We start from the raw sequence: 57671 nt of genomic DNA on the forward strand, positions 1-57671 counted from the left end.
AACAGGAATCCGGTCATCGGAGCCTGTACCCACCAGTCCCGGGGACGCTCCTCGATGGCGTTGGTCGCCTCATTGTAGGAGAGACCCGGCTCGGAGAGCTTTACCGGGCAGATGCAGCAGAGGACGTGGTTGTAGACTTCCTCGGATGCGTCGAACATTTCCTCATTGTCGGACGCCTTTCCCGGTACATCGTAGGCGCTGTGGATCAGGATAATATAGTAGTTTTCACCATATTCGTAATTTTCGATTACCTTATTATAAAAGGTATCCACGGTCTCATCGTCGGCGAGCTTTTCGTCGCGGAGCTTCATGAGAAGCTCGTGGGCGCTGTCCGGACCCTCGTCATGGATGGAGTACTCCAGGTTGTGGAGGTTCTTTCCGATTCCGCCGGACAGGGATTTCTTGAAGATCTCATAATATTTGAAGATCTCTTCCTCGGACAGGGCGAAGAACGCCTCCTTTAAGGTCGTTTTGATCTGCTTTTCGGCATCAACGTAGCATCCGCAGATGCGGGTGATGGCGTTGTTGTCCTTCTTAAACTGTTTCTTAATTTCTGAAATTTCACGTTTATTCATAATATGTATCCTTTTCAAACAAATCCCAGCCATAAAGTATCATCCGTTTAGCTGTAAAAGCAATAGAAAATGAAAGTATGGCTGGATAGAAAATCATGTTACAGTTCAGCCATGCGCTGGTTTGAATGAGAAAGTGTGTTGCAAGCTTGCTTGCATAAGCACTTTTTCATCCAAATCAGCATATGGTGGAACCACCAAGCTTCTTGTTTTCATGAATATGAAAACAAGAAGATGTAATGGCTGAACTGTAACAAAATCATTAATGATCGATAGAGCTTAATTGACAGTGCTGCGTTGCTGCTGTGCCGCGTACAGGAGAATAACAGGCAGCCGACAAAAATATGTAGCTGTGGAGATATCTACTTATTTAATATCTTCTCCGCATAATACATCGCCGCCACATGTACCGCCTGCACGAGTCCGCCTTCCGTCATCAGCTTTCGCGTCTCCCCGGCGGACATCACAACGATCTCCAGATCCTCGGTGGCATCGAGATGCTGCCCGCTGACCCTCTTACAGTCTGTGATCAGATAACAGTGGGCAAAATTGCTGATACACGCCGCGTTCGGCGCGACCTTGCAGAGAAATACCGGCTCACTTCCGGCATAGCCGGTCTCCTCGAAGAGTTCCCTTGCAGCCCCGGCTGCGGGATTCGCATCTGTCGGCTCCATGCATCCGGCAGGAAGCTCCAAAAGGATCTGTCTCGTTCCATGGCGGTACTGGCGCACGAAAACGAAGTCCCCGTCAACGGTGACGGCGACCACGACAACAAAATCCGGCACATCATTTACATAAAACGGAGAGATCTTCGTGCCATCCGGCAGTGCGCAGTCATCGGCGTGAAGATCGATCCAGCGGTCCTTTACGATCGTCCTGGATCCGTTGCAGATCCACGGTTTAATAGACATAACCTTTTCCTCCTAAATCAGGACAAATATAACCTAAAATCCAGCCTGCGCAAGAGGACAGACCAATTTAACGAATTGCCGAACCGGCAAAATGCCCAGGCAGACAAAAGATGACGGAGAACAGAGTACCATACTGCGATCAGTCTCACTATAAAGCGATTAAACTTTCATCATCCGGCACATAAATATTTCCGCTGTAATAGCGTTTTCCCTCACTCTTATAAAGCCGTTCCCGACCGGCAACATTGCTGTCCTCCGTGTGCCAGAGTACGAGGTTCGGGATCCCCAGGGACTCCGCCAGTTCACAGGCATCCTTCACGGTGCTGTGGTGCTTCTCGTACGGCTTCCAGATATCCCGCTCCGCATAGAGGCAGAATGCCTCGTGGAGCAGCCAGTCGCTGCCGCGGACATACTTCTCACAGACCGGATTGTACGGTTCATCCCCGGCACAGGTGAGCTTTCTTCCATTATTTAATGTCAGCGTGAATCCGAACTGTTTTAACTTCGTGGAGTGGATATCGAAGAATGTCACGTCGTAGCTTAAAATATGGCGGGTCTCGCCGTCCTTTACTTCCTCTAAATGGATCCGGTCGCCGATCATGTTGTAAAATTTATCCTGGATCGTCAGGCGGCAGAGCGTCCTGATCGTCTCGATAAGTTCTGAATGGCAGTAGATATAGGCATCCCCGACATACTGGTCCTTTTTCATCTTTGTGGCGATCATGCGGACCATCCAGACGATGCCTAAAACATGGTCCGTGTGGGCGTGGGTCACAAAAATGTGGTGGATGTGCTCTAACGGAACCTGCATGTTGTCCAGGATCTTTAAGATCCCGTTTCCGCCGCCGGCGTCCACCATGAAATATTCATCCCCGTCTCTGAGGGCGAAGCATGTATTGTAAAGATTTGTGACCGTCGCGTTTCCGGTCCCAAAAACGTAGAGAAGTTCGCTGTTCATAAGAAAAATCTCCCTTCTGAAGAGTACATTGACTGCGCAGAATCTGCTTCCTGGGCAATCCAAAGTGGGTTACTGTACACGGGTAGGAATTTTCTGAACTGAAAATTCCGTACAATACAGTGGTGGTAGTGGATTTTGCCGATTCGGAATGCGAAGCATCGGCAAAATCAGTTACTGTTTGCGCAAAGCGTGAACAGTAACCAAAGTGAAGGTCCGGTCCCCGGTGTCATCCATTCTTTTGTTGAGTTTTGAATATGAATATGTTACTATAAAATAAATGGAAAAGCAATTCCCAGGCGGTTAAATTTTTAACCGGCAAAGCGGAAGGATCCCGCGAAAAACTCAGCAAAAATGCGGGGAAAACGGGACCAGGAACGGCAGGAGAAAATTTACGCGCCCGGAAAAACGCAGGGAGGAAAACAGAGACAATGAGAGATTTGGACTACCTGAAGCTGCTTGCAAAAGAGTATCCGACAGTGAAAGCGGCATCCAGTGAGATCATCAACCTGATGGCGATCCGCGGACTTCCGAAGGGAACCGAGTATTTCTTCAGCGATCTGCACGGCGAATATGAAGCGTTCATTCATCTGCTCCGCAGCGCATCCGGTATCATCCGTGAAAAAATATCGGAGACCTTCGGCTACGTGATCTCAGACGAGGAGGAGATCGCTTTAGCGAATCTGATCTACTATCCGGAACGGAACATCCGCCGGATCCAGAAAGAGGGGAAATTTACAGAAGACTGGCAGAGAATTACGATCTACCGCCTGGTACGCATCTGTAAGGAAGTATCCTCAAAATTTACAAGATCGAAAGTGCGAAAAAAAATGCCCCCGGCATTCGCGTATATCATCGACGAGCTCCTTCATGTGGACTACAACGATGACAACAAGAAAGTTTATTATGATGAAATCATCCACTCCATCATCGACATCGAGATGGGGGACCAGTTCATCAGGGCGCTCTGCAACCTGATCCAGAACCTGACTGTGGACAGTCTGCATATCATCGGCGATATCTTCGACCGTGGACCGCGCGCGGACATTATCATGGACGAGCTCATGCACTTCCACGATGTAGATATCCAGTGGGGCAACCACGATATCTCCTGGATGGGCGCAGCCACAGGTAATCTGGCCTGCATCTGTAATGTGCTCCGGATTGCGATCCGCTACAACGGATTTGACGTTCTTGAGGACGGTTACGGAATCAATCTCCGCCCGCTGTCCATGTTTGCGGCGAAGGTCTACCGGGATGACCCGTGTGAGCGGTTCCTTCCGAAGATCCTGGATGAAAATATCTATGATGCGGTAGACCCGGGACTTGCGGCGAAGATGCACAAGGCGATCACAGTGATCCAGTTTAAGGTGGAAGGTCAGATCACGAAGCGCCACCCGGATTACCAGATCAACGACCGGATCCATCTGGAACATATCAACTTTGAAAAAGGAACCGTAAATATCCACGGAAAAGACTACAAGATGCTGGATATGAACTTCCCGACGATCGACCCGAAGGACCCGTTAAAGCTCACGAAGGAAGAGCAGGAACTGATCAACAGCCTGGCACTTTCCTTCCATCACAGCGAGACGCTTCACCGCCATATCCGCTTTGTGTATTCCCACGGCGCGATGTACAAGCGGTGCAACTCGAACCTTTTATATCACGGCTGTATCCCGATGAAAGAGGATGGAACCTTCGAGGAGCTGAAGCTCAAGGGGATCATCTACTCCGGAAAACGTCTGCTTGACTATATCGAGGATGCGGTGAAGATGGCATACTTCCTGCCGGATGATGATCCGACGAAGGACTGGTACCGTGATTTTATGTGGTATTTATGGTGCGGTCCGAAGTCTCCGGTATACGGAAAAGACAATATGGCGACCTTTGAGAATTACTTTGTCGCTGACAAGGCAGCCGCGAAAGAAAACATGAACCCGTATTATAAATTGTGCGAAAAAGAGGAATTCTGTAATAAGATCCTCAAGGAATTCGGACTCCCGATCGAAGGCTCCCACATTATCAACGGCCATGTCCCGGTAAAATTAAAGGACGGCGAGAGTCCGATCAAGGGAAATGGAAAGCTCTTCGTCATTGACGGCGGACTTTCGAAGTCTTACCAGCCTAAGACGGGAATTGCGGGCTACACCCTGATCTTCAATTCCCACCACCTTGCCCTGGCGGAGCACAAGCCTTTTGACCGGAACCATGAAAACACGCCGAAAGTCATGATTGTAGAGAAGATGAAAAAGCGTGTGATGGTTGCGGACACGGATACAGGAAAAGAGCTTGCGGCGAAGATCGCGGACCTCAAGGAGCTCGTGGCAGTGTACCGCGGCGGCATCATTAAAGAAAAACTGGAGTAAAATTACATGAACAAGGACGAATTTTTAAGACGCCTGGAGGAAGCACTCTCGGGTGAGGTCCCGGCGTCGGTCATCCGCGACAACCTGAATTATTACGCGGATTATCTTTCCCAGGAGTTGGGAAAAGGCCGTACCATGGATGAAATTATTGAGGAGATCGGCGAGCCGAATATCGTGGCCCGAACGATCATCGATTCCGCTGAGGCGGCGGGAGAGACCGGAGACGGTTATGGAAGTTTTGAGGACGCGTCCCCGCGGGGCGATGACAGAAGAAGCACTTACAGCCAGGAAAGTTATCAGAACGGCTCCACGCCGAATATCCATTATTTCAATCTGAATAAGTGGTACTGGAAATTAGCCCTTGTTGTGCTCCTGTTCCTTGTGATCTCTGTTGTGTTCAGCATTATGGGCGGCGTGTTCTATCTTCTGATCCGGTTCTCTGGACCGATCTTAATGTGCCTTATTATTTATTGGCTTGTTAAGAACTTCCGTGGCAGGTAATAAAACAGATATTAAGAAGAAATGAACAGGCGACCGTGAATGCGAGCTGCAGATACAGGCACAGAAAATGGCGGATCAGTTCATGGATTTAAAGACGAAAATGTCCGAAAAACCCTGATTTTACTGAAAAAATCAACAGATTACAGGATGTTACAATTGAAATAAGTTATGTAAACATGTGCGGCGCTCTCTGCGGGGGAACGCCGCATTTTTGCCACATTTTTGGCGGTTTTTGCCTAAATTATTAAGAGTTTATGAATTCCTTCATATGTATTGACAAAAGTGGCTGTGAGAAATATAATTTGTTCGTAACAAGATTTAACATATTTGTAACAAACATTACAAATCATTAAAGTTTAAGATAAGAGGACATCAATGACAAAAAAACTTTTCAGAACTTTAAAAATCACCTGCTTATGTATAGCCTTAACGGCAGCCCTTCCGATCGTTTCCTTCGCGGACGAGACAACGGCAGCTGTAAAAGAGGACAAGATGGTCGTAAGAATCATCCACCTCGATGAAAACGGAAACCTGTTGGAAGAGGACAAGCAGACAGCGACAGAAGAAACAGAGAGTTCTGAAGAGACGACAGATAAAGAAGAAGCAAATGCTGATGAGGCAGACTCCGATGAGGAGGAAGCGGCTGAGGCAGAAGCCGACGAGGCAGAGGCAGAACTTGAGGCAGCTATCGAAGTTGAGAATGATCTCCGTTCCGAAATTGTTACATATGCGCTCCAGTTCGTAGGAAACCGCTACAAATACGGCGGAACAAACCCGAATACTGGTGTTGACTGTTCTGGATTTACCTCCTATGTAATGCGTCACGCAGCAGAAGTGGAACTTCCGCATTCTTCCGGCGGACAGTCTCGTATGGGCCGTCAGGTAAGCAGCTCCGAGATGCGCCCGGGCGATATTATCTGCTACGGATCCGGAAAGAGGATCAACCATGTTGCTCTCTACATCGGAAACGGACAGATCGTACATGCCTCCACAGAGAGAACCGGAATCAAGGTTTCCAGATGGAACTACCGCACACCGGTGAGAATCGTAAATGTACTTGGCGATTAACCTGAAAATTGGATAAAGGATAAAAAGGATTAAAAAAGTGCTCTTTACAGCAGATCGTTAGGATTGCTGCAGAGAGCATTTTTTTACTGCGATACATTCGAAAGAGGTCGTCAGCAGCAGATTTATACTATCTTCTCTGACGGTTCCCAGCATGAAGAATAAGCTTAAACACTCCTGCCTGTTCCAAGGTTTTCGCCACGAGGAAGAAGATCAGGGAGTCCACCGGCCACTGGATCAGGTTCTTGATGGCGCGGGCTGGCAGAATTGCTAAAAATCCCTTTCCGTTTAAGAGCGTCAACCAGTAAGTGCCGAGGACGATGTTGCAGAGAACGATCACCACGAGCTTTGCCGTGAGGATCCGCGGCAGGGAAAGGTTCTTTTTATAGAAGAACAGGCCGTAGATAAACGCCGCAAGCATCGCGTTGAACGTAAAGCCCGGCATAAATCCGCCGTCCGGCTTCAGCATAAACTTGATCACATCCATAGCGCCGCCGAATAATCCGCCGACGACCGGGCCGAACAGATAATCCACCAGCATATTTGGGATCGAACCAAAGCCGATCTTTAAGTTTGGTGTGATCTTAAAGGAGTAGTATCCAAGTACAACGGACAGCGCGCCGAACATGGCGCAGGTAGTGATAGTGGTGACCTTCTTGAATTCACGGGATGATTCAAAAATCCTGGAAAAGAGGTCGCTCGAGCTTTTTTGCATAAAAAATACCTCCTTTGCAGATTCTCGGACCACAACAGGAGATAATAGACGGAGCTATCTTCTGATGCAGCGGGATGCGATATGTGCACCGCGGGAAATTCCCTTCGTCCTGCCAGCAACTCCCTGTCTGGCGGGCACTTGACGCGCACACGTCTACTCTGCATGTTTGTTTGATTTTCAGGGCGGTCAGCGCCCCTGATGCAATTACAGTATCATGAATGGTGCGGAATGTAAAGGGTGAAATAAGGAAAAAACGGAAGAAAGGCGAAAATCAGACGGAACATGTACCCGGAAAACGCAGGCGGGTCGAAACTATACGGCCGAAAAGCTTTTTTGACGAAAGAATGTGGAAAAAATTTACGTAATTTCGGTGTTTTGATATATATACTTTTTGAAAACACTGATTTATAATACAGCAAGTTCGTTTGAAACATGTAGACCATGGGAAACGTATGTCAGAGAGTCAGGAAGATTCAACCGGAACCATGATTTACAGAACATAAAAACTGAGTAAAATGACACAGGAGAGTTACATATGCAGAAAAGTGAGGTAAAGGATCTGACAGTCGGATCGCCAATGAAGCTGATCTTAAGCTTTGCAGTTCCGATGCTGCTGGGATTTCTTTTTCAGCAGTTTTATAACATGGTAGACACGATCATTGTCGGAAAATGCCTGGGGGTATCGTCCCTGGCGGCAGTTGGTTCGACGGGTTCCATCAACTTTATGATCATCGGTTTCTGTACCGGTGCCTGCAGCGGATTTGCGATCCCGGTGGCGCAGAAGTTCGGCGCGGGTGATTATACGGGAATGAGGAAGTTCGTGGCGAACGCCGGATGGCTCTCAGCGGTGTTTGCGGTGGTCATGACGACGATCGTCGGACTGCTCTGCATGAACATTTTACAGTGGATGAACACGCCGGAGGACATTATCCAGGGCGCCTATGATTACATTTTTGTGATCTTCCTTGGAATCCCGGTCACATACCTCTATAACATGCTGGCGGGCATCATCCGAAGTCTGGGCGACAGCAAGACACCGGTCTACTTCCTGCTCCTGTCCTCCCTCATGAACATCGGTCTCGACTTTTTTACGATCCTGGTCCTTGGCATGGGCGTTGGCGGACCGGCTCTGGCGACGGTCATCTCCCAGGGAATCTCCGCGGTACTGTGCCTGATCTACATGATCAGGCATTACCCGATCCTTCATATGAAAAACGGCGAGTGGAAGCCAGACGGAAGAATGCTCGGCACCCTCTGCAGTATGGGAATCCCTATGGGACTCCAGTATTCCATCACGGCCATCGGCAGCGTTGTGCTCCAGACGGCGGTAAACTCCTTAGGTTCCATGGCGGTTGCGGCGGTATCCACAGGAAGCAAGGTCAGCATGTTCTTCTGCTGTCCGTTTGACGCACTGGGCGGAACCATGGCGACCTACGCGGGACAGAACGTGGGAGCGAAGAAGCTGGACCGCGTGAAAGAGGGACTGAAGGCGGCGAGTCTGATCGGAATCATTTACTCCGTGATCGCATTTGTGATCCTGTTCTTCGGTGGAAAGTATATCGCGCTGCTCTTCATGGACGCGGACCAGACGGAGATCATCGGGCGCGTAGCGATGTTCCTTATCGGAAACAGCATGTTCTACATACCGCTTACCTTTGTGAATGTGGTGCGTTTTACGATCCAGGGAATGGGATTCTCCACATTCGCGATCCTCGCGGGTGTCTGCGAGATGGCGGCACGATCTCTCGTGGGCTTCTGCCTCGTTCCGGTATTCGGCTTCCTTCCGGCATGCTTTGCGAGCCCGTTAGCGTGGATCTTCGCGGATGCTTTCCTGATCCCGGCGTTCTTCCACTGTATGAAAAAATTAAAAGTTCTTTTCGGGGAAGCTGCATAATCGTTCGGGAACGGACCATACTAGAGGATGCAGCGGCGGAAAATGTCCGCGGCTTGAAAACCACTCTAGGAGGTACGAAAAAATGGCAAGAAACAGCTATGATATGGACGACAACATGAAGAGCAGCGAGTCTGAGACCTACGATAAGACAAAGAATCAGAGCAGAAACAGCCAGAACCGTTCTGAAAACAGCAGCCAGAATCGCACAAGAAACAGTTCCAGGGACTCTATGGATAATGGCAGAAACTGCAAGAGATAAAAAGATGTGGATGTGAAGACAGCACACATTCGCAGAATATGATGAAAGCGGCGGCAGGAGCAGAACCTGCCGCTGTTTTTATGTAACAGGGAATTCCTGGGAAATCCCTGTTACATAAAAAGGCACTAACACGCCAAAGATGCGCACTCGCGCGAGGATGCAGATTGTCGCAAGCGACCGCGCGAGGTGCGAGAATGTGCCAAGGCACATTTTTTGTGTGTAATAGTGTACATAGAACCTGTCCGGACCGCCCGGCATACCTTACATTAAGGATATGTTTCAGGAGAAGGTATATGTTTCGGACGATTTCGGTGCAGCAGTTGGAGTATCTTCTGGACGGGGAGCGGACATTCACCTTGTTGGATGTGCGGGAGCAGAGGGAATATGAGGCAGGACATCTCCTGGGGGCTGTGAACCTGCCTTATGAGCGGCTGGATGAAGTGGAGGCGGAGATTCCGAAAGACCGCCCTGTGGTCATCTACTGCGCCTACGGGGGCCAGAGCCTGCTTGCGGCGAGGAAGCTTGCAGGGTGCGGGTATGACGCGGTGAATGCACTTGGGGGACTTCATTATTATAGAGGGAAGTATTATGTGAGATGTAAAGAGTAGCACATTCTTGCACCGAACGCGGTTATCAGTGATAAGCTGCATCCGGGAGCCAGGCTTATTGTATAAGCAGTTCGGAAAAAATGCGGAATGTAAGTCTGCTTTGAGGTTCGGCAGGGATTGACAGGGACGCTGCAAACCCTTAAAATTAAATGGAATATGACCATTTGGCGTAAGTCATGGATGGCGCGAAACTATGAAAATACAGTAACTGCTAAGATACCAGGCAGTTACATGACACATCAGAACGGAGAAAATCAGATTGAATACATTTGAATTAATCGTCCCATGCCATTTCGGCCTGGAGGCAGTCATGAAAAAGGAGATCCTGGATCTCGGATATGAGGTCAGCCAGGTGGAGGATGGCCGTGTGACGTTTATCGGCGATGCGGAGGCGATCTGCCGCGCCAATATTTTCCTCAGAACGACAGAGCGCGTGCTCTTAAAAGTCGGCAGCTTCCACGCGGAGACCTTCGAGGATCTGTTCCAGGGAACCCGCGCGATCCCGTGGGAGGAATATCTCCCGAAGGACGCGAAATTCTGGGTCGCAAAGGCGTCCTCCATCAAGAGCAAGCTTTTCAGCCCGTCTGACATCCAGTCCATCATGAAAAAAGCCATGGTGGAGCGGATGAAAAAGGCGTACGGGATCGAGTGGTTCCCGGAAAACGGCGCGAGCTTCCCGCTCCGTGTCTTCCTTCACAAGGACACGGTGACAGTGGCTCTCGACACCACCGGCGAGTCCCTGCATAAGCGCGGCTACCGCACACTGACGAGTAAAGCACCGATCACGGAGACGCTGGCGGCGGCTCTCATCATGCTGACCCCGTGGAAGAGCGACCGGATCCTCGTGGACCCGTTCTGCGGAAGCGGCACCTTCCCCATCGAGGCGGCGATGATCGCGGCAAATATGGCACCGGGAATGAATCGTGAGTTCCTGTCCGAGGACTGGAAGCACCTGATCCCCAGAAAATGCTGGTATGACGCCATGGACGAGGCGAACGATCTCGTGGATCTCTCCGTCCAGACGGATATTCAAGGATATGATATCGACGGTGATATCGTCCGTGCGGCGAGAGCGAACGCGAAGGCAGCAGGAGTCGATGAGCTGATCCATTTCCAGCAGAGATCCGTCAGCGACCTGAGCCACCCGAAAAAGTACGGCTTCCTGATCACGAACCCGCCGTACGGTGAGCGAATTGAAGATAAAAAGAATCTGCCGGAGTTATATAAGACCATCGGCGAGCGCTTCGCGGAGCTGGATTCCTGGTCTGCCTATATCATTACGGCTTACGAAGACACCGAGCGGTATTTCGGCCGTAAGGCGGATAAGAATCGGAAGATCTACAATGGTATGATGAAGACCTACTTCTACCAGTTCTTAGGACCGAAACCACCGAGAAAGCGTGAGGACAGAAGAGAAGAGAGATAACAGAACGGCAGTAGACACACAGAGATGACAAAAATGCCGATTGCAGGCAGAAACGCAGGTAAGCGGATATGAGAAGTCGAAGAAGAAAAGGGCGCAGAAACAGGGACGGTCTGTGGATCTGCGGGATCGCGGTGCTGGCAGCCGGGGCTGTCTTTACAGCGAGGACAGAGATCCTGGATCTGGTAACCACAGAGATCGCCTTTGTGTTGGATCCGAAACAGGAAGGCGGAGAGAAAGAATCTGACCAGGATATTGCGGAGCGTGTGGAAAGCACGGACGGCGGTAAGGAAACGCTGACAGATGGCGGCGTAGATCTGGCAGAAACAGATGAAGCGGGAGCTGATCCTGACCAGAAGAATACAGATGCAGGAACGGAGGCTTCCGGCAGCGGAAATTCGGATCCGGAAGCCATAGAACTCCCCTCATCCTATGACATCCGTGACCATCGGACCGTCTCCGTCTCCGACCAGGGAGATCTTGGCACATGCTGGGCGTTTGCGGCGTTAAAGGCGGTGGAGACCTCCATGCCGGAGTCCATGGCGGTGCCGCTCTCGGCGGACCACATGTCGATCCATAACAGTTTTGGGATCAGCCAGAATTCCGGCGGCGATTACAGTATGGCGATGGCGTACCTTTTAGCCTGGCAGGGACCTGTCTCTGAGGAGGATGATCCCTATGGGGACAGCACTTCGCCGGACGGTCTTGCACCTGTCTGCCATGCCCAGGAGATCCGGATCCTGCCGGAACGGAATTACGACGCGGTAAAACGGGCAGTGTATTTATATGGCGGTGTCCAGACGTCCCTCTACCTCCCGTCAGAAAACCGGGTGAGTGATGAGGATGTCTGCTACAAAGGCAGCGAAGAACCGAACCATGACGCGGTGATCATCGGATGGGATGACAACTATCCGAAAGAAAAATTTGCATCGACCCCGGAATCGGACGGAGCGTTCCTCTGCGTGAACAGCTGGGGAGAGAACTTCGGAGACGGCGGCTTTTTCCATGTGTCCTACGAGGACAGCTGGATCGCGGAGAGCGGAATCTCCTACTGCGGCATCGGACCGGCGGACAATTTCGACAGGAATTACCAGAGCGACCTCTGCGGCTGGACCGGGCAGATGGGATTCGGCGAGCCTGAGGCCTGGATGGCAAACGCGTATACAGCGGAGTCGGACGAGACACTGGAGGCGGTGGGCTTCTACGCTACGGCACCGGACACGGAGTATGAAGTGTATGTGTTTGACGGGGACAGCTTCCGTGAACATGTGGAAAATAATGTGAAATTCCAGACGGACAGTGGAAAAGTCCTGGCATCCGGGACACTGCTGGATACGGGATTTTATACAGTGAACCTGGCAAAGTCCCAGGAACTGGATGCAGGCGAAATGTTCGTTGTGGCGGTAAGGATCCGCACGCCTGGGACGACGCAGCCGGTGGCGGTGGAGTATGCTGGGGGCGGACGGACCGGAAATATTGACATAGGCGACGGCGAGGGGTATATTAGTTTCGACGGCTCTTTGTGGGAACGGACGGAGACATCCAAGAGATGCAACGTGTGCCTGAAGGCCTACAGCCGGAAAATTGGAAAGTGAGAGATACATGGAACATAAAATTGTTTTTGCAACATCAAATGCCGGAAAAATGCGGGAGATCCGCGAGATTTTAAAAGACCCCGGGGCGGAGATCCTGTCCATGAAGGAAGCCGGTGTTGACATTGATATTGTTGAAGATGGAGATACATTCGCGGCAAATGCGTTAATTAAGGCAAAAGCCGTGTGGGAGAAGACAGGCGGGATCGTTCTGGCAGATGACTCCGGTCTTGTGATCGATGCGTTGAACGGGGAGCCGGGCGTTTACTCCGCGCGCTACATGGGAGAGAAGACTTCCTATGAAATTAAAAACTGGAACCTGATCCACCGCCTTGATGGTGTTCCGGAGAAAAAGCGCACGGCGCGTTTCGTCTGCGTGATCGCGGCAGTTCTCCCGGATGGAAGAACCCTGACAGCGGAGGGAACCATGGAGGGTGTGATCGCCCATGAACCGGCTGGCGCAGGCGGATTCGGCTATGACCCGATCCTGATGCTGCCGGAGTACGGAAAGACATCGGCGGAGATCACCATGGATGAGAAGAATGCCATCAGTCACCGCGGAAAAGCGCTTCGGGCGATGAAGAAACGTCTTGCAGAAGAGATCGGAGAATAAAGTATGAAAATTCTGATCGTGAGCGATACCCACAGAAGAGATGGAAATCTCAGGGAAATTATTGAGAAACAGTCCCCGTTCGATATGCTGATCCACCTGGGCGATACCGAGGGCAGCGAGGCATATTTTAAGGAATGGGTAAATAATGATAACTGCGTGATCCGCGTGGTGCGCGGAAATAATGACTTCTTCTCCCAGACAGACAGGGAGAAGGAGATCTCGATCGGAAAATACCGGGCATTTCTGACCCATGGCCATATGTACGGCGTATCTTTCGAGCTGGAGACGATCAAGGAAGAGGCGAGAGCCAGAAAAGCCGATATCGTCATGTTCGGACATACCCACAAGCCGCATCTGGAGTACTGTGAGGACGGGCTTGTTGTATTGAACCCGGGAAGTCTCTCCTATCCGAGACAGGACGGAAGAAAGCCGTCCTACATGCTGATGGAGCTTGATCGGAACGGTGAGGCACATTATACGGTCTGTTATGTGGATCAGGACAGGGATATTCCGTCGGGACTTTACTAGGCGGGACCGGAAATAATTGGCACAAAACAGATAAAATCAGAAAGCAGTTTTCGAAGAATAAGTTCGGAACTGCTTTTTGTATGAAATCAGATAGCTGCCTGCGCAAAAAGTGCGTATGCAGCCAATTGTAGAAGAAATGCCGCCGGAACAGAGATAGTGGAGGATTCAGCCTCGAATAAAGCCTCGAATAAATAAAAAAAGTGGTTGACAATCCAACCTATCTACGGTATAATTTTAAACGCATTTAGTGAACTTTTGTTTTTAAATGCTTTGCGAAATCCCCGGGGTGTGGCTCAGCTTGGCTAGAGCGCCTGGTTTGGGACCAGGAAGTCGCAGGTTCGAATCCTGTCACCCCGATTTTTATCGAAAAAAGATAAAAAACTTGTTGACAAATGAGTGGATATGAGATATAATCTACTGGTCAGCGAAAAAAGAAAAATTTTCCTGCGGGTGTAGTTCAATGGTAGAACACCAGCCTTCCAAGCTGGATACGTGGGTTCGATTCCCATCACCCGCTTTGCTTTTGCGAAAAAGCATAATGAGTCTGTAGCTCAGTTGGATAGAGCAACGGCCTTCTAAGCCGTGGGTCGGGGGTTCGAATCCCTTCAGGCTCATTTGAAATCAAGTGTGATTTCGAATTTTATATTATGGTGGGTATAGCGCAGCTGGTTAGCGCGCCAGATTGTGGCTCTGGAGGCCCAGGGTTCGAATCCCTGTATCCACCCGTATTTCCCTGGGAAGCAGTTCCCGGGGCTTTTTTGTATTTTACGAAAGGTTAGATGTGAAATTTGATCGTGAAGTGAAAGTGGAAACGCAGATCATTAACGGATATTATTTTACAGAGAGATATCCGGGAGATGAGAGTATTGAGGTGACGAAGGAAGACCTGGACGTGTGCGCGGATGCGGTGGAACATTGTCGGGAAAGCATTCTGAAGATGATTCAGGAAATAGAAAATGAACTCAATGAAAATGAAGAAAGCTGAATTTCTATAATAGAAATTCAGCCTTTTTCCGCTGGGCCAGCGGGATTCGAACCCTCGAGTGCAGGAGTCAAAGTCCTGTGCCTTACCGCTTGGCGATGGCCCATTGCCATAACAATAGTATTCTATCATAAGACTGAAAAAAAAACAAGCAGAGGATTGGCGACTTGCCATCTGGTTTGCCATATGCTGATCTGGATGAGAAAGCGCATGGCAGAACTGTAACTATGGTTTGACAGGAAAGGAATATAGCAATGACAGAGGAAAAAACAGCAAAGGTTGTGGAAAACACAGAAAAAAACGGATCAGTCTGTTTAAAATCGAGAGGTGAGCTGGCGAGAGAATTGTTCCGGGAAGGTTACAACTGCTCTCAGGCGGTGACACTGGCGTTTGCGGATGAACTGGAGACGCGCGGAATCAGCAGAGAGATGGCGGCAGGCCTGGCGTCCTCGTTTGGCGGCGGCCTCGGAAGACTTCGGGAGGTATGTGGCTGTGTCAGCGGAATGGCACTGGTCTGTGGGGCTCTGGAAGGCTATACAGACCCGAAAGCGGCGGCGGAGAAGCAGGATCACTATAAAAGGATTCAGAAGCTTGTAACGACGTTTAAAGACGAGAACGGCAGCTATATCTGCAGGGAACTTTTATCGGGGATCAATTCGGATACAACTCCGGTTCCGGAGGCGAGAACGGAGAGCTACTATAAAAAGCGCCCATGTGCAGAGCTTGCAGCCTGTGCAGCGGATATTCTGGAGAGACACTTGGAAGAACTACAGAAATAGAATTGAATTTCCGATCTTGAGAAGAAAAGAACTCATCTCTGAGGTATCATTATGGCAACAAAAAATGACCCGCCGCAAAAGCGACGGGTCATTCTGCCGTTATATTTTACACAATAAGCTTTGTAAGCTGCTATACTCTGAATTAGAGGATTCCAGCCGGAAGAGCAACGCCTACGCCCGGTCCGAACGGAAGTCCGATCATCATCCAGATAACAACTACGATGATCCATGCGATCTGAAGAACGATGGACATCGGGATCATATTGGAGATCAGAGTACCGATCTTGAGATCCGGAACGTACTTTGTCTGAGCAACACTTAAGATCATCCAGATATATGCGGACATCGGTGTCCAGCAGTTGAACGGGGAGTCACCAATTCTGTAAAGTAACTGTGTGAAGCCCGGATGATAACCGAGGAGCATGAACATCGGAACGAAGATCGGAGCGAAAATAGCCCACTTCGCGGAACCGGAGGATACGAAGATGTTGACGAAGGAGCAGAGAAGGATGAAAGCTACACAGAGCGGAATGCCTGTGAAGCCAGCAGCCTCGAGTCCGTCAGCACCTGCGATCGCAAGGAGTGTACCAAGCTTTGTCCAGTTGAATAAGCCCTGGAACTGTCCACAGAAGAAGCAGAACAGAACGTAGGAACCCATACCGGCCATCTGCTTTGACATTGCCTTGTTGACATCAACAGCGTTCTTGAATGTACCTGCAGTGAAGCCGTATGCAAGACCGCAGAGACAGAACAGAACGAACAGGATCGGGATCAGGCCCTTTAAGAGCGGGGATCCGATAAATGCACCGTTCTCGCCGGAAAGAAGACCGGTGAAGAATCCGATTGCAATGATGATGATGTAGATGATTGCGGTAAGACCTGCAGCATTAAGACCTTTCTTCTGCTGCGGAGTAACTTCTTCAAGTTTTGCTTCTCCGGCACCCTCGTATTTTCCGAAACGCGGCTCGATCATATGTACGGAACAGAATCCGATAACTGCTGCGCAGAGGATTGTGGAGAAGATCATGAAGAACCAGTTACAGGTCGGGTCAACCTGGAATGTTGTATCCGGGATGAATGCCTTGATCGCATCGTTTGTAAGACCCTGTAACAGAGTATCAGTACCGGCAACCATCAGGTTTGCTGTGAAACCGGCCTGAGCACCTGCGTAACCAACCATCATACCAACTACCGGGTGCTTGCCTACGCCCATGTAAACGATGGCAGCCATCGGCGGGATAACGACCATAGCTGTATCGGAAGCGATGTTTCCGACTGTACCGACGAATGCGATTACATACGGGATCATAGCTGCCGGAACATTCTTTAAGGAACTATTCAGCATGGAGATCAGCATTCCGGACTCCTCACAGAGACCGATACCGAGTGTCATTGTGATAACCAGACCTAACGGAGCGAAACCGGTAAAGTTCTTTACCATGTTGCCTAAGATCCAGTCAACGCCGTCTTTGGAGAACAGGTTCGCAGATGTTACGACCTCTCCGGAAGCCGGGTTTGTAAGGGCAACGCCCATTACACTGAAGATGCAGCCGATGATGGCTGTGATAAGGAAAAGCCAGCAGAACAGAATCGCTGGCGGCGGCAATTTGTTACAAACTTTTTCGATACCATCAATCAGTTTGTCCACGCCGGTTTTCTTAGCGGTAGTGTTTTCACTCATTTGAAAAACCTCCTGTAAACTTAATTTACGGGATCTAAACCCCCGAGATCCCGCTTGCATGGATATTATACTATAAATGGTTCGAAAAAGCTATATGTTTTTTATAAAGTGTTTATAATTTTTATTTTTAGATTAGAAAACTGAAAAAAAAGCCGGAGATTTCGCCAAATGGAATGATAAATATTTGGTAAAAATGCACAAATCAGGAAATGGCGATTATGAGAAGATTATTGCGTTTATAGTGGTTTCATGTTAAGATAAAGTATCGTGCATGAAACGTGATGACAGATAATAAAGGAATCCTGCCTGACGGATTCAAAAAAGACTGTCAGTGGCAGCAAGTGCCAATGTGCGGTTAATTGAATACCTGGGAGGATATAATATGTTTGGTGGAAACTTTCAGACATGGAAACTTCATTCGGCGCAGGACTATTTTATGTTCTTTGCCTACATACTGGCCGGTGTGCTGGTGTTCTGGCTGATCGCGAAACACATGAACAAACAGCGGAACCACGAGAAGGCAGTGGAAAAGGTTTCCGGACGGCTGAAGAAGATCTGCGGAAAGCCCGGTGAGGTTTTAAAGAACACGACTTTAAATCTGCCGGAAGGAAAAATGACGTTTGATGTGGTCCTTATGGATAAGAGAGGCGTTTACCTTGTAAGAACTTACGGCTGGGGAATTAAGATATACGGAACTCCGGACGGAGCAATGTGGCGGAGAGAGGACGCAAAGAGAAAAGAGGAGTTTGAAAATCCGCTTCTGGAGCTGAAAAAAGGCGCGGCGGAGATCACAAAGGTGATGGAAGAAAACGGAGTTCAGAGCCTGAAGGTGATGCCGATGGTCGTATTCGCGGACAACTTCCAGACTCCGGAGCTGTATCTCGGATATGGTTCTTTCTCCACAACGTATCAGGAATTAAAGAGCTGGTATAAAAAACAGTCGGGTGTAAAAGAAGTCCAGTACGATTACGATAAGGTTTCTTCTATTATAAAAGAACTTGCAAAATAGGAAAACGGAAGATGAATAAAACGGGCAGTTCCGGAATGGAGCTGCCCGTTTTTTGACAAATCTGTTATGTACTGCCGAAAGTTTTAAAGGATACCAACCGGAAGAGTGGAACCAACACCCGGTCCGATCGGAAGACCGATGAGATACCAGATGATGAAGAAGATCACCCAGATCACTTCAAGGATAACAGCGATCGGAAGAAGGTTGGAAATAAGAGTACCGATCTTTATATCCTTCATGTACTTTGTCTGTGCGGTTGCAAGAATCATCCAGATATACGCAGACATCGGAGTAACTGCGTTTGTCGGGGAATCGCCAAGTCTGTAAAGTAACTGTGTAAAGCCCGGATGGTAGCCAAGGAGCATGAACATCGGAACGAAGATCGGTGCGAAGATCGCCCATTTTGCGGAACCGGAGGACATGAAAATGTTTACACAGGTTACAACGAAGATAAAGCAGATGAATAACGGGATACCTGTGAAGCCTGCGGACTGAATAAGATCAGCACCGCCGATCGCAAGGAGTGTACCAAGCTTTGTCCAGTTGAATAAGCCCTGGAACTGTCCGCAGAAGAAACAGAAGGAAACGTAGGAGCCCATTGCTGCCATCTGCTTGTTCATTGCTTTACTGATGTCGCCGGATTTTTTGAATTTACCGGAAGCGAAGCCATATGCGATCGCACAAACGGAGAAGAATACAAACAGGATCGGGATCAGACCCTTTAAGAGCGGAGATCCAACGAAGGCACCGTTCTCAGCGGCTAACGGACCGGTAAAGAAGCCGATTACGAGGAGAATGATATACACGATGGCTGTGATTGCAGCGGCACGGAGTCCTTTGCTTTCTTCGCTTGTCAGCTTTTCAATCTTTTCATCAGTATTGCCTTCGTATTTTCCGAAACGCGGCTCTACAACCTTTGTACAAACAAAACCGATCACGATCGAACAGAGGAATGTAGAAGCAATCATGAAGAACCAGTTACAGGTAACATCTACCTGGAAAGTTGTATCCGGTAAAAAGCCCTTGATTGCATCGTTTGTAAGCCCCTGAAGCAGGGAGTCGGTACCGGCAACCATCAAGTTTGCAGTAAAGCCGGCGTTCGCGCCTGCGTATCCACAGATCATACCAACGACCGGATGTTTTCCTGCACCGATATAGAGGAGCGCAGCAAGCGGAGGAACGATGATGTTTGCGGTATCGGAAGCAATATTTCCAATCGTACCGACGAATGCGATGAGGTACGGAATAAGAGCCGGAGGAACATCGCTCAGACATCCCTTTAAGAGGGACATTATCAGTCCGGACTCCTCACAGAGACCGATACCGAGTGTCATGGTGATTACCAGACCAAGCGGTGCGAAACCAGTAAAGTTCTTTACCATATTATTAAGGAACCAGTCAAGTCCGTCTGCCGAGAAGAAGTTCTGGGAAACAACGGCCTCTCCGGATGCCGGGTTGATCAGGCTTACACCGGCTACGGTTGCGATCGTACCGATGATCGCTGTGAAAAGGAAGAGCCAGCAGAACAGGATTACCGGATCGGGAAGTTTGTTACATACGTTTTCGACTACGGTCAATGCCTTGTCGAGCCAGGTCTGCTTTGTTGCAGTATTGGTGTTTTCGCTCATACAGAAACCTCCTGTGATAGTAAAAGTACGAAATAACTGAAAAAACAGGAAGATTTCCAGCAATTTCGCCGATGAAGTAAAAAGTTAATTCTTTGCTAAGAATGAAAAATATTAACTTTTTATAAAACGATTATATATCTTTTGTAAATAACTGTCCACACCTTTTTTTATTTAGTCAAATGTTTTTACAGCTCATATTATTAATGCAATTCAAATAAATTAGAAAATTCAGACAAAAACAAAATGGATCCAGAGAGATCCGGTCAGGAAACCGGATAAAGCTGAGGTATTTTCTTGCGGAGATGGCAGATCCATGTTAAGATGATTGAGTAAGATTTGCGATGCAGGGCCCGGAAAAGAGGTCTTTGCAGCAGGAAAAACAGGAGGGGTTAGCAGATGATTAACGAAAAGAGACTGCTCGACACATTCATTGGCTACGCGATGATCGACAGCGAGACAAAGAATGAGAAAGCGATGGGGGAAAAGTTAGTTGAGGATCTGAAGGCACTCGGTCTGGAAGTAAAGACCGATAAGGCCGGAGAGGGGTTCGGATCCAACGGATTTAACGTATGCGCATATCTTCCGGGAACGATTCCGGGTGAGCCGACTATTATGTGTGCGCACATGGATACCGTGACTCCGGGTAACGGGATCAAACCGTTGATCGATGACGGAATTATCCATACAGACGGATCTACGATCCTTTCCGGTGATGACAAGTCCGGAATCGCGGCGATCATGGAGGCTGTCAAGGTGATCAAAGAGCAGAATCTTCCGTGCCGCAACACAGAGATCTTATTCACCATCGGTGAAGAGGGCGGAATGAACGGCGTTAAAAATATGGATCTGTCCATGATCAAAGGCAAAGAGGCAATGGTATTCGATGCCAGCGGTGATGTTGGAAAGATCTTAACCTGCGGACCTGGCCAGATCAAGATCTTCGCGACGATCATCGGACGTTCCTCCCATGCAGGACTTGCTCCGGAAGAGGGAATCAGTGCGATCCAGGTAGCGGCAAAGGGAATCGCAAAGATGAACCTGCTCCGCATTGATGAGGAGACGACCTGCAATATCGGTACCTTAAAGGCTGAGTACGCAACCAATATCGTTCCGGAAAAGGCTGAGTTCGTGGCAGAGGTGAGAAGCCGCAACCTCGATAAATTAAACGCGCAGGCTGCCCATATGCAGAAATGTTTACAGGATGCCTGTGACGAGATGGGCGCAAAGCTTGAGATCGAGTTAAAGACAAACTATGTAAGCTTTAATGTTGCGAACGACGATCCGATGGTACAGAGAGTGTTCGAGTCCTGCAAGCGCATCGGCTGCGAACCGATGACTGCAAAGGGCGGCGGCGGAAGCGACGCGAACGTAATGGCCCTTCACGGAATCAAGCCGATCGTTCTCTCTACCGGTATGACGAAGGTACATACTACGGGCGAGACGCTGAAGATCGAGAACCTCAATAAGTGCGCGGAGCTTGTTCTGGATCTGATGACACACTAATGAATAATAGAATAAGATTTGCGGAATATATAAAAAGAAGGCAAATAGATTACAGGGCAGCCGATAAAAGGGCTGCCCTGTTTTTAGGTTTAACAGGAGATTACGATGGAACGACCAGATAAAAAAGGCACTAACGTGCCCTAAGATGCGCATTCGCGTGAAGATGCAGATTGTAGCAAATACCTGTGCTGGGTGAGAGGACACGTCGATTGATTTTCAGACATGAAAAAACTCCGGTTCTGGCATACCGGAGTTTTTTCACACAAATACTAAAAAAGGGGGATGTATGAGTATCGAATATATGTCAATTCCGGATCCTTGTGGATCCGAGAATTATGTTTAGTCGAGTCCGGCATAAATGTGCGCGCATTTCATTTACCTGCCGGCCCCATTTTTATATATACCTGATCAGGCGCTACACGCCTCGTCTTTCGTTTTTATAAAACGCCTCGTGATGTTTTTGCTGATTGGTATCTTTTATGATACAAAGTATACAGGAAGAATGTGACGGAAGTATGGAGAAACTCTAAAAGGAAAATAAAATAAGTGGAGATTTTCTAACGAAAAAATAACCATTTCTTTAGAATTTGTTTATTGTCATGAAAAAAGAGCCGTGGTATAGTTCTGATGCAGTATAACAGATGGCTGTACGCCGGAAAATGCCCTGAGTACCCGGGGAGATGTCTGCGGGGCAGATACCGGAAAAGCAGAAGACTCCTGGAGTACATATACAAGAAGATTCCGGGATCACATATAAGATCAGAGGAGGAACTTTTAATCATGAAGAAACACGTTTTACTGGCGGCGGCGCTCTGCATGACAGCAGTGATGGCGACCGCATGCGGATCAAAACATACACAGACACAGGAAAACGCAGCAGAGACAACGACAGAAGCTGCCGATGCGGAAACGAAAGCGGCGGACACGACAAAACCGGATCTTTCCAATGTGGATCCGAAGATGGCGGAAGGTCCGGGAGCGTTCGAGACAGATGAGAGCTCTGAAGGTGTACAGGTGGAGGAGATCTCCGGTGAGGAGCTGGCGAAGCTCCAGAGTGAGGTGGCTGCAAAGCTTGAAAAAACGGATTACAAGTCTTACGCAAAGGAGCTTGTCGAGATCGTGAAGAGTAAGGATATGGAAGGCCTTGCGGACCATATTGATTTTCCGGCGTTTATCTCCTGTGTGAAGACAAACGGCGGAATGGTGGATACAAAGGAAGATTTCATGAAGCTGGACCCGGCGGAGATCTTCTCCGATGAGATGGAGGCAGCGATCGAAAAGGTGGATGTCGAGACCCTCGAGCCGGTTATGGCGGGAATCGTTCTGGGCGATGGTGCCCCGAATATCATCCTCGGCATTACTGCGGACGGAGAACTTGCGGTCACAGGAATGAATTACTGAAAATCACGGGCGGGTCGGTGAAGCCATCACATAAGAAAATAAAGTCTGAAGAAAAAATGAAGGGACATGGAAGTAACTGTGTCTCTTTTTTCTATATATAAATATAGAAGAAATATGAATCAGATCTGGATTTACCCGGAAAATCATTCGGCGATTTTTGGACAATCATCCAACTGTGTCCAAATATAGCAAATTATTGACAAAAGAATTCATGAAATATCTGTAAAGTCGATGCGTAGAAATGGACAAATCCGCAAATATTTAGTATAATGGCGGTATGCGTTACGCGGTAAGTGAGGTGGGAGAAAATGCGTCAGAAAAAAAACGGACTTGAAAACCTGGTGCTGATCACCCAGCTCGGACTCAATGTTGTGACACCGGTCCTTATCTGTGTGCTTCTCGGAAGCTGGATCGATAAAAAGACCGGACTTCATACCGTTCTGATCTTTCTGATCCTGGGTGTTCTCTCGGGCGGCCTGAGTGCATATAAGATGGCGAAGCATATCGTAGACAGAGAGAAAGAAGACGCAGACAGGGAAAAGAAAGAGCAGGTAAAGCAGTGGGAGAGCCGTTTCGGAACCGGAGACGGGACCGATAAGCCGAGAAGATGGCGGTGAACGCCCGGATCGATCAAAGACCCGGCGGCGATGAAGGGCTGGACGGACCGAAAGCCGGGATTCCCTGAACGAAAGCGAAGCATGAGACAGCAGAAAGGGTGAAGCAGCAGTGAGTGATAAGACAAAGAGACAGGTAGTGGGAATGAGCATCGGGATTCTGATCCATAATATGATCTTGCTTCTCATCTGCCTTATTTTTTTCCGAACCGTTCCGGTGATCGCCGGAGTGCTGATCGGAGCCGCGGCGGCGGAGGTACTGCTCATCAGTATCGCGAGATCCACGGAACTCTGTGTGGAATCGGCTGATGGGGCGTACAGCAGCAAAAAGATGGTGATCCATTCGCTGATCCGCAGCCTGTGCGCGGTAATACTGGTGTGCCTTTTATGGAAATTTACGACGATCAACCTTTTAGCAGTCGTTCTCGGCGCACTGGGCTTGAAGACCGGAGCTTATGTGTATCCGGTACTTCAGAAACGAACCGACCGTATGGCCTGAACTTCAGGCCTGACGGATAGAGCCTTATACGCTGCTGTTTTGGAACAGACAGCAGTCTTTCAAGAGTCTTAAGGAAAGGAGGAAAAAGAATGAGTGGTGGCAGTGGTGCTGATTTCATGATCCACGGGATCGTGAAATACCATCTCTTCGGTCATGAACTCTGGCTGACGACGACAACGGTTGGAATGACGATCGTTACGATCGTTCTGCTGATTCTGGTGATAGCCGCGAACCGTGCTCTAAAACATGCGACGGATGTACCTGGAACATTCCAGAATATCATCGAATTCGGTATGGAAATGCTGGAAAATATGACCACGGGGATTCTTGGCAGTTCAGCGAACCGGTTTGCGAACTATATCGGAACGATTTTTCTGTTTATTTTGTTCTGCAACCTGAGCGGTCTGTTCGGCCTGAGAACGGTGACTGCCGACTTTGGTGTTACGTTCCTTCTTGGTCTGGTCACGTTTGCGATCGTACAGTATCAGGGAATCAAAAATCATGGTGTCGGACACTTTACGGGATTGTTTCAACCTCTCCCGGTGCTGTTCCCGATCAATCTGATCGGTGAATTTGCGAATCCGATCTCGATCTCTCTTCGTCTGTTCGCGAACATGCTGTCCGGAGTTATTATCATGGGTCTCTGGTACGGAATGATGCCGGTCTTATTAAAAATCGGTATTCCGGCCGCACTTCATGTGTACTGCGACCTGTTTTCCGGGTGCATCCAGACATACGTATTCTGCATGCTGACTATGGTCTATGTAAATGATAAACTGTAGGAACGCAGGGCGGAACAGGGAAGGCAGGACCCCATCGACGCAGTCGATCGGAAAGGATTTTGCCTGTAGCTGTGAATGACAGCTATAAAATTTTTTTACAGGAGGTTTTATCTATGAATATTACAGGACAGGATTTGATCCATGCTTGCTCAGCAATCGGCGCCGGTATCGCGATGATCGCCGGTATCGGACCTGGTGTTGGACAGGGTATCGCCGCTGGTTTCGGCGCATCTGCAGTCGGCCGCAACCCGGGCGCGAAATCTGATATTACATCGACCATGCTTCTTGGACAGGCCGTTGCCGAGACGACCGGTCTTTATGGTCTTGTTGTTGCCATTATCCTTATGTTCGTTAAGCCGTTCGGTTGATCCGGATATGGGAACAGAAAAAAACTTCCGGGTATGCGCGGAAGTTTGTAAAGGAGGCGAGATGAGACCTTGGAACGGTTAATAAATTTTGACCCTCAATGGATCAACGACATTGTGATCACGGGAATCAATATTTTTATCCTGTTCTTTGTAATGTCGTATTTCCTCTTTAATCCGGCGCGTGAAGTACTGGAAAAAAGAAGAAAGCGGATCGCGGGCGATCTGGAAACGGCAAAGACGAGCCGCGAAGATGCGCTCGCGCTGAAAGCAGAGTATGAGGATAAAATAAAGTCCATCGACAAAGAGGCGCAGGAAATTCTCGACGCAGCGAGGAAAAAAGCGAAAAAGCAGGAAGCTGATATCTTAGCGGAAGCGAGAGAGGAAGCAAACCGCATCGTTGACCGGGCAAACCGGGAGATCGAGCTGGAGAAGAAGAAAGCGCTTGAGGACATGAAGACGGAGATCGTTTCCATTGCGTCCCTGATGGCAGAGAAGGCAGTTGCCGCTTCCATGGATGTAAAGATCCAGGATTCCCTGATCGAGGAGACTTTAAAGGAAATGGGTGAGAGCACATGGCAAAGTTAGTGTCAAAGGTCTACGGCGACGCGCTGTTTGAAGCTGCCATGGAGCGGGATATGCTGTCGCCTGTATATGAGGAAGTACAGTCACTGCAGACGATCCTCATGGAGAATGCAGACCTTGTACAATTTTTGAACCATCCGCAGATCATAAAAGAAGAGAAGTTAAAGGTTGTGGAAAATATCTTTAAAGGAAGAGTTTCCGATGACCTGATGGGATTTCTTGAGACCGTGATCGAAAAGGGACGGCAGAAGGAGTTCCCGAAGATCCTCGACTATTTTGTGAATCGTGTAAAGGAATATAAAAAGATCGGTATCGTAACTGTCACAAGTGCGGTGGAGCTCTCCGCGGAGCAGAAGGCCCATACGGAGGCGAAGCTTTTGGAGACAACAGCTTTTGTGAGTCTGGAGGTTACCTATAGCGTTGATCCTGCGATCCTCGGAGGACTCGTGATCAGGATCGGTGACCGCGTGGTGGACAGCAGCATCAAGACAAGACTCGGGGAGATCCGGAGAGACTTAATGAAGCTGCAGCTGGCGTGATCCCGGCGGATCCGGGACCGGAAACAGCAGTCCGGCAGCAGAAATAATACTGAACAGTTACGTGATGAAATGGAAAAGAAAGAAGGTGCAGACCTCAAATGAATTTAAAACCAGAAGAGATCAGCTCGGTCATCAAAGAGCAGATCGAAAGATATTCGACGAAGCTGGAAGTCTCTGACGTGGGTACTGTCATCCAGGTAGCGGACGGCATTACACGAATCCACGGTCTTGAGAATGCCATGCAGGGAGAACTTCTGGAATTTCCGGGAGAGGTTTACGGCATGGTGTTAAACCTTGAGGAGGACAACGTCGGAGCGGTTCTGCTCGGTGATTCCTCAAGCATCAGTGAGGGAGACACCGTAAAGACGACAGGACGTGTCGTTGAGGTTCCTGTGGGTGATGCCCTGACAGGACGTGTCGTGAATGCCTTAGGACAGCCTATCGATGGAAAAGGTCCGATCCTTACGGATAAATTCAGAAAGATCGAGCGTGTTGCCCACGGTGTTATCGAGAGAAAATCCGTAGACACCCCGCTTCAGACAGGTATCAAGGCGATCGATGCCATGGTTCCGATCGGACGCGGACAGCGTGAGCTTATTATCGGCGACCGTCAGACTGGTAAGACGGCGATCGCGATCGATACGATTATTAACCAGAAGGGACAGGGAGTTCACTGTATTTATGTTGCAATTGGACAGAAAGCATCAACAGTTGCGACAATCGTGAAAACTCTTGAGGAGTTCGGTGCGATGGATTACACGACGCTTGTCGTATCAACAGCTTCCGACCTTGCCCCGTTACAGTATATTGCCCCGTATTCCGGCTGCGCAATCGGTGAAGAGTGGATGGAGAACGGCGAGGATGTTCTTGTCGTTTACGATGACTTAAGTAAGCATGCGGCGGCATACCGTACCCTGTCCCTGCTTCTTAAGAGACCGCCGGGACGTGAGGCATATCCGGGCGATGTTTTCTATCTGCATTCCAGACTGTTAGAGCGCGCGTCCAGACTTTCCGATGACCTTGGCGGCGGTTCTCTTACCGCACTTCCGATCATCGAGACGCAGGCGGGTGACGTATCGGCCTACATTCCGACAAACGTCATCTCCATCACAGACGGACAGATCTACTTAGAGACCGAGATGTTCAACTCCGGTTTCCGCCCGGCGATCAATGCGGGTCTTTCTGTATCCCGAGTTGGCGGCGCGGCACAGATCAAGGCGATGAAGAAGATCGCTGCCCCGATCCGTGTGGAGCTTGCCCAGTACCGTGAGCTCGCTTCCTTCGCCCAGTTCGGTTCCGAACTTGATGCCAGCACAAAGGAACAGCTTGCCCAGGGCGAACGCATCCGTGAAGTTTTAAAGCAGCCGCAGTATCAGCCGATGCCGGTCGAGTATCAGGTCATCATTATCTATGCGGCGACAAAGAAATATCTCCTCGATATTCCGACAAATCAGGTTCTTGATTTCGAGAAGGAACTGTTTAAGTTTATCGATACAAAGTATCCGGAGATCCCGGCAAGCATCCGCGAGGCGAAGCAGATGACACCGGAGACTGAAGAATTGCTGAAAAAAGCTATTGAAGAGTGCAAGGCAGCAAGATAAGGCAGGTGATGTATCATGGCAACCATGAGAGATATTAAACGAAGGAAATCCAGTATTGAGAGTACCGAGCAGATTACCAAAGCCATGAAACTTGTTGCCACTGTAAAACTCCAGAAATCCAGAACGAAGGCGGAAAATTCGAGACTGTACTTCAATCTGATGTACCAGACGATTCAGGAGATGCTGAAGAAATCCACCGGGATCCGGCACCGCTATTTAAAGAGCGGGGATTCGAAGAAAAAGGCAGTTATCGTCGTTTCTTCCAATCGCGGACTTGCCGGCGGATATAACTCCAACATCATCCGTCTCGTGACGGAGAGCGGGATCCCGAAAGAGGACGCCCTCATCTTTGCGATCGGGCGGAAAGGACGCGACGGACTCGCAAGGAAAGGCTATGAGATCAAAGCGGATTACTCCGACGTGATCGACGAGCCGCTCTACTCCGACGCGCAGCAGATCTCAAAAGAGCTTTTAGCCATGTTTGAGAAGAATGAAATCGGAGAGATCTATCTGGCGTACACGGCGTTCAAAAATACCGTAAGCCAGATCCCGACGTTCTTAAAGCTTCTGCCGGTGGATCTTGCGGCAGCAGGGCCAAAGGGCGAAGTAAAAGAAGAAAAATCGGATCTTCTCATTATGAACTATGAGCCGGACGAGGACGAAGTTCTGGATGCAATTATTCCGAAGTATGTGAGCAGCCTGATCTACGGGGCATTCTTGGAGGCCGTTGCCAGTGAGAACGGTGCGCGAATGACTGCAATGGATTCGGCTACGAACAACGCGGAAGAGATGATCGGAAAACTGTCGCTGCAGTACAACCGCGCGCGTCAGGGATCTATCACTCAGGAGTTGACAGAGATCATCGCGGGCGCGAATGCCATCGATGGTTAAAAAGAAATATGAGTAATTATTTGGCAAACTTGTGTACTTGCGGTGTTGGAGGTAAAAGACAGCATACAGGAGACAGAAATCAGTCGGTATGATGTGCTGGAATGGATTTTTACCGCTGGCTTGAGTGGCTGAATAGTTATGATAGAGACAAGGAGAAGTGAGATGGCAGAGAAAAACATTGGTAAAATTACTCAGGTCATCAGTGCCGTCCTGGATATCAAATTTCCCCAGGGCGGGCTGCCTGAGATCAATGACGCCATTGAGATCACCACAAAGGATGGCGGGATCCTCACGGTTGAGGTTGCCCAGCATCTCGGTGATGATACGGTAAGATGCATCGCTCTCGGTCCCACCGACGGTCTTGTCCGCGGCATGGATGCCGTAGCGACCGGTGGACCGATCATGGTGCCGGTCGGTGAGCAGACACTTGGAAGAATTTTCAATGTTCTGGGACAGCCGATCGACAATAAAGAAGCTCCGAAGACGGAGAAAAAGCTCCCGATCCACCGCAAAGCCCCGAGCTTTGAGGAACAGTCCACAGAGACAGAGATCCTTGAGACAGGTATCAAGGTCGTTGATCTCCTCTGCCCGTACCAGAAAGGTGGAAAGATCGGTCTGTTTGGCGGTGCCGGTGTAGGTAAGACAGTCCTGATTCAGGAGCTGATCCGAAATATTGCGACAGAGCACGGCGGATATTCCGTATTTACAGGCGTTGGTGAGCGTACCCGTGAGGGAAATGACCTTTACTATGAGATGTCCGATTCGGGCGTTATCAATAAGACGACCATGGTGTTCGGCCAGATGAACGAACCGCCGGGATCCCGTATGCGTGTGGGTCTTACCGGTCTTACCATGGCAGAGTATTTCCGTGACGAAGGCGGAAAAGATGTGCTGTTATTCATCGACAACATCTTCCGTTTCAGTCAGGCTGGTTCTGAGGTATCTGCGCTGCTTGGACGTATGCCGTCAGCCGTAGGTTACCAGCCGACCTTACAGACGGAGATGGGCGCCCTTCAGGAGCGGATCACCTCCACAAAGAACGGTTCCATCACATCTGTACAGGCAGTTTACGTTCCGGCTGATGACTTAACAGACCCGGCTCCGGCAAATACCTTTACCCATCTGGACGCGACGACCGTACTCAGCCGTTCTATCGTAGAGCTTGGTATTTACCCGGCTGTAGATCCGCTTGAGTCTACGTCCCGTATCCTTGATCCGCGTATTGTTGGTGAGGAACATTACAAGGTTGCCCGCGGCGTACAGGAAGTGCTGCAGAGATATAAGGAACTTCAGGACATTATCGCAATGCTCGGTATGGATGAGCTTTCCGAGGAAGATAAGCTTACCGTATCCCGTGCGAGAAAGATCCAGAGATTCTTATCCCAGCCGTTCTTTGTAGCCGGACAGTTTACCGGTCTGGAAGGCCGATATGTTCCGCTTTCCGAGACGATTCAGGGATTCAAGGAGATCCTCGAAGGCAAACATGACGATATTCCGGAGAATCTGTTCCTCAACGCAGGAAATATTGATGATGTTCTCGCCCGCGTGAAATAGGGGGTGTGGACATGGCGGAAATGATGAGACTTCAGATCGTTACGCCGGATGAGGCGTTTTTCGACGGAGAGGTTTCAATGGTGGAGCTCAACACGGCAGACGGGGAGGCCGGAATCTATCCGAAGCATATCCCGATGGTCGTCGCGGTTGCACCGGGCGTTCTTAAGATCCACGGGGCAGACGGCGTGAAAAAAGCGGCACTGCTTTCCGGATTTTTACAGATCCTGCCGGAGAAGGTGACGATCCTCGCAGAAGCCTGCGAGTGGCCGGAAAATATCGATGGCAAGAGAGCCAATGAAGCCAGAATCCGTGCAGAGAGACGTCTGGCGGAAAAGAATCCACAGACCGATATTGACCGCGCTGAAGCCGCTTTGAAGCGGGCGCTGGTGAGACTGTCGCTGGTGGATGAAAAATAAAACAGAACTGTATTTTATTACAGCGATAAAACAGCATGTTTTGAATCCTTTTGTAAGCAGAGCTTAAAGGTGATTCTTTAAACATGCTGTTTTATTTTAGTCAGATAAGGCTCCCGCTTCTTTCCAGAGGTAAGTGATGGAAAGAAGCGGGAGCCTGGTTTTTGACCGAGAGGAACACTCCGCAAGAATACACCGTGATCCTGTAAGGAATATGTCAGCTTTGCTGACCGGAATCATGCACCAAGTCTCACAGATGTTCGGCTCGAAGTGATATGTAGTTAAGAAATTTTGTAGAGTTTACTTCTTTCTTATGGAAAGCAGCGGCTCACTTACCCCATCAAGTCCTACCAGTGCGAAGATCGCAGCCAGAACTCTCTGGGAGCCTTTATAGGCATCCTTGCTGTCATACCACTCGTCAACGGAATGGCAGGCACCGCCTTTTCCGCCTCCGCCGACGCAGATCGCAGGGATTCCAAGGCTGATCGGGATATTTGCATCCGTACTTCCTGCGCTTTCATATTCTACAGTCTCATTGCATGCCTCAAAGGCTGTTGCTGCCGCGCTCACGATCTCACAGTCCTTCGGCTGGCTTCCCGCCGGACGGTTTCCGATCTGTTTTACTTCCACAGTGATACGTCCGTTGTGATCAAAGCTGTCCTTAGATTCTTCGTAGGAACGCTCGGTTTCCCAACGGTTATTTTCGTCCTCAACTGCACGTTTGATACACTCCTGAAGCTTTGCATCAAGCTCTTCAAGCTCCTTCAAGCCGTTGGAACGGATATCGACAAGCATGGAACATTCATATGCGATGGCATTGATAGAGGTTCCGCCGTTTACGACACCGACGGAGAAGGTAGTCTTCGGTTCTCTCGGGGTGCGGAGCTCGGAGATATAGGAGATAGCGCGTCCCATGGCAAAGATCGGGTTTACAAGACCGAAGGCACCGAAGGAATGTCCACCCGGTCCGCAGAAGGTTACCTCGTAGCGGTGGCTTCCGGTGCCGCCGTGGCAGATCAGACAGCCTGCTCCATCAACGGAGATAAAACCGTCAACCTTGTCGGAATTTTGTGAGAAGAAGTGGCGCATTCCGCGGAGGTCTCCGAGACCTTCCTCGCCGACGTTGCCGCCGATGATGATGTCTCCGACCGGTTTCAGCCCGGATTCTGTGATGGCTCTTGCCATGGTGAGGATCTCAGCAAGTCCGCGGGTATCATCACCGATTCCGGGCGCGTAGATCTTTGTTCCTTCACGTTTTACCGGGAGCGGAGTATCCGGCGGGAAAACGGTGTCTAGATGTGCGGAGACATAGAGGGTCGGACCATCCCCGGTTCCGTGGATATGTGCATATACGTTGTGGACCTCATCCATCACCGGATCAAGACCTGCTTCGGTCAGAAGTTCTTTAAAACGCTCTGCGCGCTTTTCTTCGTGCGGGCTGAAGGAAGAAATCTGAACGAGTTCGATCTGCTGGTCGATCGTGTGAGATTCATCGTTTTTCAGATATTCGAAGGCGTGAACCATCTTGTCGGATTTTAAGAGTGCCTGAATCGCTTCTTTCATGTTGGGAACCATCCTTTCAATTTGATATAGATAGATTTATCATATCGCGAAAAGAAATATTTGTAAAGAAAATGGAGATAAATGAGTAATTCTGTAAGTATATTTTGTATTGAAAATATAATCAGAAAATAATCTGACCCTAAAATTGTTTCAGCGTCTGTTGCTTCAAAGAATGAAAGATTATACGAGGATACTAAGTGATTATTAAGAGAGTCGGCCTGGATTTAAAAGTGGTGTGGGAGAGCTGTGAATGGAATTATGGGATACATAGGATCGCCGCAGAAAAGAGTGAGAAGACAGATAGAAAACAGGGACAATGACGCGCAAATAAAAAGCACATCATTGTCCCTGATATATGTTACCTGCTTATCAGGTATCAATACCCGGAGGCTGTTTTACTGATCATTCGTCAGCTTCATCTTATCAAACGCATAGAAGACAAGGCTTAAGATCATGCCGACTACGCAGGCGAGGACCATACCGGTGAGCTGGACGTTTCCGAAGTTTACCTTGATCCCGGAAAGCCCGGTGACAAAGATCACAGCGGTCAGGGCCTGGTTGCGGTTCTTACCGTAATCGACTTTGGAGTCAACGAGGATCCGGAGACCGGAGGTTCCGATCATGCCGTAGAGCAGGAAAGAGATTCCGCCGATGACCGGACCCGGGATCGTCTGGATCAGAGTCGATAACTTTCCGATAAAGGAGCAGATGATCGAGATCACAGCCGCACCGGCGATAACCTGGACACTGTAGACCTTTGTGACTGCCATAACGCCGATATTCTCGCCGTATGTCGTTGTCGGAACGGATCCGATGAGACCGGAAACCATTGTGGAGAAGTTGTCACCGAAGATGCTGCGGTGAAGTCCCGGATCCTTTAAGAGGTCGCGGCCGACGATCTTACTTGTTACAACTTGATGTCCGATATGCTCGGAGGTGATGACCAGGATGACCGGCATGATGATCATGATCGCTTCCATATTAAATTTTGGAGCGGTGAAGTTCGGGATCGCAAAGATCGGGGCAGCGGCAACCGCAGAGAAATCAACGATCCCACATGCAACGGCAGCGACATATCCGGCAATCACGGCGATCAGGATCGGGATAACAGATAAAAATCCCCGGAACAGGACAGAACCGAAAACGGCAAAGCCAAGTGTTACGAGGAACACGATCAGATTCTTCGGATCAATGGTCTCGTCCAAGAGTCCCGCATTGCTTGCCGCGCTGGAAGAGAGCTCCAATCCGATCAGGGCTACGACCGGCCCCATGGCAGCAGGCGGGAGAACGACGTCGATCCATTTATATCCGATCTTATAAATGATGAATGCGAGGATACATCCGACGAAACCGACGGCAACGAATCCGCCGAGGGCATATTCATAACCGAATTTTGCGATCACGATGCCGGCCGGGGCGAGAAATGCGAAACTGGAACCGAGATAGGCGGGAGCTTTTCCCTTTGTGATAAAGATAAACATGAGAGTTCCGACACCGTTCATGAAAAGAACGATCGCGGGATTGATTCCGAATAAGAACGGAACGAGAACGGATGCGCCGAACATGGCGAACATGTGCTGGATGCTCAGGGGGATCAGAAGGTTAAAGGGAACCTTTTCGTCCACCTGAATGATCTTATGGCTTTCCATACGGGACCTCCTTGAGAATAATTGGTTTTTTAGTACTTGCGCCTGCGCCGGACGTTCCCGGTTTTAGGCATTTTTTCTATTCTATCACATTCCTGTTATTTGTCCAGAAAAAATCAGGGGGAAATTGCAGGAAAGGATATGAAGTTAACGAATTTCTGGGCTTCCGCTCTTGACAAAGCTTTGGAATCTCCATATAATGACCCATATAGCCGCGTTAAAGCATGCGGTATATAATGGAAAAGCGATGAAGGGAACAAGTAGGGAAATGACCTGCTCCGCACAGAAAGCTGCCGGTGGATGAGAGGCGCGCGGACTTCTTTTTCTGAATACATCCCGGAGCTGCACACCGAAAGCGTGAACGGAGATATCCGGAGAATGTGAGTAGGCTGTGACGGAACTGGCACCCGTTAGAAATGCCGGGGTCTTTTATGATGAGGACTCCATGAGCCGGAGCGTGTGAGCGTTTCGGGAACATCAGGTGGTAACACGAGCGTATGCCTCGTCCTTTTGGGAAACAAGGGACGGGGCTTTTTTGTACCTGCAAGGAGAATGTTCAGTGCCGGAGTTGCCGGACTGGACTGAGACTGAAAGAGTCAGGCAGCAGGAGAAAGAACGCTTCGTCCGGATAGCAGGTCTTCATATAAAGACCAACACAGGCGGAAGAAACGAACATCCGCAGAAAATTACAGAAAAGGAGTAAACAAAATGGGAGTTTACGAAGAGTTACAGGCCCGCGGCTTGATCGCGCAGGTCACAAACGAAGAAGAGATCCGCAAAATGGTCAATGAAGGAAAAGCCGTATTCTACATCGGCTTTGACCCGACTGCGGACAGCCTTCATGTGGGACATTTCATGGCACTCTGCTTAATGAAACGTTTGCAGATGGCTGGAAACAAGCCGATCGCGCTGATCGGCGGCGGCACCGGAATGGTCGGAGATCCGTCCGGACGTACCGATATGAGAACTATGATGACGGTTGAGACAATTCAGCACAACTGTGACTGCTTTAAGAAGCAGATGAGCCGTTTCATCGACTTCTCCGAAGGAAAAGCCATGATGGTAAACAACGCTGAATGGCTTATGAACTTAAATTACATTGATTTCTTAAGAGAGATCGGACCGCACTTTTCCGTCAACAACATGCTCCGCGCGGAGTGCTACAAGCAGAGAATGGAGAAAGGCTTAAGCTTCTTAGAGTTCAACTACATGTTAATGCAGAGCTACGACTTCTACGAGCTGTTCCAGAGATATGGCTGCAACATGCAGTTCGGCGGAGATGACCAGTGGAGCAACATGCTCGGTGGTACAGAGCTGATCAGAAGAAAACTCGGCAAGGACGCGCACGCAATGACGATCACACTGCTCTTAAACTCTGAGGGCAAGAAGATGGGTAAGACCCAGTCCGGCGCTGTATGGCTGGATCCGAATAAGACAACTCCGTTTGAGTTCTACCAGTACTGGAGAAACGTCGGTGACGCAGACGTATTAAAGTGCCTGCGCATGCTCACATTCCTTCCGCTTGAGCAGATCGATGAGATGGACAAATGGGAAGGCAGCCAGTTAAATCAGGCGAAGGAGATCCTTGCATACGAGCTTACAAGCCTTGTTCACGGCGAGGAGGAAGCAAAGAAAGCACAGGAGAGCGCACGTGCATTATTCGCAGGCGGCGCTGCGGCAGAAATGCCGACAGCAGAACTTTCCGACGCAGATCTTTCTGATGGTTCGATCGACCTCCTTTCCATCGTACAGAAATCCGGCCTCTGCGCGTCACGTTCTGAGGCGAGAAGAAACGTAGAGCAGGGCGGCGTTTCCGTAGACGGTGAGATCGTGAAGGATATTAAGTCTGTATACACGAAAGAGCAGCTTTCCGGTGAAGGAATCGTTGTAAAGCGCGGTAAGAAGAACTTCAGACGCGTTGTAGTCAAATAGTTACTTTTCATGGGAGGAATTTTCTGAACTGAAAATTCCGTATGATACCGTCATGACCGCGGATTTTGCCGATTCGGAATGCGAAGTATCAGCAAAATCCTGTTACAGTGCGCGGGCATGGAGTGCCCGTGTACTGTAACGTTAAATAAAAAAACTCCCTTTTTACAAAAGTGTGTCTGATGCATACTAACTCATAATTATACGAAACACCACACTTTTATTCATTTTCTATTCATTTCCGGCTAATGGGTATTCATTTTTACTCTAAGTTATCATGCAATTTATTAGAATGGAATTTTTGAAAGAGCCAGCACCTTGAATGGGCTGACTCTTTCAATGTCACTTGTAATTGACAAACTGGAATTTTCAAATTAGTCTTTGCAAATAACCTTTGAATCTTCACCATCAATTACAATTCCCTGACGGTTGTTAATTGGGCATAGATTCAAATCCGAAAACTCAGTCATTATTTTCTCGGTAACTTTCTTAAATGGTGCTGTAAGATAATGCGGAAGAACATAGAAATCAATCAAATCAATCCCTGCATCATCTTCTTGTGAGTAGTCCTCCGGCTTTTCATCCATTTGCTCGATATATTGGATGCTTGGAGCGCATATAATTGCGCCTGCCGACTCGCCGATCATCAATTTTCCATTTGCCAATTCCTTTTTCAGCAGTCCATCAGTTCCCGTTTTACGGAGCTGGTCCATAAGAAAGAAAGAATTTCCGCCGGTAAAATATATCACATCTGCTTCTTCAAAAACAGACTGTATCGTTGAATAAGCCTCCGTTGAAATATCAATTTCAGTTACGATCGCTCCCAACTTTTTGAATAATTTTCGAGCCGAGCCGACATAACCGGTGTAGCCTTCACGCAGTGAAGCTGTTGGAATAAATGCGACTTTCTTATTTTCAATTTCTTCCTTTATCAGACTTCCTACACTTGAAAAGTGCGAACATAAAAATAATTTCATCAATATTCTCCTTTATAAATTTCGATTTGTATAACAGTAGTCTAACACACGTTGTTTAAAAATACTACAGCCAAGCCAATGTCTGTAATTTGCCCTAAAATTTCATTTTATGGAATTTGGACTACTTGATTTTCTAATTGCATATGCAATTCGTGAAATGTATCATTATACTGTTGATACATCAGACACACAAATGTAAATAGGGACTAAAAAAATAAGCTGCGCAGGGGACTGGATTTAGTTCCCTGCGCGTGTTAATATAGAGACGTCTGGAAACGGATATTTTCAGATCATGACTGTGAAGATATCAGCAGTTATTGAAAATCCAAAACTGAAGAGACGGACAAACTGCGCTGTCGGTAAATGGCGAAGCGGTTCCGCCGGAATGGAGAAAATATGGATATTTTAAACGAAGCGAAGAAAAATTTCGACTACATGGTAAGGATCAGAAGACATATGCACGAGTATCCGGAAAACAGCGGTGTTGAGTATGAGACAGTAAAATATATTGCCTCTGAGCTCGATGCGCTGGGAATCGAGTATGTAGTTGTTCCGGAAGGTGGTATTATCGGACAGATCCACGGCGGAAAACCTGGAAAAACCGTTCTTCTTCGTGCCGATATGGACGCACTTCCGATCAAGGAGAGCAAGACAAACCTCACAAAGGAAAAGGTCTGCATCTCTAAGAACGATGGAATCTCCCATGCCTGCGGACATGACGCCCACACAGCGATGCTTCTCGCTGAGGCAAAGATCTTAAACGAGAATAAGGAAGACTTAAACGGCAATATCGTCCTCCTCTTTGAGCGCGGCGAGGAAGCCGGCGGAAATATCAGAAATTTACTTCCGTATGCCGTTGAGACAATGAAATTAAAGATCGATACCTGTATGGCAACACATGTAAAATGGGATGTTCCGACAGGAACGATCTCCGCGGAGCCGGGCGCGGTATTCTCCGGTGCATACGGATTCATCATCAAGCTTCATGGTCAGGCCGGTCACGGATCCCGTCCGGATCTTGCCCACAGTGTTTTAGACTGCTTCAACAATATCTATAACCATATCAATATGATCCGCATGAAATATGTGGCTCCGACGGATATCCTGACCTGCTCCGTTGGTTTCGTAAACTGCGGAACCGTCCGCAACATTATTCCGGACGAGCTGACCTTCGGCGGTACGATCCGTACCTTCAATGTTGACGGTGCAGGCACTCCGTTTGTAAAACAGCTGATGGATGTAGTCGAGAAAGAGTGCGAGCTCTGCCAGTGTACATATGAAATCCTTCATATGCCGGATCCGCTGTTCGAGTGCCAGAACAACGCAGTCTGCAGCGAGATCGCGAAGAACGCAGTAAGAAAATATATCGGTGAGGATGCTGTTACGGTTGCACAGCCGTGGATGGCATCTGAGAGCATGCAGACATGCTTAAAGCTCTGGCCGGGTATCATCACCTTCACAGGTATCCAGAGCGAGGAGGCCGGAACCGGTGCAAACCATCACACACCGGAATTCGATGTGGATGAGCGCGGCATGATCTACGGTGTTGCAGCAGCACTTGGATATGTGAAAGATTTCTTAAACTACGACAAGGAAATTCCGTTCAAGCCGTTCGAGGGAACCTTAAAGAATCTGGTTGAGAGAAATCTGTAGAAGTTGCAGAAATAGTAAAAAATTATCCATTAATGGATAAAAAGGCCGAATAGCAATAAAAAGACCGGTTTATCAAGAAGAAATTTGATATGCCGGTCTTTTTGCGTACATACGCGGGTACCGAGTTAAAGCCTGTGTTTGTACGAGAGATTGGCAATTGTCAAGCGGATATTCGCAATCCGCTTCGCTACTTGCTCATAACCCAATAACTGCTCCGCAGTTTATCAGAAGGAGCTTGCACTCCTCCTGATACAAGCAAGTCCCCACCCACTGCTTATTGCTTTTCGCAATTGAAGCTAGGACTTACTTGATTCGGTTAAAAAGACAGGGGCAATAAAAGCTGATAATAAGCCCCGTGTTCCGGCACAGCGCGGTTTCCGGCGGTAATGGATCCGCCAAGATAGTGGATGCCGGTCCATACAATCGAAAGACCAATTCCATTTTTTCCACCATTACCCTTATAAAAACGTTCAAAAATATGAGGGAGATCTTTCTCCAGGAATCCCGGACCATCATCCTGTATCAGAAGGATCAGCGAGTTACCATCTGTACTCATACGGATCAGAATCTCGTGCTCGGCATATCGCAGACAGTTTGAAAGAATATTTTGTATCACCCGCTTCAACAATTCCGGATCCGTGTGGATCATTAGTGGGCGTTCAGCTTCAAGATGTATCACGCAGTCCCTTCGGATCGTACTCATGATATCCACACACTCATCAAGAAACTCCATTACTTCCAGATCTGTCGGATGAAGGTCAAATGTGTGACTGTCCATTTTTGAGAGAGAAAGAATGCTTTCTACAAGGTCAGTCATGCGCAGACTTTCAGAAAGAATGATACTGGCAGCTTTCTGATGATCCTTTATGACATTGGAAACGATCCCCTGGGAATACCCGGTTATAGACGCAAGCGGCGTTTTCAGATCATGAGAAGCGTTTTGAAAAAACTGTCTTTTTTCTTCCTCAGATCTTCGGATCATTTCTTCCATCTGGTTATAGGAGCGTTTTAAAGCTTCCAGTTCATTTAAAGAATAGGAATCCTGGATCTGTGCGTCTGTTTCTCCATTGATCCTCTGGATCTGGAGACAAAGATGTTGGATCGGGACAGAGATGGTTCTTGCAATTCCCCATACTAAAAAAGATGATAAAAACACAGAAGCGATTAAAATCGCAAGATACAATTTCCGTGTATAATTCCAGAAAACAGATGAATCCGGAATTTGGACAACAGAAACAAAATACTTTGCCCGTACAGGTGTACTGGACGGAAACACATACATACTGATGTACCAGAAGTCTTCAGAAAGTAAAATTCGGGACGTTTTTCCGGAAATCAGTTCACCTGACTGGATCATCCGGCGGCACTGTTCCTCCAAAGCAGATATCGGATAAATATTCTGGTCATTACTGGATTGAGGGAAGACAAGTTTTTGCTTGGAATTAAAAATCAGAAATATACCATTATAAGGCTGATCTCTGAGCTGCAGCCGGACAGAACGAAGCAAAGCTTTTGAAGATTCGCGCGTATTTTCCTTAGAATCTGAAGAAGTGTAAGCCGGGTCAGTGCTCAAACGATCCGACTCCGACTGAACCATCCTGATCAGATGCTCTGTTTCTTTCCTGGCAGTGTACTGTACATACCAACGGGAAGAAAGGAAAAAGGTGATTCCGACTCCGAAAGTCATCATAAAAATCACAAGAAAAGCTGCCGAAAATAAACGTGTCTGGATACTCTTTCCAATCATATTGATTCGATCCCTTCTGGCCTTCGTTCGCTCATTCGATAACCAAAGCCCCATACCGTCTCGATCAGGGCAGTAGATCCGAACGAAAGTAGTTTTTTTCGAAGTCGTTTAATAAAATCCTCCGGTATATCTGCTTCCGGATCAGGACCTTGAAAATGCCAGACCTGTTCGGCTAATTCTTTTTTAGAAACAGCGTTATCTGCCCGTTGTATCATATACAGCAGAAAATCAAATTCTGTCGGTGTTACATTGAGATCATGTTCCTGAATTGTGACTCTGTGGCTGACAGGAAAAAGAACCAGATTTCCACATACAAACCGAGTGACAGGATCGGTCATGCCGGCATCGTAAAAGTGTGGATCAGACCGGCGGAATAATGCCTTTACCCGCGCAACGAACTCTAATGGAAGGAAGGGCTTTGTAATATAATCATCGCTTCCGAGAGTGATTCCCATAACACGGTCGAGCGGCGTATCTTTGGCAGATACAAAAATAATGGGAACATGGCTTTGACGACGGAAATAGGTACATAGACTGAGACCGTCGATTCCGGGCATCATGATATCGAGGATCAGCATATCGGGTTCTTTTGCGGAAAAGGCCTGACAGGCTTCCTGACCATCTTTAAACGTCTCTACTGTAAAGCCTTCATTTTCAAGAAATAGCTGCATCATTGTACGGATATTTGACTCATCATCTACTACATAGATCAGTTTTGACATAATAAATTACCTCGTTTGTATTTATGTTTTCATATTAACATGAAAGTTTAAAACCGTAAATGATTGCCGCATTCTTGCCACACAGGTGAACTGGTAATGCACACAGGGATAACGGTATGATAAACATATAAAATAATTTAATGATGGAGGTAACAAGATGAAGAAAGGTTTAAAAATTTTATGCGCGGCGTTATCGCTTACTGCAATCATGTCCTTCTCTGCGTTTGCGGCTGAGACAAGAAAAGAATATAGGGCGGAAGCGGAACCGATCCGTACTGAGATGAAAGTGATGGAGGAGCAGATGGATGTTCTCAGGGAATCCAATAAAACTATCAAGGAACATTTCAAGAATATTCATCTGAACAAAAAGGAGACAGGAGAGCTTCCGGTTGACAAGGAAGTGTGGAAAGAGGCAAAAACACTTCGTGGGAAAATAAAAACGATCCGTGAGGAAAACGGGGATTCCCAGGTAAAGAATCTTCGCGCAGAAGCGAAGGCGGCTGCCGAGAACAAAGATTTTGACACAGCAATCCTAAAATTAAAAGAAGCAGAAAAAGAAAAGGAAAAACGTCTGGAAATGCTGAAAGAGATCAATAGCATTTGGAAACAGATTGATGATCTTCTTTCTTCCGGGCAATAAGTGGAAGAAACGAGATTGAAAAGAATTTATTTGGGCTTGGCAGTTTCTGTGCTTCTGGCGGTCAGACCCTGATTATTTGTCAGAGCTGAAAATTCCAAGTGCACACAATGGATATCTTATGGCAGAATGGCATTTTTACGCATCCGGACCGGATAAGACAAATGAAAAGAAGCTGTGGACTACGGGAACGGATGCTGAGAAGAAGCTGATTACAGATAAGATCCAGACGGCGCTTGCATGGCAGCAGCAGACGGGTATTCCGACATGGGTTGGAGCCTGGATGCCGGGAAACTATAATAAAGGAAATACATACAGTGTAGAAGAACAGACAGTATTTGCAGGATTTATGACGAAAGCATTGAGTGATGCAGGAATTCCGTTTGCGGTAAATGCAGATACAAAGTATTATAATGCGGCAGAGAATACATGGATCTCGTCCATGCAGCCGGTTTTTAAAACAATATTCCAATAAAGGAAGAAACTGTTACGAGCAGCGGAATGCGATCCGCTGCTCGTAGTAAATGTGATGCAATAGATAGCTCATAAAATTATCTGAACAAAACCGCCTTTTTTTAGCGGAATCTTAACCTCTCAAAACATACTTTTCTCACAATTCCCATGTTATACTAAACATAATTCGCCGGTTACAGGATCGTGGCGCTGAAAGCCCGCATATCCTGTAACGGCATCCCCTGTTCGTGAAATACCTGGCGGAGAGAACACGAATGTGGAAAGAAACCAAGTAACAGGGCGGATTTTGAGAGAATGGAATGTCCGCCTCAAAAAGACAGGAGAGTGGAATATTGGGAATGACAAAAAAACTGCGGGAGAAGTGGAATGAGGCGCTGCAGGCGGTACTGCCGATCATCGCGATCGTGCTGGTGCTTTGCTTTGTGATCGCGCCCATCTCCTCCAGCATCCTGCTCTGTTTCCTTTTGGGAGCAGTCCTTTTGCTTGCGGGAATGATGCTTTTTACACTTGGCGCAGAGCTTGCCATGTCACCGATGGGCGAGCGAGTGGGAACGTGCCTGACGAAGAGCAGGAAGCTTCCGGTGGTGATCGGGCTGTCCTTTCTCTTAGGCTTCATCATTACGATCTCGGAGCCGGATCTTCAGGTTCTGGCGAATCAGGTTCCGGCTGTGCCGAACATGACGCTGATCTTGTCCGTAGCATGCGGAGTCGGCGCATTTCTTGTTGTGGCACTGATGCGAATGCTGTTCTCCGTGGCACTTCCGCCGCTGCTGCTTGTCTTTTACGGCGTGGTGTTTGTACTGGCGATGTTCGTGCCGAAGGCTTTTTTAAGCGTGGCCTTTGACTCCGGCGGCGTTACGACGGGACCGATGACTGTGCCGTTTATCATGGCTCTCGGTGTCGGAATCTCTGCAACGCGAAGCGACCGCCACGCGGCGGACGACAGCTTCGGTCTCGTAGCGCTCTGCTCCATCGGACCGATCCTCGCAGTCATGATCTTAAGCATGATCTTCAAGGCGGACAGCAGCGCCTACACACCGCCGGTGATCCCGGAGATCGGTGATTCAAAAGAACTGTTCCTGCTCTTTGCGAGGGAACTTCCAGCCTACATGAAGGAGATCGCGGTCTCCTTACTGCCTATTATCTTATTTTTCATGATTTTCCAGATTTTCATGTTAAAATTAACAATAAGAAAATTAAAGAAGATCGCGATCGGTCTCGTCTATACATATGCGGGGCTGGTGCTTTTTCTTACGGGAGTGAACGTGGGCTTCATGCCGGCGGGAAATTATCTCGGACAGGTGCTTGCGAAGTCTGCCCACCCGCTGTTTCTTGTTCCCATCGCAATGATCATGGGATACTTCATCGTAAAGGCAGAGCCGGCCGTGTACGTTCTCAATAAACAGGTTGAGGAGATTACGGACGGAGCGATCTCCTCGAAGGCCATGGGAATGGGACTTTCCCTGGGTGTTGCGGTTTCTCTCGGACTTGCGATGGTGCGGGTACTTACAGGGATCTCGATCCTGTGGTTTCTCATTCCGGGATACGCGATCGCGTTGGGAATCTCGTTTTTTGTGCCGAAGATCTATACAGCGATCGCCTTCGACTCCGGCGGCGTGGCATCGGGACCGATGACGGCAGCGTTTCTGCTTCCGATGGCACAGGGAGCCTGCTCCGCTCTTGGAGGAAACATTGTCACAGATGCCTTTGGTGTGGTCGCGATGGTTGCCATGACACCGCTTATCACGATCCAGGTCATGGGGCTGGCTTCGAGAATAAGAGCGAAGCGCGGAGTGCAGGAAGGGATGTCCGCAGCTCATGGACAGTCCGGGGCATATGCGGCGTTTGAGCTGCTGGATGATGACGCGATTATTGAATTGTAGGAGGTTTTATGAGCGAATTATACTTGATGGCGACGATCAGCGACCGGAACCAGAGCCGGAGATTCCTCGCCTTCTATAAAGAATATGGGATTTCCGTCACATTCCTGACGTTAGGCCGGGGAACCGCGGCGTCGGAGGTGTTGGACGCCTTCGGGTTAGAGGCATCGGAAAAGGCCGTCCAGTTTGCGGTAGTGACGGCGGCGGAATGGAAAAAGGTAAAAAAGGGCCTGGAACAGGAGATCAAGATCGATATTCCTGGAACGGGGATCGCCTTTGTGACTCCCCTGAGCAGCATCGGCGGAAAGCGGCAGCTTCGCTTTTTGACCGAGGATCGTGGATTTGAGAAAGAGGAGGAAAGCAGCTTGAAAGGAACAGACTACGAGCTTCTTGTAGTGATCGCAAATCAGGGCTATACGGATGTGATCATGGACGCGGCGCGAAAGGCCAACGCTACCGGCGGAACCGTGATCCATGCGAAGGGAACGGGAATGGAGAAGGCGGAAAAGTTTTTAGGCGTTTCCCTTGCTCAGGAGAAAGAGATGATCTTTATGGTCACGAAGACAAAGGATAAAAACGGCATCATGCAGAGCATCATGAAGGAAGCCGGGATCGGAAGCAAGGCGGGGGCGATCGTCTTCTCTCTGCCGGTGACGGAAACAGCGGGGATGCGTCTGATCGAGAAGAATGAGGATGATTAAGATCTTTCGCGCTGACCGCAGCAGATCACAGGCCTGAACGAACGGAACGGTGCCATTAGTTACTTTTCATGGGTAGGAATTTTCTGAACTGAAAATTCCGTATGATACCGTTATGACCGCGGATTTTGCCGATTCGGAATGCGAAGCATCGGCAAAATCCAGTTACAGTGCGCGGGCATGGAGTGCCCGTGTACTGTAACTGCCATTAAAAAAACGCCGCGGAAATGCCCCGAAACCATTGACACGGCATATAGAGTATTGTACAATCATTCGTAAATCTTCGACCGGTCCGGACACAGAGCGGAGCGTGCGGGGAGACAAAACATGGACGAAGCTCCGGAAGAAACCGGGCGGCGTCAAATTTATAAAGATTTAGGAGTTGATTTTTTTGGATTCAGGGCAAGCCCTGCAGGGACTGATCGTAATTGGACTTCTGGCGTTATCCGCGTTTTTCTCATCGGCGGAGACGGCAATGATGACGGTAAATAAGATCCGTGTGCGGAATCTCGCGGAGGCGGGACTCAGCCATGCCGTTGTGCTGGAGAAGATCTTAAGCAATCAGCCCAAAATGCTCAGCGCAATCTTAATAGGAAACAATATTGTCAATATTTCAGCGTCTTCTCTGATGACTGTGCTGGTCACAGACGTGCTTGGAAATAAATATGTCGGTATCGGAACCGGCGTTTTGACGCTGTTAGTCTTGATCTTTGGTGAGATCACACCGAAGACTTCCGCGACGATCTATTCCGAGACCCTGTCACTCAAGTTCGCGAAACCGATCTACCTGATCATGCAGGTCCTGACACCGCTGATCGTGGTCGTTGATGTCCTCTCCAAGGGCGTTTTAAAGATGATCCATGTGGATCCGAACAAGAAACAGGACGCGATCACAGAGGATGAGCTCCGCACGATCGTGGAGGTCAGCCACGAAGAGGGTGTGATCGAGTCAGACGAGAAGAAGATGATCTACAACGTGTTCGATTTTGGGGATTCTGTCGCGAAGGACATTATGGTTCCGCGTATCGATATGACATTCCTCGATGTGAATGCCAGCTATCAGGAGATCATGGATATTTTCCGACAGGAGAAGTATACGAGATATCCGGTCTATGAGGAGACGACGGACAATGTCATTGGCATCGTGAATATCAAGGACCTGTTCCTGATCCCGAAAGACAAGGAATTTAAGCTGCGGGATTACCTGCGTGAGCCGTATTACACCTACGAGTTTAAAAAGACGACGGAGCTTATGGTGGAACTCCGCAAGACCATGAACAGCGTTGCCATCGTTCTTGATGAGTATGGCGCGACGGCCGGGCTTATCACATTGGAGGATATGCTTGAGGAGATCGTCGGAGAGATCCGCGACGAGTACGATGCGGATGAGGAAGACAGCATCAGGAAGATCAATCCGAAGGAATATGTGATCGAGGGCGCTATGAAACTCGATGATCTCGACGACCAGCTTGGTCTGGATCTCAAGTCAGAAGATTACGACTCTGTCGGCGGCTATATTATCGGCCTTTTAGACCATCTCCCGCAGGCGGGGGAGGAAGTCACAAGCGGAAATCTCCGGTTTGTGGTGGATACGGTGGAGAGAAACCGGATTGACAAGGTGCATCTGTATATTCTGGATGCGCCGCAGAAGAGCGAAGAAAGTGAGCAGGAGAGCAAACCCGAACGGTGAAGTTACTGAACCGCGACAAAATTAGCGAAAAATGTACAGCTTTCGGTCTTGACAATTTTTTTCAAACCAATTAATATGAAACTATCCAAAAGGGGAGTAGTTGAAATGCACTGTCAACAATCGCGGCGGAAACGTCTGGTGGTGCATACCGGTAAAATGGTAACGAGACTTTTTGCAGAGAGAAATTTCTGCAGAAAGTCTTTTTTTGTTGCTCTGAGGATCCGAGGGCGATCCGATATGGCGGCAAAAAAAGACGGTCTGTAAAATTTCATGGAATCCATTGGCAGGGAAAGAGAAAAACCTGCGCATACTATTTTCAAGGAGGAGTTTTTATGGACTTTTTATGGAGTGGATTACTATCGATCACCTGGCAGCAGGTCGTCATGTATGTGGTAGGGCTTTTACTGATCTACCTGGCAATCGAGAAAAATTATGAGCCGGCCCTTCTTCTGCCGATGGGCTTCGGTGCGATCCTTGTGAATCTCCCGGCCAGCGGTGTATTAAACCAGTTTATGGAGGGCGCCGGTGAGACTCATGGAATCATCCAGTGGCTCTTTGAATCCGGCATTGAGGCGTCGGAGGCTTTCCCGCTGCTGCTCTTTATCGGTATCGGAGCTATGATCGACTTTGGACCGCTGCTTTCGAACCCGAAGATGTTCCTCTTTGGTGCAGCGTCCCAGTTCGGCATCTTTTTTACGATCTTTATGGCATCACTTCTCGGCTTTGATATCAAGGACGCTGCCTCTATCGGAATCATCGGAGCGGCAGATGGTCCGACTTCGATCCTGGTATCTCAGGTGTTGAAGTCAAACTACATCGGAGCGATCGCGGTGGCGGCATATTCCTATATGGCACTTGTGCCGATCATCCAGCCGATGGCGATCAAAGCGGTTACGACAAAGAAAGAACGCATGATCCGCATGCCGTATGAGCCGGGAAAAGTAAGCCGGTTCACAAGAATCGCTTTTCCAATCATTGTAACATTTGTCGCAGGACTTGTCGCTCCGGCATCGGTTGCTCTTGTAGGATTCCTGATGTTCGGAAATCTGATCCGTGAATGCGGTTGCTTAAACAGCCTTTCCGAAACAGCACAGACGACACTCGCGAACCTGATCACACTTGTTCTCGGAATCACGATCTCCTTCTCAATGAAAGCGGACCAGTTCGTAAGCTTACAGACACTGATGATCATGGGCCTTGGACTTTTCGCTTTTATTTTCGACTCCATCGGCGGCGTCGTGTTTGCGAAATTCTTAAATCTGTTCAGCAAGAACAAAGTGAACCCGATGGTCGGAGCAGCAGGAATCTCCGCATTCCCGATGTCTGCCCGTGTCATTGAGAAGATGGGAATTGCGGAGGACAAAACAAACCATCTTCTGATGCATGCTATCGGAGCGAACGTATCCGGTCAGGTCGCATCTGCAGTTGCCGGCGGAATCATCCTTGGATTCTTTATGTAGGAGGTCTGGACTATGAATGTAAATGTAATGCTTGCTTTAGGGATCATGTGGAAGGGAATGCTTGGAATCTTCGTTGTGATGGGGATCCTGGCGCTCGTTGTTTATCTCCTCACGAAGGTGGGAGACCGTTAGCTCACCATCCCGCCCGCCATTCCGCTCAATGTGCACATGGCGAGGACAGAGAGAAGTCTTTTGGTGTCTTCCGTGACACCGTCCTTCTGGGCGAGGGACATGAGATATAAAAACAGAAAATAGAGAGTTCCGAGGACCAGGCCCCAGAAAAAACGCCTGGTCCTCATTGTTTTTCCGGCGATCATGCCGCCAAAAAAGCAGGAGAGGATATAGACTGCGCAGACAGCGAGATTGACCTGGTTTTCCGGGAGGCGGAACTTAAAAAGGGCGAAGGACAGTATCGCCAGAAGAATTCCGGAGAGGATATAAGTTGCGATCAGGGCGCGTACCATGCGCCATACCGGGTTTGTCTGCATGAGAAAACTCCTTTCTTGAAGGATGTACTCCGGGAGTCTTTCCGGAACTCATAAAATCAGGTACAGAAAGATCCTGAGAGGACATCATGATGTGAGCGTTTGCTTTATACAGGATATGTGGGGAACGGCCATGCATATGCATTGCGCGGCTGATCTTGTAACTGATGAGCCGATTTGGCTGAAAAAAGCACCCGGATATTTTTCCCTTGTGGCTGCCGGACATGATCGGGAAGCTGCCTGCGGCATGCTATGCAGACAAAAAGTGGATCTCTGTACCGGATTTTCCTGCATCACGGCAATAAAATCCGTTGCATAATAGAAAATCGTATGGTATAATTTCATTTAAATTCGGGGTATTATGCCCACGATAAGAGAACAGGAGGAAATGATACCATGAAGCATGTAAAGACTTTAAGTTCCAACACTTTAAAGAACAGCATGAAGAAGGGCGGCTGCGGCGAATGCCAGACATCCTGCCAGTCTGCGTGCAAAACATCCTGCACAGTAGGAAACCAGAGCTGTGAAAACAGCAACCGCTAATGCGGGGCTTCGAATAAACGGAAGTTTTTAAAGAGACCCCTACGGTCGTATGATTGTAGGGGCTATTTCTTGTCTGATCAAAGAATCTGCCGGTGACGGGTTTCCCGGACAGCGATGCCGGGAAAGCCGCCACTGACAGACCACAAAGGGCAGGTAAGAAAGAAGTCAGGAGACCATCAGATCGTGACTGTAATCGGGAAGAGACGGAACAGTCACCTGAAAATTAAGACAGTAGGAGAAAGTTAGCTTTGATACATCAGTATATAAATAATGGATACCATATTGTTTTGGACGTAAACAGTGGATCGGTTCATTCCGTGGATGCGCTGCTCTACGATGCCGTGGAGGTTCTCGCGAAGATCGTCCCGGATATGGAAAAACCGATGCCTCTCACGGATGACCAGAAAAAAGCAGTGAGAGAAGCACTGGTCTGTAAGTACTCTGCAGAAGATATTGAGGATGCGCTCTCCGATATTCAGGAGCTCATCGACGCGGAGGAGCTGTTTGCTGCGGATATTTACAAAGATTATGTGATCGATTTCAAGAAACGTCAGACGGTCGTGAAGGCACTCTGCCTTCATATTGCCCATGACTGCAACCTTGCCTGCAAGTACTGCTTCGCAGAGGAAGGAGAGTACCATGGACGCCGCGCCCTCATGAGCTTTGAGGTCGGAAAGAAGGCACTGGATTTCCTGATCGCGAACTCCGGAAACCGCATCAACCTTGAGGTTGATTTCTTCGGCGGCGAGCCGCTTATGAACTGGAACGTTGTAAAACAGCTTGTGGAATACGGACGTTCCCAGGAGAAGGAGCACAATAAGAAATTCCGTTTTACACTGACAACAAACGGCGTACTCTTAAACGATGAGATCATGGAGTTCTGCAACAGGGAAATGAGCAACGTGGTCTTAAGTCTTGACGGACGTCCGGAGGTCAATGACCGGATGCGTCCGTTCAGAAATGGTAAGGGAAGCTACGAACTTATTGTTCCGAAATTCCAGAAATTCGCGAAATCACGCGGCGAGAAGGATTATTTCGTCCGCGGAACCTTCACAAGAAACAACCTGGATTTCGGAAACGATGTCCTCCACTATGCGGACCTCGGCTTTGAGAAGCTTTCTATGGAGCCGGTAGTTGCAGCTCCGGAAGAGCCGTACTCCATCCGTGAGGAAGATCTTCCGCAGATCATGGATGAGTATGACAGACTCGCAAAAGAGTTTGTAAAACGTCAGAAAGAGGGAAGAGGATTCAAATTCTTCCACTTCATGCTTGATTTAAGTCAGGGACCGTGTGTTGCGAAACGTCTGTCCGGCTGCGGTTCAGGAACCGAGTATCTTGCGGTAACTCCGTGGGGAGACTTATATCCGTGCCACCAGTTCGTTGGAAATGAAGAGTTCCTGCTTGGAAACGTGGATACCGGCGTGGTCAACACGAAGGTGCGCGATGAATTCAAGCTCTGCAACGTATATGCGAAAGAAAAATGCAAAAACTGCTTTGCGAGATTCTACTGCAGCGGCGGATGCGCGGCAAATTCCTTCAACTTCCACGGCAGCATTACGGATGCCTACGATATCGGCTGCGAAATGCAGAAAAAACGTATCGAGTGCGCGATTATGATCCGTGCTGCTTTAGCGGAGGACGAGGAAAACAACTAAATCGATCATAGCGGTCAGGGGAAGAAAACCCCGGATTGTTATTGTAAGGATGACGGAGGCGGTGATTACGACAGACTCCGGAATCAAGAGGGACAAAAAGCCTTTTGAACCTCGAAATCATATCAAGAAGGAGATTTTATCATGAAGAGCAACAAAGGAAAGGGACTGCTCGGCCTCCTGGGACTGCTCGTTGTGCTCGGTATCTTCGGATTTTTCGGCTATGATACTCTTCAGAAGAGTAAGCTGGTCACCGATGAGAACGGAGTAACTTCCCAGAATGGCGGAATCAAGCTCGGTCTGGATCTGGCAGGCGGCGTCAGCATTACCTACCAGGCGAAGGAAGAGAATCCGAGTGCTGAGGATATGTCCGATACCCAGTACAAGCTGCAGCAGAGAGTACAGAACTACAGCTCTGAGGCAGAGGTTTATCAGGAAGGCGGAAACCGTATCAATGTTGATATTCCGGGTGTCACAGACGCGAACAAGATCCTGGAAGAGCTCGGTAAGCCGGGATCCTTACAGTTCTATGATGAGAACTGGAATGTTGTACTGGAAGGAACCGATGTAGCTTCTGCGAAAGCTGTGATCTATAAAGACCAGCAGACAGGAAACAATAACTATGAAGTAGCGCTTACATTTACGGATGAAGGTACTAAGAAATTCGCAGATGTGACTGCAGCGAACGTCGGCAAGAAGATCGCGATCGTTTACGATAATGTGATGTACTCTAACCCGACCGTACAGCAGGCGATCACAGGAGGACAGGCCTCTATCTCCGGCATGACTTCCTATGAAGAGGCTGAGAATCTTGCGTCCACGATCCGTATCGGTTCCCTTTCCCTGGAACTGGAGGAACTCCGTTCCAACGTGGTAGGCGCGAAACTTGGTCAGGAAGCGATCACGACAAGCTTAAAGGCCGGCGCGATCGGTTTCGGAATCGTATGCGTATTCATGATCGTAGTTTACCTCATACCGGGTCTTGCGGCATCCCTTGCACTCTGCCTCTATGTGGCATTGATGCTGATCCTGCTCGCGGCCTTTGAGGTTACATTAACACTTCCGGGTATTGCCGGTATCATCCTTTCCATCGGTATGGCGGTTGATGCGAACGTCATCATCTTCACCCGTATCAAGGAGGAGATCGGTCTCGGAAAGACCGTTCATTCCGCAATCAAGACAGGTTTTGCGAAAGCGTTATCCGCCATCGTCGATGGTAACGTGACAACACTGATCGCAGCGGCTGTTCTTTACTGGAGAGGCTCCGGTACAGTTAAGGGCTTCGCTACAACACTTGCCCTTGGTATCGTTCTTTCCATGTTCACAGCACTTTTCGTTACAAAGTTCACACTGAACACCCTGTATAACCTTGGATTCCAGGATCAGAAGTTCTACGGCATCAGAAAAGAGAAGAAGGCGCTCAATTTCCTCGGAAAGAGAAATATCTGCTTTATCATCTCTGCTGTTATGATCCTCGCAGGCGTTGCGGGAATGGTAATGAACAAGTCTTCCATCGGAAACGCGTTCAATTACTCCCTTGACTTCCAGGGCGGTACCTCCACAAGCGTGACCTTTAATGAGGACATGTCTCTGGAGAGAATCTCAAGCGAGGTTGTTCCGGTAGTCGAATCCATCACAAACAGTGCGGATACGCAGACACAGAAGGTTGCGGGAACAAACGAGGTGATCATCAAGACAAGAACCTTAAGCGTGGAAGAACGTCAGGCATTAGACGAGGCACTTGTTGAGAACTTCGGCGTTGATGAGTCCAAGATTACCGCAGAGAGCATCTCCGGTGCGGTAAGTGCTGAGATGAAGCGCGACGCGGTTATGGCTACAGCGATCGCTACCGTATTTATGCTTCTCTATATCTGGGTACGATTCAAGGATATCCGCTTCGCTGCAAGTGCTGTTTTAGCCCTTGTCCATGACGTATTGGTTGTAGTTGCATGCTATGCCCTCGCAAAGTGGTCCGTTGGCTCCACAGCGATCGCCTGCCTGCTTACCATCGTCGGATACTCCATCAACGCGACGATCGTTATCTTCGACCGTATCCGTGAGAACATCAAGCTCATGGGACCGAAGGCATCCACCGCTGATATCGTAAATACAAGTATCACCCAGACCTTCACACGAAGCATCAATACATCCCTGACGACCTTTGTCATGGTATTTGTTCTGTTCATCATGGGCGTATCCTCCATCCGTGAGTTCGCACTCCCGTTAATGGCAGGTATCATCTGTGGTACCTACTCTTCCGTATGCCTGACAGGCGCTATGTGGTATGTAATGACCACAAAGAAGCAGAAGAAGGATGCGGTTGAAAAACAGGCAAAGAAGGATGCTGAGAAGGCAGCAAAGGAAGCGAAGAAATCCGGAAAATAACCGGAAGAACGTCGTTTCGAAAATAACGATAAGGCAAGAGAAATATGAAATATAAGATTCTGGCAAAAGACGGACGTGCCAAACGGGCTGACGTAGAGACAGTCCACGGCACGATCCATACGCCGGTATTCATGAATGTAGGAACTGTCGCCGCGATCAAGGGCGCTGTGTCCACCGATGACCTTCGCGGGATCGGGACACAGGTGGAGCTTTCCAACACCTACCATCTTCATGTCCGGACCGGCGACAAGCTGATTAAAGAGCTCGGCGGGCTCCACAGGTTTATGAACTGGGACCGTCCGATCCTCACCGATTCCGGCGGCTTTCAGGTATTTTCCCTCGCCGGACTCAGAAAGATCAAAGAAGAAGGCGTGTACTTCAACTCCCATATCGATGGTCATAAGATTTTCATGGGACCGGAGGAGAGCATGCAGATCCAGTCAAACCTTGGCTCCACGATCGCGATGGCATTCGATGAGTGCGCTCCGCATCCGTGTACCAGAGAATACATGGAGAATTCTGTCGCGAGAACTACAAGGTGGCTGGCGAGATGCCAGGCGGAGATGGCGAGATTAAATTCCCTGCCGGATACCGTCAATAAGGAACAGCTTCTGTTCGGCATCAATCAGGGCGGAACCTTCGAGGATATCCGGATCGCGCATGCGGATACGATCTCGAAGATGAACTGCGACGGCTACGCGGTCGGCGGACTTGCGGTCGGTGAGAGTCACGAGGAGATGTACCGTATCCTCGATGCGGTGGTTCCGCATCTCCCGGAAGAGAAACCGACTTATCTGATGGGCGTCGGAACCCCGGCGAACATCCTTGAGGCGGTGGACCGCGGCGTCGATTTCTTCGACTGCGTTTACCCGACAAGAAATGGCCGTCATGGTCATGTATATACAAACCACGGAAAGATCAACCTGTTTAATGAGCAGTTTTCAAAGGATATGCGCCCCATCGAAGAGGGATGCCAGTGTCCGGCCTGCCGCTCATACAGCAGGGCCTATATCCGCCATCTCCTGAAGGCAAAAGAGATGCTTGGAATGCGCTTATGCGTGCTCCACAATCTTTACTTCTACAACACAATGATGACGGAGATCAGGGAAGCTATCGAGAACCACTGCTACGCCGAGTACAAAGAGAAAAAGTTGGAGGGCGTAACAGGGAACTATAAAGACAAGGTATAAGAAAAGGAGGTGCAACGGATATGACTAACAGCCCGGCATTTTGGATTGGATATATTGTTTTAATCTTTGCTTTCATGTACTTCATTGCGATCAGACCGCAGCAGAAGGAAAAGAAAAAAATGCAGGAACTGATGGCGAGCATCGCAGTCGGTGACAGCGTGCTGACATCCAGCGGATTCTACGGAGTGATCATTGATATGACAGACGATACCGTTATCGTTGAGTTTGGCAACAATAAGAACTGCCGTATCCCGATGCAGAAGCAGGCGATCGTCCAGGTTGAGAAACCGGAGGCGTAAGACCTGAAAAACAGAAAAGAAAGAGGTTCATTTCCACTTATGGGGAGATGAACCTCTTTTTTATGTAACAGGAAATTCCGAGGAATTCCCTGTTACATAAAAAGGCACTAACGTGCCAAAGATGCGCACTCGCGCGAAGATGTAGATTGTCGCAAGCGACCGCACGAGGCGCGAGAATGTGCCAAGGCACATTCTTTTTTGGGTGAGCCGGGAAGAAACCTCCGGTTTCTACTGCGGCGTTGCGTTTCTTCCTTCGTCCTCAAAGTATTTCTTTAATTCTTCAAATTCCCGTGCATATTTCGTGGAAACAGCGGTTGGGTTGGAGCGGATTCTTTCTTTGCGGAAACGGCGGCGTTCCGTTCGGAGTGCAGCGAGGCGGGATTCCCGTTCCTTTAACATCTCGGCAAGCTGTTCCGCAGATTTCCCGCGGAGCGCTTCCAGATGGATTCCGGTAAGGTCCTTCAGACTGTCGAGCTTTCCTCCGGCCTTTGCCTTTAATTCCTCAAGGCTGACATTGGAGAGATCGCGGATGGAATCTGCGGCGGATCCGGCCTTTTCGCGAAGCATGGACATACCGGCAGCCGGTTTTTCCTTGATGGATCCCAGTTTTGTACTGGCTTTTTCCCGGAATTCTTCCATACTCATTCCGGTGAGAGCCGCAGCCTGAATTCTTTTTGCCTCGATCTGATCCAGCAGTTCTTCTTTGGCGGCCTGCAAGCGGTCTTCGGCATTCATCTTGAGAAGAGCGCGCTGTACCTGAAGATTGTCAAGTTCCGCACGGAGCTTCTGCATAGCTTCCAGGGACTTTCCGAAGGCAAGTGCTTCCTTCGTACAGATGATGGAATCGTAAACAAAGAGTACCGTCACAAAAAACACAAAAAACAGATCCCAGTAGAGCGGCATTGCGAGGACAGCCCGCTCGATGGGCTTGTGGATCAGGTGCGTCATAAAGATCGTCAGAAATCCCCAGGCGATGGAGGAGCTGAGACAGATATAACCGTGGAGATTAAAGGGCTGGTTGCTGTAATCCCAGTAGCGGACTTTGAAAAGCCGCTCCATCACATATCCAGTCACGTACTCCAGAGCCGTGGCACCGATAACGCCGGAGATATAGGTGAGGATCAGGCTGTCCTGAAACGGGAGAGATACCCATAACATCATGACTGCGCCGCTTCCGTATAACGGCAGCATTGGCAGCCGCAGAAAGCCGCGGTTCACGAATCGCTTCTGTTTTAAGGAAACATAGGTGGACTCGAAGATCCATCCAAAGAAACAGTATAGATAAAAAAACGTAAGCCATTGATACCAGGTGTAAGTATACATAAGTCTCCTCTCGGTTGTAAATTCAGCTTATCCATATCATACGACAGGAACAGGGAAATAACAAGGTGTAACGAAAGAACAGGCCTGGAAAAAGAAAACAGATGTGAAAACAGCCGCCTGGATATGACCGGGGCGGCTGTTTTGTCAATTGATTTATTGTAAAAATATCTGGTTGTCTGCTGTATTCTTAACACGGACGGTCAGGCATTGGAAAAATTACTGAAGGGTTTTATAAACCTCAAAGCTTGGCTTCTTATTTCCGTTCACATCGATGAGACCGAACGCATAATGCGCACCCAGAAGTCCCTGCTCATCCTTCATGCGGTTCAACAGGAATGCCTCAACGTATGGATTTGCCTTTGCGGTCTCATAAGCTTCCTTAATGCACTGGGCCTGGAGATCGAGGCACTGACCGCCGTGGACCGGGGAATCAGAAGTGAATCCCTGCTCGGAGAGGATCAGGTGGCGGACCTTTCCGGACGGGGAAAGCATGTCGGCCTGCTGCATATAATCGGTCAGAATATGAAGATTCTTCAGGTTGATGATATAAGTATCTGCTTTTTCCAGTGTATATTTGTCATCGGAGAAGACCGGATCCTCGAAGGTCTCCGGATATGCGTGCCATGCGATACCGTAGTCGGTATCTTTCAGGCGGCTGTTTAACCGCGGGATCATGTCCATAGCGCCGTACTTGAAGCCCTCGACCTGTCCGCAGTTCCAGCGGAAGTCGAACGGAATATAGACGTTTGCCAGCTTGTTGGAACCTTTGATGGTGTCGTACCAGGTGCGGAATCCGGTCGCGTAGTTGGAACAGTAGGTGTCAATATCCATCTGCCCGATATAGTTCCACGCCTGTCCATCATTGATCTCATTGCCGATGACCCAGTTGGAGACACAATCCCTGAATGCCTCTGTGACGCGCTTCGCGGCCTCTCTTGTGGCCTGGACGCCGGCATCGTTTAAGGTGTTGAACGCGTAGTAGCTTGCGCCGGTTGGCTGGGATACCGGAAGAAGAGACGGGCTGTAGCTCGCTGCTGCCCAGTCGTTTAAGACGATCAGCGTCACAGTGACGCCTGCCTGGTCAAGCTTTGTGTAGAGATCCTGGCAGACAGACAACTGGCTGCTGAATGCCCAGGACATCGGAAAATTTAAAACGACCTGAGAAGCACCGACCTCGAGAACGTCCGGGATCTGGGCATGTTCATTGATCAGAACGCCCTTGATGGACTTTGGAGTCTGGTAGTGGTCGGCGTAGGCCGGAACGGCAATGGAAAAGCAGAGCGCTGCGGACAGCGCGGCAGCTGCGATGCGCTTCAGTGAATTCATAAGATTTCCCCTTTGTGGAATGAGCCATTTTTTGCGGAGCATTGATTCCTGAAAATAATTCCTCCGCACTGTTGGCAATGTTCATATATTTACTATACCGTGAGGCGGAATAGAAGTCAATGGAAAGGGACGTAAAACTGGTGAAAAGGGGAAAATGCCGGAATTTGAAATTGAAACAATTATGTCCGGAAATAAAAGTTAAAAACAAGGATATAGGAAAAAAGAACTTTGGCAAGCTGGCAGAGCAAAAAATAGGGACCGCAGCCGTTCCTGCAGTCCCTAAGGGGAGTATGGAAAGTATCAATTTTTTAGGGGGACCTGCCAGAGTTGCCTCCGACAGGTATGAGTATGAAAAAGCTTTGTGTGTTCAAGTGTAACACTTGAAACAAAGGCAGGTTATCCTTTCGGATAACGTAATTATATTATATAGACAAAATGTGTCTAAACTGTGAGTAAAAAATTAAAAGAAAGTAAAATTACTTAACGAATAATGAAGAGCCGTATCGAAATATGGCGAAAATTGGCACAGAGACAGACAACAAATCCTGCGCCGAGGATTTC

At 48.8% G+C, this 57671-nt stretch carries 55 protein-coding genes, 5 tRNA genes and 1 riboswitch (1 of these 61 cut by a window edge); of the genes, 45 read left to right on the forward strand and 15 right to left on the reverse strand.

Translation table 11 applies throughout. From position 1 onward, the window contains the following. From DWY93_RS00520 to DWY93_RS00530, 3 genes are all read right to left on the reverse strand, one after another. Nucleotides 1-575, reverse strand: partial view of a DUF4317 domain-containing protein gene (locus tag DWY93_RS00520; RefSeq protein WP_117469034.1) — the 5' portion only. It extends 571 nt beyond the left edge of the window; only the first 575 of its 1146 coding nucleotides appear in the window; its start codon is at nt 573-575; the stop codon falls past the left edge of the window. A gap of 359 nt (nt 576-934) precedes the next feature. Beyond that, nucleotides 935-1483, reverse strand: coding sequence for an NUDIX hydrolase (locus DWY93_RS00525; protein WP_117469035.1), 549 nt, complete (start codon nt 1481-1483; stop codon nt 935-937). A 148-nt stretch (nt 1484-1631) separates the two neighbouring features. Beyond that, nucleotides 1632-2441 carry an MBL fold metallo-hydrolase gene (locus DWY93_RS00530; RefSeq protein ID WP_117469036.1) on the reverse strand — a complete coding sequence of 270 codons (810 nt, stop codon included), beginning with the start codon at nt 2439-2441 and terminating at the stop codon, nt 1632-1634. Between the two features lie 428 nt (nt 2442-2869). Here DWY93_RS00530 and DWY93_RS00535 point away from each other — a divergent pair, with 428 nt between their 5' ends. The 3 genes from DWY93_RS00535 (at nt 2870) to DWY93_RS00545 (ending at nt 6376) form a co-directional block, all read left to right on the forward strand. After that, nucleotides 2870-4807, forward strand: coding sequence for a fructose-1,6-bisphosphatase (locus tag DWY93_RS00535; protein ID WP_117469037.1), 1938 nt, complete (start codon nt 2870-2872; stop codon nt 4805-4807). A 6-nt stretch (nt 4808-4813) separates the two neighbouring features. Further along, entirely contained in the window at nt 4814-5308 is a 495-nt protein-coding gene (locus tag DWY93_RS00540; RefSeq protein WP_117471620.1) for a DUF1700 domain-containing protein, read from the forward strand. A gap of 375 nt (nt 5309-5683) precedes the next feature. Further along, on the forward strand, nt 5684-6376 hold the full coding sequence (locus tag DWY93_RS00545) for a C40 family peptidase (protein ID WP_117469039.1): 693 nt from the start codon (nt 5684-5686) through the stop codon (nt 6374-6376). A 127-nt stretch (nt 6377-6503) separates the two neighbouring features. On the opposite strand, the gene DWY93_RS00550 is transcribed toward DWY93_RS00545, so the two are convergent. Then, nucleotides 6504-7088, reverse strand: a complete 585-nt coding sequence (locus tag DWY93_RS00550) for a folate family ECF transporter S component (RefSeq protein ID WP_117469040.1) — start codon at nt 7086-7088, stop codon at nt 6504-6506. Between the two features lie 65 nt (nt 7089-7153). Next, a riboswitch (THF riboswitch) is annotated at nt 7154-7251 on the reverse strand. 372 nt (nt 7252-7623) lie between these two features. Here DWY93_RS00550 and DWY93_RS00555 point away from each other — a divergent pair. From DWY93_RS00555 to DWY93_RS00605, 12 genes are all read left to right on the forward strand, one after another. After that, nucleotides 7624-8982 carry an MATE family efflux transporter gene (locus DWY93_RS00555; protein ID WP_015553039.1) on the forward strand — a complete coding sequence of 453 codons (1359 nt, stop codon included), beginning with the start codon at nt 7624-7626 and terminating at the stop codon, nt 8980-8982. Nucleotides 8983-9064: 82 nt separating this feature from the next. Then, nucleotides 9065-9241, forward strand: coding sequence for a hypothetical protein (locus DWY93_RS17010; protein WP_015553040.1), 177 nt, complete (start codon nt 9065-9067; stop codon nt 9239-9241). A 293-nt stretch (nt 9242-9534) separates the two neighbouring features. Further along, nucleotides 9535-9849 (forward strand): rhodanese-like domain-containing protein, encoded by a 315-nt coding sequence (locus DWY93_RS00560; RefSeq protein WP_015553041.1) that lies wholly within the window; start codon nt 9535-9537, stop codon nt 9847-9849. Between the two features lie 259 nt (nt 9850-10108). Further along, nucleotides 10109-11275: a class I SAM-dependent RNA methyltransferase gene (locus DWY93_RS00565; RefSeq protein ID WP_117469041.1), complete on the forward strand. Its 1167-nt coding sequence runs from the start codon at nt 10109-10111 to the stop codon at nt 11273-11275. 68 nt (nt 11276-11343) lie between these two features. Then, nucleotides 11344-12867 carry a lectin like domain-containing protein gene (locus tag DWY93_RS00570; protein WP_117469042.1) on the forward strand — a complete coding sequence of 508 codons (1524 nt, stop codon included), beginning with the start codon at nt 11344-11346 and terminating at the stop codon, nt 12865-12867. 7 nt (nt 12868-12874) lie between these two features. After that, the gene (locus DWY93_RS00575; protein ID WP_117469043.1) at nt 12875-13477 is read left to right on the forward strand and encodes an XTP/dITP diphosphatase; all 603 of its coding nucleotides are present in this window, start codon (nt 12875-12877) and stop codon (nt 13475-13477) included. Between the two features lie 3 nt (nt 13478-13480). Further along, complete coding sequence (locus tag DWY93_RS00580) at nt 13481-14005, forward strand: metallophosphoesterase (protein ID WP_015553044.1); 525 nt, start codon at nt 13481-13483, stop codon at nt 14003-14005. A gap of 282 nt (nt 14006-14287) precedes the next feature. Next, nucleotides 14288-14362 (forward strand) — tRNA-Pro (locus DWY93_RS00585). 89 nt (nt 14363-14451) lie between these two features. Further along, nucleotides 14452-14522: transfer RNA gene (locus DWY93_RS00590), tRNA-Gly, on the forward strand. Between the two features lie 23 nt (nt 14523-14545). Then, nucleotides 14546-14619, forward strand: a tRNA-Arg gene (locus tag DWY93_RS00595). A gap of 36 nt (nt 14620-14655) precedes the next feature. Continuing rightward, nucleotides 14656-14729 (forward strand) — tRNA-His (locus DWY93_RS00600). Between the two features lie 57 nt (nt 14730-14786). Then, nucleotides 14787-14990: a hypothetical protein gene (locus DWY93_RS00605; protein WP_117469044.1), complete on the forward strand. Its 204-nt coding sequence runs from the start codon at nt 14787-14789 to the stop codon at nt 14988-14990. A gap of 31 nt (nt 14991-15021) precedes the next feature. Here the strand turns inward: DWY93_RS00605 and DWY93_RS00610 are convergent. Further along, nucleotides 15022-15093: transfer RNA gene (locus DWY93_RS00610), tRNA-Gln, on the reverse strand. Nucleotides 15094-15241: 148 nt separating this feature from the next. Between DWY93_RS00610 and DWY93_RS00615 the strand changes: the two genes are divergently transcribed. After that, nucleotides 15242-15766: a C-GCAxxG-C-C family protein gene (locus tag DWY93_RS00615; protein ID WP_015553045.1), complete on the forward strand. Its 525-nt coding sequence runs from the start codon at nt 15242-15244 to the stop codon at nt 15764-15766. 142 nt (nt 15767-15908) lie between these two features. Here DWY93_RS00615 and DWY93_RS00620 read toward each other — a convergent pair whose 3' ends face one another. After that, complete coding sequence (locus DWY93_RS00620) at nt 15909-17447, reverse strand: AbgT family transporter (protein ID WP_117469045.1); 1539 nt, start codon at nt 17445-17447, stop codon at nt 15909-15911. 382 nt (nt 17448-17829) lie between these two features. Between DWY93_RS00620 and DWY93_RS00625 the strand changes: the two genes are divergently transcribed. After that, entirely contained in the window at nt 17830-18456 is a 627-nt protein-coding gene (locus DWY93_RS00625) for a nuclease-related domain-containing protein (RefSeq protein WP_117469046.1), read from the forward strand. 83 nt (nt 18457-18539) lie between these two features. Here the strand turns inward: DWY93_RS00625 and DWY93_RS00630 are convergent, their stop codons facing one another. Then, the gene (locus DWY93_RS00630; RefSeq protein WP_117469047.1) at nt 18540-20084 is read right to left on the reverse strand and encodes an AbgT family transporter; all 1545 of its coding nucleotides are present in this window, start codon (nt 20082-20084) and stop codon (nt 18540-18542) included. A 396-nt stretch (nt 20085-20480) separates the two neighbouring features. Here DWY93_RS00630 and DWY93_RS00635 point away from each other — a divergent pair, with 396 nt between their 5' ends. From DWY93_RS00635 to atpC, 12 genes are all read left to right on the forward strand, one after another. Further along, the gene (locus DWY93_RS00635; RefSeq protein ID WP_021904586.1) at nt 20481-21587 is read left to right on the forward strand and encodes a M20/M25/M40 family metallo-hydrolase; all 1107 of its coding nucleotides are present in this window, start codon (nt 20481-20483) and stop codon (nt 21585-21587) included. Between the two features lie 780 nt (nt 21588-22367). After that, nucleotides 22368-22988, forward strand: coding sequence for a hypothetical protein (locus DWY93_RS00640; protein ID WP_147324177.1), 621 nt, complete (start codon nt 22368-22370; stop codon nt 22986-22988). Nucleotides 22989-23296: 308 nt separating this feature from the next. After that, nucleotides 23297-23605, forward strand: coding sequence for an AtpZ/AtpI family protein (locus DWY93_RS00645; RefSeq protein ID WP_117469049.1), 309 nt, complete (start codon nt 23297-23299; stop codon nt 23603-23605). Nucleotides 23606-23714: 109 nt separating this feature from the next. Next, nucleotides 23715-24101 carry a hypothetical protein gene (locus DWY93_RS00650; protein ID WP_021904589.1) on the forward strand — a complete coding sequence of 129 codons (387 nt, stop codon included), beginning with the start codon at nt 23715-23717 and terminating at the stop codon, nt 24099-24101. An 89-nt stretch (nt 24102-24190) separates the two neighbouring features. Beyond that, the gene (gene atpB / locus DWY93_RS00655) at nt 24191-24883 is read left to right on the forward strand and encodes a F0F1 ATP synthase subunit A (RefSeq protein WP_015553053.1); all 693 of its coding nucleotides are present in this window, start codon (nt 24191-24193) and stop codon (nt 24881-24883) included. Between the two features lie 113 nt (nt 24884-24996). Beyond that, nucleotides 24997-25251: an ATP synthase F0 subunit C gene (atpE, locus tag DWY93_RS00660; protein WP_015553054.1), complete on the forward strand. Its 255-nt coding sequence runs from the start codon at nt 24997-24999 to the stop codon at nt 25249-25251. Nucleotides 25252-25320: 69 nt separating this feature from the next. Continuing rightward, a complete protein-coding gene (gene atpF, locus DWY93_RS00665; protein WP_021904590.1) occupies nt 25321-25836 on the forward strand; it encodes a F0F1 ATP synthase subunit B in 516 nt (171 codons plus the stop codon). Further along, nucleotides 25824-26372 carry an ATP synthase F1 subunit delta gene (gene atpH, locus DWY93_RS00670; protein ID WP_117469051.1) on the forward strand — a complete coding sequence of 183 codons (549 nt, stop codon included), beginning with the start codon at nt 25824-25826 and terminating at the stop codon, nt 26370-26372. Before atpF ends, atpH begins: the two co-directional genes overlap by 13 nt. Before the next feature lie 98 nt (nt 26373-26470). After that, complete coding sequence (gene atpA, locus DWY93_RS00675) at nt 26471-27973, forward strand: F0F1 ATP synthase subunit alpha (RefSeq protein ID WP_117469052.1); 1503 nt, start codon at nt 26471-26473, stop codon at nt 27971-27973. A 15-nt stretch (nt 27974-27988) separates the two neighbouring features. Next, nucleotides 27989-28864, forward strand: a complete 876-nt coding sequence (gene atpG / locus DWY93_RS00680; protein ID WP_117469053.1) for an ATP synthase F1 subunit gamma — start codon at nt 27989-27991, stop codon at nt 28862-28864. 162 nt (nt 28865-29026) lie between these two features. Continuing rightward, nucleotides 29027-30418, forward strand: coding sequence for a F0F1 ATP synthase subunit beta (gene atpD, locus DWY93_RS00685; RefSeq protein WP_117469054.1), 1392 nt, complete (start codon nt 29027-29029; stop codon nt 30416-30418). 11 nt (nt 30419-30429) lie between these two features. Continuing rightward, nucleotides 30430-30834, forward strand: a complete 405-nt coding sequence (gene atpC, locus DWY93_RS00690; protein ID WP_117471621.1) for an ATP synthase F1 subunit epsilon — start codon at nt 30430-30432, stop codon at nt 30832-30834. Nucleotides 30835-31131: 297 nt separating this feature from the next. On the opposite strand, the gene DWY93_RS00695 is transcribed toward atpC, so the two are convergent. Next, on the reverse strand, nt 31132-32394 hold the full coding sequence (locus DWY93_RS00695; RefSeq protein WP_181968460.1) for a M20/M25/M40 family metallo-hydrolase: 1263 nt from the start codon (nt 32392-32394) through the stop codon (nt 31132-31134). Between the two features lie 395 nt (nt 32395-32789). Next, complete coding sequence (gene uraA, locus DWY93_RS00700; RefSeq protein ID WP_117469057.1) at nt 32790-34043, reverse strand: uracil permease; 1254 nt, start codon at nt 34041-34043, stop codon at nt 32790-32792. 556 nt (nt 34044-34599) lie between these two features. On the opposite strand from uraA, the gene DWY93_RS17015 reads away from it, so the two are divergent. Continuing rightward, entirely contained in the window at nt 34600-34743 is a 144-nt protein-coding gene (locus DWY93_RS17015) for a hypothetical protein (protein WP_181968316.1), read from the forward strand. Nucleotides 34744-34748: 5 nt separating this feature from the next. Beyond that, nucleotides 34749-35972, forward strand: coding sequence for a tyrosine--tRNA ligase (tyrS, locus tag DWY93_RS00705; RefSeq protein WP_117469058.1), 1224 nt, complete (start codon nt 34749-34751; stop codon nt 35970-35972). A 371-nt stretch (nt 35973-36343) separates the two neighbouring features. Here the strand turns inward: tyrS and DWY93_RS00710 are convergent, their stop codons facing one another. Continuing rightward, the gene (locus DWY93_RS00710; protein WP_007888235.1) at nt 36344-36946 is read right to left on the reverse strand and encodes a Type 1 glutamine amidotransferase-like domain-containing protein; all 603 of its coding nucleotides are present in this window, start codon (nt 36944-36946) and stop codon (nt 36344-36346) included. A gap of 396 nt (nt 36947-37342) precedes the next feature. Here DWY93_RS00710 and DWY93_RS00715 point away from each other — a divergent pair, with 396 nt between their 5' ends. Further along, entirely contained in the window at nt 37343-38599 is a 1257-nt protein-coding gene (locus DWY93_RS00715) for an amidohydrolase (RefSeq protein ID WP_242990490.1), read from the forward strand. Between the two features lie 316 nt (nt 38600-38915). Here DWY93_RS00715 and DWY93_RS17020 read toward each other — a convergent pair whose 3' ends face one another. Further along, nucleotides 38916-39581, reverse strand: coding sequence for a HAMP domain-containing sensor histidine kinase (locus tag DWY93_RS17020; protein WP_207658686.1), 666 nt, complete (start codon nt 39579-39581; stop codon nt 38916-38918). 761 nt (nt 39582-40342) lie between these two features. Further along, nucleotides 40343-41068 (reverse strand): response regulator transcription factor, encoded by a 726-nt coding sequence (locus DWY93_RS00725; RefSeq protein WP_117469061.1) that lies wholly within the window; start codon nt 41066-41068, stop codon nt 40343-40345. Between the two features lie 157 nt (nt 41069-41225). Here DWY93_RS00725 and DWY93_RS00730 point away from each other — a divergent pair, with 157 nt between their 5' ends. From DWY93_RS00730 to DWY93_RS00760, 7 genes are all read left to right on the forward strand, one after another. Continuing rightward, a complete protein-coding gene (locus DWY93_RS00730; RefSeq protein WP_117469062.1) occupies nt 41226-41708 on the forward strand; it encodes a hypothetical protein in 483 nt (160 codons plus the stop codon). 118 nt (nt 41709-41826) lie between these two features. After that, nucleotides 41827-42180 carry a hypothetical protein gene (locus DWY93_RS00735; RefSeq protein ID WP_015553069.1) on the forward strand — a complete coding sequence of 118 codons (354 nt, stop codon included), beginning with the start codon at nt 41827-41829 and terminating at the stop codon, nt 42178-42180. Nucleotides 42181-42517: 337 nt separating this feature from the next. Further along, nucleotides 42518-44062 carry a DUF1538 domain-containing protein gene (locus DWY93_RS00740; RefSeq protein WP_117469293.1) on the forward strand — a complete coding sequence of 515 codons (1545 nt, stop codon included), beginning with the start codon at nt 42518-42520 and terminating at the stop codon, nt 44060-44062. 8 nt (nt 44063-44070) lie between these two features. Next, complete coding sequence (locus DWY93_RS00745; RefSeq protein ID WP_015553074.1) at nt 44071-44760, forward strand: P-II family nitrogen regulator; 690 nt, start codon at nt 44071-44073, stop codon at nt 44758-44760. 388 nt (nt 44761-45148) lie between these two features. Beyond that, on the forward strand, nt 45149-46447 hold the full coding sequence (locus tag DWY93_RS00750) for a hemolysin family protein (RefSeq protein WP_117469063.1): 1299 nt from the start codon (nt 45149-45151) through the stop codon (nt 46445-46447). Between the two features lie 332 nt (nt 46448-46779). Then, nucleotides 46780-47907, forward strand: a complete 1128-nt coding sequence (locus DWY93_RS00755) for a sodium ion-translocating decarboxylase subunit beta (RefSeq protein WP_015553077.1) — start codon at nt 46780-46782, stop codon at nt 47905-47907. Nucleotides 47908-47919: 12 nt separating this feature from the next. After that, nucleotides 47920-48039: a sodium pump decarboxylase gamma subunit gene (locus DWY93_RS00760; protein ID WP_117469064.1), complete on the forward strand. Its 120-nt coding sequence runs from the start codon at nt 47920-47922 to the stop codon at nt 48037-48039. Here DWY93_RS00760 and DWY93_RS00765 read toward each other — a convergent pair. Further along, the gene (locus tag DWY93_RS00765; protein WP_117469065.1) at nt 48036-48395 is read right to left on the reverse strand and encodes a TIGR04086 family membrane protein; all 360 of its coding nucleotides are present in this window, start codon (nt 48393-48395) and stop codon (nt 48036-48038) included. The two genes, DWY93_RS00760 and DWY93_RS00765, sit on opposite strands and share 4 nt — an antisense overlap. A 393-nt stretch (nt 48396-48788) precedes the next feature. On the opposite strand from DWY93_RS00765, the gene scfA reads away from it, so the two are divergent. The 5 genes from scfA to yajC all read left to right on the forward strand — a co-directional run bounded on the left by scfA (nt 48789) and on the right by yajC (nt 54461). Next, on the forward strand, nt 48789-48935 hold the full coding sequence (scfA, locus tag DWY93_RS00775; RefSeq protein WP_015553081.1) for a six-cysteine ranthipeptide SCIFF: 147 nt from the start codon (nt 48789-48791) through the stop codon (nt 48933-48935). Between the two features lie 248 nt (nt 48936-49183). Continuing rightward, entirely contained in the window at nt 49184-50590 is a 1407-nt protein-coding gene (gene scfB / locus DWY93_RS00780; RefSeq protein ID WP_117469067.1) for a thioether cross-link-forming SCIFF peptide maturase, read from the forward strand. A 141-nt stretch (nt 50591-50731) separates the two neighbouring features. Further along, the gene (gene secD, locus DWY93_RS00785; protein ID WP_117469068.1) at nt 50732-52972 is read left to right on the forward strand and encodes a protein translocase subunit SecD; all 2241 of its coding nucleotides are present in this window, start codon (nt 50732-50734) and stop codon (nt 52970-52972) included. 44 nt (nt 52973-53016) lie between these two features. Next, complete coding sequence (tgt, locus tag DWY93_RS00790) at nt 53017-54162, forward strand: tRNA guanosine(34) transglycosylase Tgt (protein ID WP_015553084.1); 1146 nt, start codon at nt 53017-53019, stop codon at nt 54160-54162. Between the two features lie 20 nt (nt 54163-54182). Then, a complete protein-coding gene (gene yajC, locus DWY93_RS00795; RefSeq protein WP_015553085.1) occupies nt 54183-54461 on the forward strand; it encodes a preprotein translocase subunit YajC in 279 nt (92 codons plus the stop codon). 228 nt (nt 54462-54689) lie between these two features. On the opposite strand, the gene DWY93_RS00800 is transcribed toward yajC, so the two are convergent. Together DWY93_RS00800 and DWY93_RS00805 are read right to left on the reverse strand one after the other, a co-directional pair. Then, nucleotides 54690-55784: a hypothetical protein gene (locus DWY93_RS00800; protein WP_117469069.1), complete on the reverse strand. Its 1095-nt coding sequence runs from the start codon at nt 55782-55784 to the stop codon at nt 54690-54692. A gap of 216 nt (nt 55785-56000) precedes the next feature. Further along, nucleotides 56001-57110, reverse strand: coding sequence for a DUF5722 domain-containing protein (locus DWY93_RS00805; RefSeq protein WP_117469070.1), 1110 nt, complete (start codon nt 57108-57110; stop codon nt 56001-56003). Nucleotides 57111-57229: 119 nt separating this feature from the next. Here DWY93_RS00805 and DWY93_RS00810 point away from each other — a divergent pair, with 119 nt between their 5' ends. After that, the gene (locus DWY93_RS00810; RefSeq protein WP_117469071.1) at nt 57230-57487 is read left to right on the forward strand and encodes a hypothetical protein; all 258 of its coding nucleotides are present in this window, start codon (nt 57230-57232) and stop codon (nt 57485-57487) included. The last annotated feature ends 184 nt before the right edge of the window (nt 57488-57671 follow it).

Source organism: Clostridium sp. AF28-12 (genome assembly GCF_003435225.1).
In the GTDB taxonomy this organism is placed as follows: Bacteria; Bacillota; Clostridia; order Lachnospirales; family Lachnospiraceae; genus Pilosibacter; species Pilosibacter fragilis.

Coding starts and splice junctions, on each gene's coding strand:
- DWY93_RS00645 (WP_117469049.1), top strand. CDS start 23,297: ATGCGTCAGAAAAAAAACGGACTTGAAAACCTGGTGCTGATCACCCAG.
- DWY93_RS00735 (WP_015553069.1), top strand. CDS start 41,827: ATGGCAGAATGGCATTTTTACGCATCCGGACCGGATAAGACAAATGAA.
- DWY93_RS00615 (WP_015553045.1), top strand. CDS start 15,242: ATGACAGAGGAAAAAACAGCAAAGGTTGTGGAAAACACAGAAAAAAAC.
- DWY93_RS00560 (WP_015553041.1), top strand. CDS start 9,535: ATGTTTCGGACGATTTCGGTGCAGCAGTTGGAGTATCTTCTGGACGGG.
- DWY93_RS00550 (WP_117469040.1), bottom strand. CDS start 7,088: ATGCAAAAAAGCTCGAGCGACCTCTTTTCCAGGATTTTTGAATCATCC.
- DWY93_RS00800 (WP_117469069.1), bottom strand. CDS start 55,784: ATGTATACTTACACCTGGTATCAATGGCTTACGTTTTTTTATCTATAC.
- atpG (WP_117469053.1), top strand. CDS start 27,989: ATGGCAACCATGAGAGATATTAAACGAAGGAAATCCAGTATTGAGAGT.
- DWY93_RS00530 (WP_117469036.1), bottom strand. CDS start 2,441: ATGAACAGCGAACTTCTCTACGTTTTTGGGACCGGAAACGCGACGGTC.
- DWY93_RS00570 (WP_117469042.1), top strand. CDS start 11,344: ATGAGAAGTCGAAGAAGAAAAGGGCGCAGAAACAGGGACGGTCTGTGG.
- DWY93_RS00755 (WP_015553077.1), top strand. CDS start 46,780: ATGGACTTTTTATGGAGTGGATTACTATCGATCACCTGGCAGCAGGTC.
- DWY93_RS00575 (WP_117469043.1), top strand. CDS start 12,875: ATGGAACATAAAATTGTTTTTGCAACATCAAATGCCGGAAAAATGCGG.
- DWY93_RS00580 (WP_015553044.1), top strand. CDS start 13,481: ATGAAAATTCTGATCGTGAGCGATACCCACAGAAGAGATGGAAATCTC.
- DWY93_RS17010 (WP_015553040.1), top strand. CDS start 9,065: ATGGCAAGAAACAGCTATGATATGGACGACAACATGAAGAGCAGCGAG.
- tgt (WP_015553084.1), top strand. CDS start 53,017: ATGAAATATAAGATTCTGGCAAAAGACGGACGTGCCAAACGGGCTGAC.
- DWY93_RS00745 (WP_015553074.1), top strand. CDS start 44,071: ATGAGCGAATTATACTTGATGGCGACGATCAGCGACCGGAACCAGAGC.
- DWY93_RS00635 (WP_021904586.1), top strand. CDS start 20,481: ATGATTAACGAAAAGAGACTGCTCGACACATTCATTGGCTACGCGATG.
- scfA (WP_015553081.1), top strand. CDS start 48,789: ATGAAGCATGTAAAGACTTTAAGTTCCAACACTTTAAAGAACAGCATG.
- DWY93_RS00765 (WP_117469065.1), bottom strand. CDS start 48,395: ATGCAGACAAACCCGGTATGGCGCATGGTACGCGCCCTGATCGCAACT.
- DWY93_RS00695 (WP_181968460.1), bottom strand. CDS start 32,394: ATGAAAGAAGCGATTCAGGCACTCTTAAAATCCGACAAGATGGTTCAC.
- atpD (WP_117469054.1), top strand. CDS start 29,027: ATGGCAGAGAAAAACATTGGTAAAATTACTCAGGTCATCAGTGCCGTC.
- DWY93_RS00535 (WP_117469037.1), top strand. CDS start 2,870: ATGAGAGATTTGGACTACCTGAAGCTGCTTGCAAAAGAGTATCCGACA.
- DWY93_RS17020 (WP_207658686.1), bottom strand. CDS start 39,581: ATGATCCGAAGATCTGAGGAAGAAAAAAGACAGTTTTTTCAAAACGCT.
- DWY93_RS00545 (WP_117469039.1), top strand. CDS start 5,684: ATGACAAAAAAACTTTTCAGAACTTTAAAAATCACCTGCTTATGTATA.
- DWY93_RS00810 (WP_117469071.1), top strand. CDS start 57,230: ATGGAAAGGGACGTAAAACTGGTGAAAAGGGGAAAATGCCGGAATTTG.
- atpH (WP_117469051.1), top strand. CDS start 25,824: ATGGCAAAGTTAGTGTCAAAGGTCTACGGCGACGCGCTGTTTGAAGCT.
- DWY93_RS00805 (WP_117469070.1), bottom strand. CDS start 57,110: ATGAATTCACTGAAGCGCATCGCAGCTGCCGCGCTGTCCGCAGCGCTC.
- atpB (WP_015553053.1), top strand. CDS start 24,191: ATGAGTGGTGGCAGTGGTGCTGATTTCATGATCCACGGGATCGTGAAA.
- atpA (WP_117469052.1), top strand. CDS start 26,471: ATGAATTTAAAACCAGAAGAGATCAGCTCGGTCATCAAAGAGCAGATC.
- DWY93_RS00620 (WP_117469045.1), bottom strand. CDS start 17,447: ATGAGTGAAAACACTACCGCTAAGAAAACCGGCGTGGACAAACTGATT.
- atpC (WP_117471621.1), top strand. CDS start 30,430: ATGGCGGAAATGATGAGACTTCAGATCGTTACGCCGGATGAGGCGTTT.
- DWY93_RS00725 (WP_117469061.1), bottom strand. CDS start 41,068: ATGTCAAAACTGATCTATGTAGTAGATGATGAGTCAAATATCCGTACA.
- atpE (WP_015553054.1), top strand. CDS start 24,997: ATGAATATTACAGGACAGGATTTGATCCATGCTTGCTCAGCAATCGGC.
- DWY93_RS00730 (WP_117469062.1), top strand. CDS start 41,226: ATGAAGAAAGGTTTAAAAATTTTATGCGCGGCGTTATCGCTTACTGCA.
- uraA (WP_117469057.1), bottom strand. CDS start 34,043: ATGGAAAGCCATAAGATCATTCAGGTGGACGAAAAGGTTCCCTTTAAC.
- DWY93_RS00740 (WP_117469293.1), top strand. CDS start 42,518: ATGACAAAAAAACTGCGGGAGAAGTGGAATGAGGCGCTGCAGGCGGTA.
- DWY93_RS00715 (WP_242990490.1), top strand. CDS start 37,343: ATGGATATTTTAAACGAAGCGAAGAAAAATTTCGACTACATGGTAAGG.
- DWY93_RS00760 (WP_117469064.1), top strand. CDS start 47,920: ATGAATGTAAATGTAATGCTTGCTTTAGGGATCATGTGGAAGGGAATG.
- tyrS (WP_117469058.1), top strand. CDS start 34,749: ATGGGAGTTTACGAAGAGTTACAGGCCCGCGGCTTGATCGCGCAGGTC.
- DWY93_RS00630 (WP_117469047.1), bottom strand. CDS start 20,084: ATGAGCGAAAACACCAATACTGCAACAAAGCAGACCTGGCTCGACAAG.
- DWY93_RS00525 (WP_117469035.1), bottom strand. CDS start 1,483: ATGTCTATTAAACCGTGGATCTGCAACGGATCCAGGACGATCGTAAAG.
- DWY93_RS00555 (WP_015553039.1), top strand. CDS start 7,624: ATGCAGAAAAGTGAGGTAAAGGATCTGACAGTCGGATCGCCAATGAAG.
- DWY93_RS00625 (WP_117469046.1), top strand. CDS start 17,830: ATGTTTGGTGGAAACTTTCAGACATGGAAACTTCATTCGGCGCAGGAC.
- secD (WP_117469068.1), top strand. CDS start 50,732: ATGAAGAGCAACAAAGGAAAGGGACTGCTCGGCCTCCTGGGACTGCTC.
- DWY93_RS00640 (WP_147324177.1), top strand. CDS start 22,368: ATGAAGAAACACGTTTTACTGGCGGCGGCGCTCTGCATGACAGCAGTG.
- yajC (WP_015553085.1), top strand. CDS start 54,183: ATGACTAACAGCCCGGCATTTTGGATTGGATATATTGTTTTAATCTTT.
- DWY93_RS00540 (WP_117471620.1), top strand. CDS start 4,814: ATGAACAAGGACGAATTTTTAAGACGCCTGGAGGAAGCACTCTCGGGT.
- DWY93_RS00710 (WP_007888235.1), bottom strand. CDS start 36,946: ATGAAATTATTTTTATGTTCGCACTTTTCAAGTGTAGGAAGTCTGATA.